Origin of the sequence: Citrobacter sp. Cb023, assembly GCF_030336805.1 — a bacterium.
In the GTDB taxonomy this organism is placed as follows: Bacteria; Pseudomonadota; Gammaproteobacteria; order Enterobacterales; family Enterobacteriaceae; genus Citrobacter; species Citrobacter braakii.
The window spans coordinates 794,569-852,239 of record NZ_JAOWCV010000038.1 but is presented as its reverse complement, the minus strand read 5'-3'; the positions used below and the strand labels follow the sequence as shown (position 1 = coordinate 852,239).

Annotated in this window: 54 protein-coding genes (1 of these 54 running past the window's edge); 26 read left to right on the top strand and 28 right to left on the bottom strand. The window is 53.0% G+C overall.

Annotated features, from left to right (window positions below; all coding sequences use genetic code 11):
• From OGW44_RS17900 to OGW44_RS17880, 5 genes are all read right to left on the bottom strand, one after another.
• Window positions 1-1,362: the 5' portion of a sugar ABC transporter ATP-binding protein gene (locus OGW44_RS17900; protein WP_185654260.1), read on the bottom strand. 165 nt of this gene lie to the left of the window's left edge; only the first 1,362 of its 1,527 coding nucleotides appear in the window; its start codon is at window positions 1,360-1,362; its stop codon lies beyond the left edge, outside the window.
• A complete protein-coding gene (locus OGW44_RS17895; protein WP_016152185.1) occupies window positions 1,362-1,970 on the bottom strand; it encodes a DUF2291 family protein in 609 nt (202 codons plus the stop codon). Before OGW44_RS17895 ends, OGW44_RS17900 begins: the two co-directional genes overlap by 1 nt.
• Before the next feature lie 11 nt (window positions 1,971-1,981).
• Window positions 1,982-2,923 (bottom strand): D-ribose ABC transporter substrate-binding protein, encoded by a 942-nt coding sequence (locus OGW44_RS17890; protein ID WP_016152186.1) that lies wholly within the window; start codon window positions 2,921-2,923, stop codon window positions 1,982-1,984.
• 117 nt (window positions 2,924-3,040) lie between these two features.
• Window positions 3,041-3,703 (bottom strand): enterobactin synthase subunit EntD, encoded by a 663-nt coding sequence (entD, locus tag OGW44_RS17885; protein ID WP_047358067.1) that lies wholly within the window; start codon window positions 3,701-3,703, stop codon window positions 3,041-3,043.
• Between the two features lie 50 nt (window positions 3,704-3,753).
• Window positions 3,754-6,027, bottom strand: a complete 2,274-nt coding sequence (locus OGW44_RS17880) for a TonB-dependent siderophore receptor (RefSeq protein WP_016155941.1) — start codon at window positions 6,025-6,027, stop codon at window positions 3,754-3,756.
• 253 nt (window positions 6,028-6,280) lie between these two features.
• Between OGW44_RS17880 and fes the strand changes: the two genes are divergently transcribed.
• From fes to entF, 3 genes are read left to right on the top strand one after another with little or no spacing between them, the layout of a single operon-like run.
• A complete protein-coding gene (gene fes, locus OGW44_RS17875; RefSeq protein WP_016152189.1) occupies window positions 6,281-7,498 on the top strand; it encodes an enterochelin esterase in 1,218 nt (405 codons plus the stop codon).
• Window positions 7,499-7,528: 30 nt separating this feature from the next.
• Window positions 7,529-7,747 carry an MbtH family protein gene (locus OGW44_RS17870; RefSeq protein ID WP_016152190.1) on the top strand — a complete coding sequence of 73 codons (219 nt, stop codon included), beginning with the start codon at window positions 7,529-7,531 and terminating at the stop codon, window positions 7,745-7,747.
• Window positions 7,744-11,634 carry an enterobactin non-ribosomal peptide synthetase EntF gene (entF, locus tag OGW44_RS17865; protein ID WP_185654261.1) on the top strand — a complete coding sequence of 1,297 codons (3,891 nt, stop codon included), beginning with the start codon at window positions 7,744-7,746 and terminating at the stop codon, window positions 11,632-11,634. The genes OGW44_RS17870 and entF overlap by 4 nt, the downstream gene beginning before the upstream one ends.
• Before the next feature lie 45 nt (window positions 11,635-11,679).
• Here entF and fepC read toward each other — a convergent pair whose 3' ends face one another.
• Genes fepC through fepD form a run of 3 tightly spaced genes read right to left on the bottom strand, consistent with a single transcriptional unit; the run spans window position 11,680 to window position 14,494 of the window.
• The gene (gene fepC / locus OGW44_RS17860) at window positions 11,680-12,501 is read right to left on the bottom strand and encodes an iron-enterobactin ABC transporter ATP-binding protein (protein ID WP_016152192.1); all 822 of its coding nucleotides are present in this window, start codon (window positions 12,499-12,501) and stop codon (window positions 11,680-11,682) included.
• Window positions 12,498-13,490 carry an iron-enterobactin ABC transporter permease gene (fepG, locus tag OGW44_RS17855; RefSeq protein WP_016152193.1) on the bottom strand — a complete coding sequence of 331 codons (993 nt, stop codon included), beginning with the start codon at window positions 13,488-13,490 and terminating at the stop codon, window positions 12,498-12,500. Before fepG ends, fepC begins: the two co-directional genes overlap by 4 nt.
• Window positions 13,487-14,494, bottom strand: a complete 1,008-nt coding sequence (gene fepD / locus OGW44_RS17850; protein WP_109017281.1) for a Fe(3+)-siderophore ABC transporter permease — start codon at window positions 14,492-14,494, stop codon at window positions 13,487-13,489. The genes fepG and fepD overlap by 4 nt, the downstream gene beginning before the upstream one ends.
• Before the next feature lie 109 nt (window positions 14,495-14,603).
• Here fepD and entS point away from each other — a divergent pair, with 109 nt between their 5' ends.
• Window positions 14,604-15,842: an enterobactin transporter EntS gene (entS, locus tag OGW44_RS17845; protein ID WP_185654262.1), complete on the top strand. Its 1,239-nt coding sequence runs from the start codon at window positions 14,604-14,606 to the stop codon at window positions 15,840-15,842.
• A gap of 58 nt (window positions 15,843-15,900) precedes the next feature.
• Here entS and fepB read toward each other — a convergent pair whose 3' ends face one another.
• Entirely contained in the window at window positions 15,901-16,857 is a 957-nt protein-coding gene (gene fepB / locus OGW44_RS17840; RefSeq protein ID WP_016155944.1) for a Fe2+-enterobactin ABC transporter substrate-binding protein, read from the bottom strand.
• Window positions 16,858-17,044: 187 nt separating this feature from the next.
• Here fepB and entC point away from each other — a divergent pair, with 187 nt between their 5' ends.
• The 7 genes from entC to OGW44_RS17805 all read left to right on the top strand — a co-directional run bounded on the left by entC (window position 17,045) and on the right by OGW44_RS17805 (window position 24,458).
• Window positions 17,045-18,220: an isochorismate synthase EntC gene (entC, locus tag OGW44_RS17835; protein ID WP_185654263.1), complete on the top strand. Its 1,176-nt coding sequence runs from the start codon at window positions 17,045-17,047 to the stop codon at window positions 18,218-18,220.
• Window positions 18,221-18,253: 33 nt separating this feature from the next.
• Window positions 18,254-19,864: a (2,3-dihydroxybenzoyl)adenylate synthase EntE gene (gene entE, locus OGW44_RS17830; RefSeq protein ID WP_095715179.1), complete on the top strand. Its 1,611-nt coding sequence runs from the start codon at window positions 18,254-18,256 to the stop codon at window positions 19,862-19,864.
• A 13-nt stretch (window positions 19,865-19,877) separates the two neighbouring features.
• Window positions 19,878-20,735 carry an isochorismatase gene (locus OGW44_RS17825; RefSeq protein ID WP_019076241.1) on the top strand — a complete coding sequence of 286 codons (858 nt, stop codon included), beginning with the start codon at window positions 19,878-19,880 and terminating at the stop codon, window positions 20,733-20,735.
• Complete coding sequence (gene entA, locus OGW44_RS17820) at window positions 20,735-21,490, top strand: 2,3-dihydro-2,3-dihydroxybenzoate dehydrogenase EntA (protein WP_016155947.1); 756 nt, start codon at window positions 20,735-20,737, stop codon at window positions 21,488-21,490. The genes OGW44_RS17825 and entA overlap by 1 nt, the downstream gene beginning before the upstream one ends.
• A gap of 2 nt (window positions 21,491-21,492) precedes the next feature.
• Entirely contained in the window at window positions 21,493-21,906 is a 414-nt protein-coding gene (gene entH / locus OGW44_RS17815; protein ID WP_029139447.1) for a proofreading thioesterase EntH, read from the top strand.
• Between the two features lie 185 nt (window positions 21,907-22,091).
• A complete protein-coding gene (gene cstA / locus OGW44_RS17810) occupies window positions 22,092-24,197 on the top strand; it encodes a pyruvate/proton symporter CstA (RefSeq protein WP_016152202.1) in 2,106 nt (701 codons plus the stop codon).
• 63 nt (window positions 24,198-24,260) lie between these two features.
• Window positions 24,261-24,458 (top strand): YbdD/YjiX family protein, encoded by a 198-nt coding sequence (locus OGW44_RS17805; RefSeq protein WP_019076244.1) that lies wholly within the window; start codon window positions 24,261-24,263, stop codon window positions 24,456-24,458.
• Between the two features lie 103 nt (window positions 24,459-24,561).
• Here OGW44_RS17805 and OGW44_RS17800 read toward each other — a convergent pair whose 3' ends face one another.
• Entirely contained in the window at window positions 24,562-25,650 is a 1,089-nt protein-coding gene (locus tag OGW44_RS17800) for an oxidoreductase (protein ID WP_016152204.1), read from the bottom strand.
• A 132-nt stretch (window positions 25,651-25,782) separates the two neighbouring features.
• On the opposite strand from OGW44_RS17800, the gene OGW44_RS17795 reads away from it, so the two are divergent.
• Window positions 25,783-26,943 carry a pyridoxal phosphate-dependent aminotransferase gene (locus OGW44_RS17795; RefSeq protein WP_046275110.1) on the top strand — a complete coding sequence of 387 codons (1,161 nt, stop codon included), beginning with the start codon at window positions 25,783-25,785 and terminating at the stop codon, window positions 26,941-26,943.
• On the opposite strand, the gene OGW44_RS17790 is transcribed toward OGW44_RS17795, so the two are convergent.
• From OGW44_RS17790 to dsbG, 4 genes are all read right to left on the bottom strand, one after another.
• Entirely contained in the window at window positions 26,944-27,561 is a 618-nt protein-coding gene (locus OGW44_RS17790) for an IbrB-like domain-containing protein (RefSeq protein WP_016155950.1), read from the bottom strand.
• Window positions 27,546-28,769, bottom strand: coding sequence for a phosphoadenosine phosphosulfate reductase (locus tag OGW44_RS17785; RefSeq protein WP_185654264.1), 1,224 nt, complete (start codon window positions 28,767-28,769; stop codon window positions 27,546-27,548). The genes OGW44_RS17790 and OGW44_RS17785 overlap by 16 nt, the downstream gene beginning before the upstream one ends.
• A 149-nt stretch (window positions 28,770-28,918) precedes the next feature.
• Entirely contained in the window at window positions 28,919-29,839 is a 921-nt protein-coding gene (gene citR, locus OGW44_RS17780; RefSeq protein WP_016155952.1) for a DNA-binding transcriptional repressor CitR, read from the bottom strand.
• 204 nt (window positions 29,840-30,043) lie between these two features.
• Window positions 30,044-30,790, bottom strand: a complete 747-nt coding sequence (gene dsbG / locus OGW44_RS17775; protein WP_016155953.1) for a thiol:disulfide interchange protein DsbG — start codon at window positions 30,788-30,790, stop codon at window positions 30,044-30,046.
• A 374-nt stretch (window positions 30,791-31,164) separates the two neighbouring features.
• Between dsbG and ahpC the strand changes: the two genes are divergently transcribed.
• The 6 genes from ahpC (at window position 31,165) to OGW44_RS17745 (ending at window position 37,820) form a co-directional block, all read left to right on the top strand.
• On the top strand, window positions 31,165-31,728 hold the full coding sequence (ahpC, locus tag OGW44_RS17770; protein WP_004859485.1) for an alkyl hydroperoxide reductase subunit C: 564 nt from the start codon (window positions 31,165-31,167) through the stop codon (window positions 31,726-31,728).
• Between the two features lie 154 nt (window positions 31,729-31,882).
• Entirely contained in the window at window positions 31,883-33,448 is a 1,566-nt protein-coding gene (gene ahpF / locus OGW44_RS17765; protein WP_016152210.1) for an alkyl hydroperoxide reductase subunit F, read from the top strand.
• 223 nt (window positions 33,449-33,671) lie between these two features.
• Window positions 33,672-34,226, top strand: coding sequence for a TorD/DmsD family molecular chaperone (locus OGW44_RS17760; protein WP_185654265.1), 555 nt, complete (start codon window positions 33,672-33,674; stop codon window positions 34,224-34,226).
• Window positions 34,223-36,499 (top strand): molybdopterin-dependent oxidoreductase, encoded by a 2,277-nt coding sequence (locus OGW44_RS17755; protein WP_016155955.1) that lies wholly within the window; start codon window positions 34,223-34,225, stop codon window positions 36,497-36,499. Before OGW44_RS17760 ends, OGW44_RS17755 begins: the two co-directional genes overlap by 4 nt.
• The gene (locus tag OGW44_RS17750) at window positions 36,496-37,053 is read left to right on the top strand and encodes a 4Fe-4S dicluster domain-containing protein (RefSeq protein ID WP_047415127.1); all 558 of its coding nucleotides are present in this window, start codon (window positions 36,496-36,498) and stop codon (window positions 37,051-37,053) included. Before OGW44_RS17755 ends, OGW44_RS17750 begins: the two co-directional genes overlap by 4 nt.
• The gene (locus OGW44_RS17745) at window positions 37,053-37,820 is read left to right on the top strand and encodes a dimethyl sulfoxide reductase anchor subunit family protein (RefSeq protein ID WP_185654266.1); all 768 of its coding nucleotides are present in this window, start codon (window positions 37,053-37,055) and stop codon (window positions 37,818-37,820) included. The genes OGW44_RS17750 and OGW44_RS17745 overlap by 1 nt, the downstream gene beginning before the upstream one ends.
• A gap of 69 nt (window positions 37,821-37,889) precedes the next feature.
• Here the strand turns inward: OGW44_RS17745 and uspG are convergent, their stop codons facing one another.
• Both uspG and rnk read right to left on the bottom strand, forming a co-directional pair.
• Window positions 37,890-38,318 (bottom strand): universal stress protein UspG, encoded by a 429-nt coding sequence (gene uspG, locus OGW44_RS17740; protein ID WP_016152215.1) that lies wholly within the window; start codon window positions 38,316-38,318, stop codon window positions 37,890-37,892.
• Between the two features lie 187 nt (window positions 38,319-38,505).
• Window positions 38,506-38,916, bottom strand: a complete 411-nt coding sequence (rnk, locus tag OGW44_RS17735) for a nucleoside diphosphate kinase regulator (RefSeq protein WP_005120853.1) — start codon at window positions 38,914-38,916, stop codon at window positions 38,506-38,508.
• 275 nt (window positions 38,917-39,191) lie between these two features.
• Here rnk and OGW44_RS17730 point away from each other — a divergent pair, with 275 nt between their 5' ends.
• Window positions 39,192-40,022 carry an alpha/beta fold hydrolase gene (locus OGW44_RS17730; protein ID WP_016152216.1) on the top strand — a complete coding sequence of 277 codons (831 nt, stop codon included), beginning with the start codon at window positions 39,192-39,194 and terminating at the stop codon, window positions 40,020-40,022.
• A 96-nt stretch (window positions 40,023-40,118) separates the two neighbouring features.
• Window positions 40,119-40,742 (top strand): flavin reductase family protein, encoded by a 624-nt coding sequence (locus OGW44_RS17725; protein ID WP_131380900.1) that lies wholly within the window; start codon window positions 40,119-40,121, stop codon window positions 40,740-40,742.
• A 41-nt stretch (window positions 40,743-40,783) separates the two neighbouring features.
• Here OGW44_RS17725 and rna read toward each other — a convergent pair whose 3' ends face one another.
• The 8 genes from rna to citC form a co-directional block, all read right to left on the bottom strand.
• Window positions 40,784-41,590, bottom strand: coding sequence for a ribonuclease I (rna, locus tag OGW44_RS17720; RefSeq protein WP_185654267.1), 807 nt, complete (start codon window positions 41,588-41,590; stop codon window positions 40,784-40,786).
• A gap of 110 nt (window positions 41,591-41,700) precedes the next feature.
• The gene (gene citT, locus OGW44_RS17715) at window positions 41,701-43,164 is read right to left on the bottom strand and encodes a citrate/succinate antiporter CitT (RefSeq protein WP_016152219.1); all 1,464 of its coding nucleotides are present in this window, start codon (window positions 43,162-43,164) and stop codon (window positions 41,701-41,703) included.
• Window positions 43,165-43,189: 25 nt separating this feature from the next.
• A complete protein-coding gene (gene citG / locus OGW44_RS17710; RefSeq protein ID WP_047359502.1) occupies window positions 43,190-44,095 on the bottom strand; it encodes a triphosphoribosyl-dephospho-CoA synthase CitG in 906 nt (301 codons plus the stop codon).
• Window positions 44,064-44,618 (bottom strand): citrate lyase holo-[acyl-carrier protein] synthase, encoded by a 555-nt coding sequence (gene citX, locus OGW44_RS17705; protein WP_185654268.1) that lies wholly within the window; start codon window positions 44,616-44,618, stop codon window positions 44,064-44,066. Before citX ends, citG begins: the two co-directional genes overlap by 32 nt.
• A gap of 3 nt (window positions 44,619-44,621) precedes the next feature.
• On the bottom strand, window positions 44,622-46,154 hold the full coding sequence (gene citF / locus OGW44_RS17700) for a citrate lyase subunit alpha (protein ID WP_155574051.1): 1,533 nt from the start codon (window positions 46,152-46,154) through the stop codon (window positions 44,622-44,624).
• 9 nt (window positions 46,155-46,163) lie between these two features.
• Complete coding sequence (locus OGW44_RS17695; protein WP_019076252.1) at window positions 46,164-47,072, bottom strand: aldolase/citrate lyase family protein; 909 nt, start codon at window positions 47,070-47,072, stop codon at window positions 46,164-46,166.
• Entirely contained in the window at window positions 47,069-47,365 is a 297-nt protein-coding gene (citD, locus tag OGW44_RS17690) for a citrate lyase acyl carrier protein (protein WP_003831276.1), read from the bottom strand. Before citD ends, OGW44_RS17695 begins: the two co-directional genes overlap by 4 nt.
• Window positions 47,362-48,438 (bottom strand): [citrate (pro-3S)-lyase] ligase, encoded by a 1,077-nt coding sequence (citC, locus tag OGW44_RS17685; protein WP_016152224.1) that lies wholly within the window; start codon window positions 48,436-48,438, stop codon window positions 47,362-47,364. The genes citD and citC overlap by 4 nt, the downstream gene beginning before the upstream one ends.
• Window positions 48,439-48,827: 389 nt before the next feature.
• Here citC and dpiB point away from each other — a divergent pair, with 389 nt between their 5' ends.
• A complete protein-coding gene (gene dpiB / locus OGW44_RS17680; RefSeq protein WP_046274583.1) occupies window positions 48,828-50,489 on the top strand; it encodes a sensor histidine kinase DpiB in 1,662 nt (553 codons plus the stop codon).
• Entirely contained in the window at window positions 50,458-51,138 is a 681-nt protein-coding gene (dpiA, locus tag OGW44_RS17675; RefSeq protein ID WP_016152226.1) for a two-component response regulator DpiA, read from the top strand. Before dpiB ends, dpiA begins: the two co-directional genes overlap by 32 nt.
• A 149-nt stretch (window positions 51,139-51,287) precedes the next feature.
• Here the strand turns inward: dpiA and dcuC are convergent, their stop codons facing one another.
• The gene (dcuC, locus tag OGW44_RS17670) at window positions 51,288-52,670 is read right to left on the bottom strand and encodes an anaerobic C4-dicarboxylate transporter DcuC (RefSeq protein ID WP_016152227.1); all 1,383 of its coding nucleotides are present in this window, start codon (window positions 52,668-52,670) and stop codon (window positions 51,288-51,290) included.
• A 451-nt stretch (window positions 52,671-53,121) separates the two neighbouring features.
• Here dcuC and pagP point away from each other — a divergent pair, with 451 nt between their 5' ends.
• Together pagP and cspE are read left to right on the top strand one after the other, a co-directional pair.
• Window positions 53,122-53,685 (top strand): lipid IV(A) palmitoyltransferase PagP, encoded by a 564-nt coding sequence (pagP, locus tag OGW44_RS17665; protein ID WP_016155963.1) that lies wholly within the window; start codon window positions 53,122-53,124, stop codon window positions 53,683-53,685.
• 189 nt (window positions 53,686-53,874) lie between these two features.
• Window positions 53,875-54,084, top strand: coding sequence for a transcription antiterminator/RNA stability regulator CspE (cspE, locus tag OGW44_RS17660; protein WP_000034825.1), 210 nt, complete (start codon window positions 53,875-53,877; stop codon window positions 54,082-54,084).
• Window positions 54,085-54,135: 51 nt separating this feature from the next.
• On the opposite strand, the gene crcB is transcribed toward cspE, so the two are convergent.
• Window positions 54,136-54,519: a fluoride efflux transporter CrcB gene (gene crcB, locus OGW44_RS17655; RefSeq protein ID WP_003831281.1), complete on the bottom strand. Its 384-nt coding sequence runs from the start codon at window positions 54,517-54,519 to the stop codon at window positions 54,136-54,138.
• 90 nt (window positions 54,520-54,609) lie between these two features.
• Here crcB and OGW44_RS17650 point away from each other — a divergent pair, with 90 nt between their 5' ends.
• Window positions 54,610-55,398 carry a deaminated glutathione amidase gene (locus OGW44_RS17650; RefSeq protein ID WP_016155964.1) on the top strand — a complete coding sequence of 263 codons (789 nt, stop codon included), beginning with the start codon at window positions 54,610-54,612 and terminating at the stop codon, window positions 55,396-55,398.
• 128 nt (window positions 55,399-55,526) lie between these two features.
• A complete protein-coding gene (gene tatE, locus OGW44_RS17645) occupies window positions 55,527-55,730 on the top strand; it encodes a twin-arginine translocase subunit TatE (protein WP_016152230.1) in 204 nt (67 codons plus the stop codon).
• A 77-nt stretch (window positions 55,731-55,807) separates the two neighbouring features.
• On the opposite strand, the gene lipA is transcribed toward tatE, so the two are convergent.
• Together lipA and lipB are read right to left on the bottom strand one after the other, a co-directional pair.
• Window positions 55,808-56,773 carry a lipoyl synthase gene (lipA, locus tag OGW44_RS17640; RefSeq protein WP_003022702.1) on the bottom strand — a complete coding sequence of 322 codons (966 nt, stop codon included), beginning with the start codon at window positions 56,771-56,773 and terminating at the stop codon, window positions 55,808-55,810.
• A 206-nt stretch (window positions 56,774-56,979) separates the two neighbouring features.
• On the bottom strand, window positions 56,980-57,621 hold the full coding sequence (lipB, locus tag OGW44_RS17635; RefSeq protein ID WP_049269751.1) for a lipoyl(octanoyl) transferase LipB: 642 nt from the start codon (window positions 57,619-57,621) through the stop codon (window positions 56,980-56,982).
• Between the last annotated feature and the right edge of the window lie 50 nt (window positions 57,622-57,671).

The following is a 57,671-nucleotide window of genomic DNA, read 5'->3' as shown; positions in this document are numbered from 1 at the left end:
AAGCTGGACCATCATGCGGAACACATCGGCTTTCGCCCCGACATCGATGCCGCGTGTGGGTTCGTCAAGAAATAGAATTTTGGGATTGGTGAGCAGAGAGCGACCAATCACCACTTTTTGCTGGTTCCCCCCGCTCAGCGCCTGAATTTCAACCTCTGGCGAGGAGACTTTTATCGACAGATTGCCAATTGTGCTGGCGACCACGGCCTCTTCATCTTTGCGGGCAATGGCAAAGCCACGTTGCAGACGCCGCCAAAGGCTGGCAATGGTCAGATTGGTGGCGACGGATGAAATGGGGAAAATCCCTGTGCGCTTGCGATCCTCCGGCACCAGACTCATTCCCATACGGATGCGATCGGCGGTGGTTAAGCGCTGCGGGACCGGTTTGCTGTCGAGCCACAGTTTTCCGAGGTAGTTGCGCTCAGTACTTAACAAGCACTCGAACAATTCGGTTCGCCCAGCCCCCATAAGTCCATAGATACCGACAATTTCACCGGCATGAACGTTAAAGGTGACGTCATTGACGACTGCGCTGCCAGCGGTATTCACGCAGGTGATATGTTCTGCTTCCAGAACCGGAGCTCCAAACGTGCGGCCGGGTTCGAGAAAGTTGCTTACCGGATCACTGCCCAACATCTCGCGCACAATCCACGGGACATCGATGTCGCTAACCTTGGCTTCGGCTTGAAATTTACCATCGCGTAAAATAGTGATCACATCGCCAATTGCCATCAATTCTTCGAGGCGATGGGAGATATAGATTATCGACACGCCCTGGCGAGTAAGTTCACGGATCACGCGAAACAGAATCTCGACTTCAGTTTTACTGAGCGCTGAGGTGGGTTCATCAAGAATCAGGATATCTGCATCTTCAGCCAGTGCTTTGGCGATTTCGACCAGCTGTTGCTGCCCTACTTTGAGATTGCCAACCAGGTCGCGCGGTGATATCGGCTGATCGAGCCGGGTTAATAATTCCGCGGTGCGTTTCTCTTGCTCGGCCTCATTAATGGGGGCCATGCCTTTTTGAATCTCCCGACCGAGGAAAATGTTTTCCGCGACGGTGAGGTTCTCAAACAGGTTTAACTCCTGATGCACCATACCAATTCCATGTGCCGCAGCATCCCGGGTGCTGGCAAAGCGCACGGGATTTCCATTGAGCGACATCTCACCGCTACTGGGTTGCTGAACGCCAGCGAGGATCTTCATCAACGTCGATTTCCCCGCACCATTCTCACCAATAATCACATTCACCTTGCCACGCCAGACCTGATAATCGACGCTGTCCAGCGCAATTGTGCCGGGAAACAGCATTGAAATGGCATGCGTGCGCAGGATGATGTCATCAGCTGAGGTATTGCGCATTAGTGAGCCTCCTGTTCCAGCGTCAGTGCTGCTGCGTTTTCCGCTTTTCCAGCATTCAACGTCACGGCAAACAGCACCGTGGCAGTTTTCCCTTGCCAGCTAGTGTCTACGGCGGGTAACTGTTTCGCCGCTTCACGGTTATAAGCCCGTGACAGTTGGGCAAACTGAACCTGGTTAGTAAAATCTTCAAACTTGAAACCACTGGCATCGCGAATAGCATTGCCACGCATTACCGGGCCAATCTGAATCGTGACGGGCATATCATTGACCCTCACCACGATGGTGTGCTCTCGCCCATTGGTGGTGTCGACGCTATCAATCTGGCTGGTCAGGCGTACAAACACGCTTTCGGGAGCGGGTGAGGGGGCCTTCAGGCGAGTGGTCAGCGCTGAAGCATCCAGAACATGTTGCTGTGCCGCTTCCAGGACGCGGGATTGCCAGGTTTGTTGCGCGATCTGATCGGGAGTCTGGTTGTCGAAACTGGCTTTGGCCTGAGGATCGGCCGGGATAATTGGTTTGCCGTTTTCGTCGAGGTCAACTACCGTACAGGCCGTCAGCAACAGGGTGGCGCATCCAACCAGCGCGGCACCCCATTGTGTTAACGACATAGTGCCTCCGCTTAGTGGCTCAGGTTGAACTTGTTCAGCTTGCTGGCATTGGTTTCGTCAATCAGCACGCAATCCATGAGCTGTTTTTCTTCTTTCTGGGCTTTGCCGTTTTTCAGATAGTAATCCGCCTGCTCAACAGCCATTTGTGCCTGTTGCCAGCCGGGCTGCAGTACTGTCGCTTTAATATTGCTTTTATTAATGATTGAATCGCGGGTGTAGTCGCTGCCATCAAAACCGACCACGATGACATTATTTTTCCCCGCTGCTTTTAATGCGGCTTCTGCACCCAGCGCCATAGTGTCGTTACCTGAGATCACGCCTACGATATCTGGGTTGGTTTGCAAAATGGCTTCCATTCGGGTAAAGGCTTCGGTTTGGCTCCAGTTTGCCGTCTGCTGGGCTACCATTTTCATGTCCGGATAGTCATCGAGTACATCGTGATACCCCTGCGAGCGTACATGGGCGTTGGTGTCGGATTGACGTCCCAGCAGTTCAACGTACTTCCCTTTTCCGTCCAGTAACCTGGCGAACTTCTCTGCGCCGAGCTGTGCGCCTTGATAGTTATTCGACACGATTTGCGCCACCGCGATACCGGTTTTATTGATTTCGCGATCGATCAGAAAAGCAGCTACACCCGCTGCTTTGGCTTTTTCCAGCGGCCCTACGGTGGCATCTGCACCCGCATTATCGAGAATGATCGCTTTCGCTTTACGAGCAATAGCAGTCTCAATCAGTTGGTTTTGTTTATTGACGTCATCATCATGAGAGGCAACCAGCGTGGCGTATCCCAGCTCTTTTGCTTTGGCGACTGCACCGTCGGCTTCGGCTTTAAAAAACGGGTTATCGTGAGAAGGGGTAATAATCGCAATCAGTCCGTTGTCGGCAGCATACAGCGAACCCGATGTGGTAAGGATCGAGGCCAGTAATACGGATTTAATCAAGGTCTTGTTCATCTCTTTCTCCACTTTGAATATTTATTCAAATATGATTTATTATTCAAGTTAACGATAAGTCGAGATAATCGAACTGTCTACGATTTGCGCAGCTAATTTCTTAAAAAGAGAAAAGGATCACGATCCTGATGGTGAGAATGGAAATAGCGTCACGATATTTTTATCACGCTGAAACCAATGAACGTTAACTTCTTGATTGCCGAGGTTTGCCGAAAATGACGGCATGATTTGTAATGTTAATTGCTGAGTCGTGAGTGCGGTGATTTTTGCGCTGGTGAAACCTGGTAGCCCCGATGCCTGATTGGAAAACGCCTTATACAGGCTCTCCTTTGCGCTGAATACCAGGGTTAAGGCGAGCGGAAAGGGCAGGCAGGTATGCTGCAAAATCTGATGTTCGTGGTTATCAATAATGCCATCAGCCAGCTCAACTGCGGTTTGTGGTGTAAAAATAGCTTCTATATCCAGCCCAATGGGATGCGTTGATACGACCGCCAGCGCCGTTGTTGCGCTATGGCTGATGCTGCCAAACAGATCCTGCGGCCACAATGGTTGGCGTTGCACACCGATGCCGGGCACGGTTTTGTGGCCAAATTCACGCAGTGCGTGGACTGCGGCAATACGCCCCGCTAAATGCTCAGCTTTACGCTTACGCCCACTGGAGTGGAGCTGAGTGTGGTGGGGAAGCCAGAGCAGGTCGTGCTCATGGAAAGTGTCGGGATCAAATTCGACAATGTGCAGCGTATGATCTGCGAAAGGGAGCGGGATGTGCGTTGTGTGCATGATTTCTTACGGTTTCCCTCTCCCCGCAGCGAGGAGAGGGAAAAACGTTATCAGAAGTGTGTGTTAACGCTCATGAACCACGTCCGGCCCGGTTCGTTATAGGTGTGCGCGCCTGCGCCCGCCATATAGTTCCCGGTCACGATATCGCCCGTGGTCTGGGCATTCCCTTCACGCCACAGACGTTTGTCAAAGACGTTATCCACGCCGCCGGTCAGGCTGACGTTTTTCGTCACATCCCAGGTCGCACTCAGGCCTACGATGCTGTATGGGCTGACTTCACTGGCCGAGCTACCGGTAACGGGTTTACCCTGGTAATCGTATTTTTTCGGCTGCTGTTTGCCGTACCAGGTGAAGGTGGATTGCAATGACAGATCTTCACGTGCCTGCCAGCTCAGGGTCGAGTTCAGCGTGTATTCAGGAATAATCGACAGACGCTCGCCGGTCTCTTTATTCTTACTTTGCAGCATGTAGGTGATGTTGTTAGTCCAGTTAACGGTTTCGCTAACCGGCACGTTCAACGTCCCTTCCAGACCTTCAACTACCGCTTTAGGAATGTTTTCCCACTGATAGATATCGGTATAAGTCGTTTTCCCTTTGTTGGTGATAGACGTTCTGTCGAACGGGACCGTACCTGCTTCAATCTTGTTACGGTAATCGTTGCGGAACCAGGTTACCCCAGCCAGCCAGCCGTCGCGTTTGAACTCCAGACCAATCTCTTTGTTGATACTGGTTTCGGCCTTCAGATCATCGTTGCCCATCATATAGCAACCAATACCGGTCGCGGAGCCGGTGGCGTAGCAACCCTGACCTTTACTGTACAGAATGTAGTTCGGGTTGAGCTGATACAGGCTTGGCGCTTTATAGGCGCGCGCAATCCCCATCTTCAGGGTGAAGTCATCGCCCAGACCTTGGGAAAGGTTCAGGGACGGACTCCAGTTATCGCCCACAATGCTGTGATGATCGAAACGCAAACCTGGCGTCAGCATGGTGCTGTCGGTCAGTTCCATGTTGTTTTCAGCAAACAGAGAGAAAATCTCTGCGTCTGAGTACGGGCTGCGGTTGGTGCTGCTGGACCCTGGAATATCACCGCCCATAAAGGTCTGCGAATTGGACAACATGTCCTTCATGCGCTGCTGGTTCCATTCGGTACCGAGCGTCAGATTTTGGTTAACCAGCAGATCTAACGGAATGCTGATTTCACTGTGCAGCATGACGTCACTCAGGTCGGCGTCGAGGTATTTTTGTGACGCATTCGGGTCGAAAATCCCTTCGGTACCCCCCGCCAGGCCCTCCGGCGTACGGGAGTTACGCGTATGTTCATACTGCACCCAGTTACTGGTAGTGACGCCGTTATCCCAGCCGCCGTTCCAGGTCAGAGAGTAGTTCTGGCGGTAAAGACGGTTGGTCTCTTTCCCGTAGTTATCTTTCACCAGTTGGTTGGTGTTGGTGTTTTGAGTGTCGCCCGCATACAGGTTGCCCTGACGGCTATAGCCAGCTTCCAGTTCCAGTGACTGGAGCGGGGCGAAATCCCAGCGAACCACGCCGTTAATGTCTTTGTTGATCACCCCTTCACGACCGGCCGGTAAAGTATTTGAATACGTGCCGGTACGTTCTGACTGATGACCCTGGTTGATATCCCACGCGTCGGCCTGGGTTTTATCGAGATTACCGTACAAACGGAAGCTGAAATCCCCGCCCAGCGGACCGTTCAGGCTAAAGTTGGTGCGTTTGGTCGAACCTTCGTCTTTATGTTCCGGGGCGTTGAAATAGGTATCCCAGGAGCCGTGCCATTCGTTGCTGCCTTTTTTGGTGATGATATTCACCACGCCGCCAGCCGCACCGTTGCCATAGCGTGCCGCGGCAGGACCGCGCAGCACTTCAATACGTTCGATCATTTCTGGTGGCACCCAGGCGGTATCACCGCGGGTATCACGCTCGCCGCGCCAGCCCTGACGCACAGAGTTACGGCTGGTTACCGGTTTGCCGTCGATCAGAATCAGGGTGTTTTCCGGCCCCATGCCGCGAATATCGATTTGGCGGTTGTTGCCGCGTTGACCGCTGGTTGAGTTACCGGTCAGGTTGACGCCTGGCATGGTACGGATGATTTCCGACACATCGCGAGCGGGAGGATTCTTACGAATTTCATCAGCGGTAATGGTTGAAACGCCCGGTGCCTGCAGGTTCTGCTGGGCGGCGGTAACCACGATGGTGTCTTCATGAGAGACAGCGGCGCTATCGGTTTGATCTTCTGCCATCGCTGGCAGGGCTACCCCGTAAATCCCTAAATTGACCAATAAGGCCAGTGAATGAATCTTGTTGTTCATTGTATGTCCTGCTGTTCTTTTAGCCACGAGTACCAATGTGCCGTGGTGCGGCATTTGGTCTGATGTCGCCCGCATCCGCGTAAACCCTCCCTTCCAGAAAAAGTACGCAGCGCCAGGCCGGTTTATAAGTGGTGAAAAACTGTGCGCGCTTCCCACAGCGCGACAATACGCTATTGCAAATGCAAATAGTTATCAATAATATTATCAATATATTTCACGCTAGATCATAAAATTTGACAATAAACATGGGGTTATGGCGGTGACGACGTTAAAGATGGGAAGCGAGGCGTGGTGGCAGTCAAAAAAAGGCCCGGAGTGGGAGCGTGAAGACAACGGAAATTATCGGGTAACCTTCTGGTGGCGCGACCCGCAGGGAACGGAAAAAGAGTCAGCCATTCACCGCGTATGGGTCTATATCACCGGCGTCACCGACCACCATCAAAATGCCACCCCGCAGTCGATGCAACGCATTGACGGAACAAATGTTTGGTGCTGGAGTGTTTCCCTCAGCGCCAACTGGCGCGGCAGTTACTGTTTTATCCCAACAGAACGAAATGATATTTTTGCCGCGCAGACGCCGGGCGAAGCGCCTGACCGAACCGTGCTGCGTGAAGGCTGGCGGCAATTGTTGCCGCAGGCTATTGCCGATCCCCTCAATCCGCAGAGCTGGCAGGGCGGTCGTGGCCATGCGGTGTCTGCACTGGAAATGCCTGATGCACCCGTACAACCGGGATGGGATCGACCTGAAAACCCCGACTCGCCCGCAGTTTGCCTGCAATGGCGTAGCGCAAGACTCGGCAATACACGCCGCGTGTGGGTGTTTACCACTGGTGAAGCTCAGCCGGAAGCGCGTCCGCTGGCTATCCTGCTGGACGGACAGTTTTGGGCACAAAGTATGCCGGTCTGGCCTGCGCTGACTTCACTCACCCATCGCGGACACCTCCCGCCCGCCGTTTATCTCCTGATTGATACCATCGACACGGCTCACCGCAGCCGCGAATTGCCGTGTAATGCGGATTTTTGGTTGGCGGTACAGCAGGAGTTATTGCCGCTGGTGAAGACCACGACCGCGTTCAGTGACGACCCGCAGCGTACCGTCGTCGCCGGGCAAAGTTTTGGCGGGCTGTCATCGCTGTATGCCGGGCTGAACTGGCCCGCGCGCTTTGGCTGCGTGCTCAGCCAGTCGGGCTCTTATTGGTGGCCGCATCGTGGTGGTCATCAGGATGGTGCGATCGTTGAGCAACTGAAGAGCGGAAAGATAAGCGCCCAGGGGCTGCGTATTGTCCTGGAAGCCGGGATCCGCGAGCCCATTATTTATCGCGCAAATCAGGCGCTTTATGCCCAGTTACCCTCTGCACCACAGTCTATTTTCTGGCGTCAGGTTGATGGTGGACACGATGCGCTTTGCTGGCGCGGCGGACTGATGCAAGGGCTGATCACGCTCTGGCAACCGCTTACCGACACGATTTAACCGGACGATGTTCCACGACAGGAGTTGAGTATGGAATTCAGTAACCCCTTCGATAATCCGCAGGGCCAGTTTTACATTCTGCAAAATCCCCAACGTCAGTTTAGCCTTTGGCCGCAGCAATGCTCACTTCCTGCAGGCTGGACGGTCGCGTGCGAACCCCAATCACAGGAAGCCTGCCAGCAATGGCTGGATGCAAACTGGACCACGCTGACGCCAGCGAACTACGTCGATGTGCAGGAGGCTCCATGACTCAACGTTTACCGTTAGTTGCGGCTCAGCCGGGGATCTGGATGGCAGAAAAACTCTCCACATTGCCCTCAGCGTGGAGCGTGGCGCACTACGTAGAATTAACCGGCGAACTGGACGCACCGTTGCTGGCGAAAGCGGTAGTGGCGGGTCTACAGCAGGCCGATACCCTACGGATGCGGTTTAGCGAAGATAACGGCGAGGTCTGGCAATGGGTAGACTCTGCGCTTGCCTTTGCGCCACCAGAAATTATCGATCTGCGCGAAAAATCCGATCCGCATGCGGCAGCGCGCGCCTTGATGCAGGCAGACCTGCAGCAGGACATCCGTGCTGATGGCACTAAGCCGCTGGTTTTTCACCTGCTCATTCAGGTGGGAGAAAAGCGTTGGTATTGGTATCAGCGTTACCATCATCTGCTGGTTGATGGCTTCAGTTTCCCTGCCATTACCCGCCAGATAGCCGCAATTTACCGCGCATGGCTGCATGGCGAGCCCACGCCGGAATCACCTTTTACGCCATTTTCTGAGGTGGTGGAAGAGTATCAACAGTATCGGCAAAGCGATGCCTGGCAACGCGACGGCGCCTTCTGGACCGAGCAGCGAAAGCAACTCCCACCTCCGGCTTCGCTGTCTAACAAACCCCTGCCAGGGCGGTCGGCCAGCGCGGATATTATTCGTCTGAAGTTAACCGCGCCTGAAGGGGAGTTTCGCCGGCTTGCGGCACGTATGCCAGACGTTCAGCGTGCGGATCTGGCCCTTGCGCTGGTGGCGCTGTGGCTCGGACGTTTATGCAGCCGAATGGAATATGCCGCCGGGTTTATCTTTATGCGGCGTATGGGGTCGGCGGCGCTCACGTCCACCGGACCGGTTTTAAACGTCCTGCCATTTGGCGTGCAGTTGAATGCGGCAGAAAGCTTGCCTGCACTTGCCCAACGACTGGCCGCACAGTTGAAGAAAATGCGCCGACATCAGCGATATGATGCTGAGCAAATTGTTCGCGACAGCGGGCGCGCAGCCGGTGCCGAACCGCTGTTTGGCCCGGTACTGAACGTGAAAATATTCGACTATCAACTGAATATTCCTGGCATTCAGGCGCAAACCCATACGTTGGCGACAGGTCCGGTGAACGATCTGGAGCTGGCGCTGTTCCCGGATGAAAACGGCGGGCTGAGTATTGAAATCCTGGCCAATAAACAGCGCTACGATGCCGCGACGTTGGCGCAACATGCATCACGTTTAACCGCGCTTATCGCGCAGTTTGCCGACAATCCGTCGCTATGCTGCGGCGATGCCGGGATGCTGTTGCCGACAGAACATGAGCGGCTGGTGAAGATTAACGACACGACCGTGGCGATCCCGTCCACCACGCTGAGCGCGCTGGTGGCACAGCAGGCCGATAAAACGCCGGATGCCCCGGCGCTGGCTGATGCCCGCTATCAGTTTAGCTATCGTGAAATGCGCCAACAGGTTGTGGCGCTGGCGCGCCGCCTGCGCGAACGTGGCGTACAGCCTGGTGACAGCGTTGCCGTGGCATTACCGCGTTCCGTGTTCCTCACGCTGGCGCTGCACGGTATTGTTGAGGCGGGAGCCGCCTGGCTGCCATTGGATACCGGATACCCGGACGATCGCCTGCGGATGATGCTCGAAGACGCGAAGCCAAAATTGTTGATCGCGACCGAAGAGCAACTGGCGCGCTTTAGCGATATTCCGGAGCTGGAAAGTCTGTGCTACAACGCGCCGCTGCCAGAAGAGGATGCTGCACCGCTGGCGCTATCTCAACCTAATCATACGGCCTATATTATTTTTACTTCCGGTTCTACCGGCAGACCAAAAGGGGTGATGGTTGGGCAAACAGCCATCGTTAACCGTTTGCTGTGGATGCAAAATCACTATCCTCTGACCGCGGATGATGTGGTGGCGCAAAAAACGCCGTGCAGTTTTGACGTCTCGGTATGGGAGTTTTTCTGGCCGTTTATTGCCGGGGCAAAACTGGTCATGGCAGAACCTGAAGCGCACCGCGATCCGCTGGCGATGCAGCAGTTCTTTGCGCAGTCAGGGGTGACGACCACGCACTTTGTTCCCTCTATGCTGGCCGCTTTTGTTGCTTCACTGACGCCGGAAACCGCGCGGGAGAGCTGTGCCTCGCTGAAACGGGTATTCTGCAGCGGCGAAGCCTTACCTGCAGATTTATGCCGCGAATGGGAACAGTTGACTCATGCGCCACTGCACAATTTATACGGGCCAACGGAAGCGGCAGTCGATGTGAGCTGGTATCCGGCCTGGGGGGACGATCTCGCTGCCGTAACGGGCAATAGCGTGCCGATTGGCTATCCGGTATGGAATACCGGTTTACGGATCCTGGACGCCATGATGCGCCCGGTGCCCTTTGGCGTGGCAGGTGATCTCTATCTGACGGGGATCCAACTGGCGCAAGGATACCTCGGGCGAGCGGATCTAACTGCGAGCCGCTTTATCGCCGATCCGTTTAACCCTGGTGAACGCATGTACCGTACCGGGGATGTGGCGCGCTGGCTGGAGAATGGCGCAGTGGAATACCTCGGGCGCAGCGATGACCAGCTTAAAATTCGCGGACAGCGCATTGAGCTCGGTGAGATTGATCGGGTGATGCAGCAACTGCCAGATGTCGAACATGCCGTTGCCCACGCCTGCGTATTCAACCAGGCGGCGGCGACAGGCGGCGATGCGCGACAGTTGGTGGGGTATCTGGTGTCGCAATCGGGGTTACCGTTGGATACGTCTGCATTGCGGGAAACTCTGCGTGAAAAACTGCCTGCCCATATGGTGCCGACGGTATTGTTGCAACTGGCGGAGCTGCCGCTGAGTGCAAACGGTAAACTGGATCGTAAAGCGCTGCCGATGCCGCAGTTGACGTCGCGTACGTCAGGACGTGCGCCGCGAGCAGGGACTGAAACCGCCATCGCGCAGTCTTTTGCGGCTTTGCTGGATTGCGAGGTTAATGACGTAGAGGCTGACTTCTTTGCGCTTGGCGGACATTCGCTGCTGGCGATGAAGCTGGCAGCGCAGTTGAGCCGGATTTTTGAGCGTCAGGTAACGCCTGGGCAAATAATGGTGGCTTCTACTGTTGAACAACTGAGTGCACTGCTGGAGAGCAATGATGATGAACAGTCGCAGCGTCTGGGATTCGAAACGCTGCTGCCGCTGCGTGAAAGTCATGGCCCAACGCTGTTTTGCTTCCATCCGGCGTCGGGTTTCGCCTGGCAGTTTAGCGTGCTGTCGCGTTACCTCAGTCCGCAGTGGTCGATTATTGGCATTCAGTCGCCGCGACCGGATGGCCCTATGCAGACGGCGGAAAACCTTGATGCGGTATGCGAACATCACCTGGCAACGCTGCTCAGCCAGCAGCCTCATGGTCCCTATTATTTATTAGGCTACTCGCTGGGGGGGACGTTGGCGCAGGGAATCGCCGCACGCTTACATGCCAGAGGAGAGACAGTTGCATTCCTGGGGCTGCTGGATACCTGGCCGCCGGAAACGCAAAACTGGCAGGAAAAGGAGGCCAATGGGTTGGATCCCGCGGTACTGGCCGAGATCGAGCGTGAACGTGAAGCGTTTCTGGCAGCGCAGCAGGGGAATGCGTCAGAGGCCTTATTTAATGCTATCGAAGGTAACTACGCCGATGCGGTTCGCCTGCTCACCACGGCACACAGCGTGCCGTTTGCTGGTCACGCCACGCTGTTCGTCGCTGAGCGCACCTTAGTGCCGGGGGTCAGTCCTGAACGCAGTTGGTCACCGTGGATATCCAGTCTGGATGTATATCGTCAGGACTGCGCGCATGTCGATATCATAACTCCTGAAGCGTTTGAGAAGATTGGGCCTGTCATGCGTGACCTGCTCCAAAATATCCAATAAACGTCATCGGGTCAGCGTGTTAAACGCTGACCCGTGTAGTCATCCCTATAGAGATGACTGGGTATGAATTTTCGGTGTACGCCCAAGCGGCACCACTAACGGCGTTCCGGCAACCGGATCGTCGATAATCATACAGCGCAGACCATAGATTTTTTCAATAAGCTGCGCGGTGACGATCTCTTTCGGCGCACCCTCGGCAACAATTTTTCCGTCACGCAGCGCAATCAGATGCGTCGCATAGCGACACGCCTGATTAAGATCGTGCAGAACGGCGGCCAGCGTATACCCTTTCTCCCGGTTTAGCTCACTCAGCAGCTCTAGCAGATCGATCTGATGGCTGATATCCAGCCAGGTGGTAGGTTCGTCGAGCAGCATAATCGACGTTTCCTGCGCCAGCACCATCGCAATCCATGCGCGCTGGCGTTGTCCACCGGAAAGGGTATCCACACTTTGTGACGCAAGATGAGTGATTCCCGTCGCCTGCATTGCGTTTGAGACCGCGATTTCATCCTCATTTCGCCAGCGGGTAAACAATGGCTGATGCGGGTAGCGCCCACGGGCAACCAGCTCCTGTACCGTAATATCACCCGGCGTGGTGGCGTTCTGCGCCAACAAACCTATTCTGCGAGCAACCTCTTTGCTGGCATAGTGCTGGATATGCTCGCCGTCGAGCCAGACCTTACCGTGCGCGGGCGTCATCAGACGACTAAGCGTGCGCAGTAGCGTTGATTTTCCGCAGCCGTTTGGCCCGATAATTGCGGTGAAGTGACCGTCTGGAATCGACACATTGAGGTTTTCCGCTACGGTAAATTTGCCATAACCCAGCGTTAACTGGTCGCCACGCAAACGGGCTACTGATTCGATCATTTTTTGCGGGACTCCTGAATTAACAAGACGATAAGATAAATACCGCCGAGGCTTACGGTGACAACGCCCACCGGAAGCTGATAAGGCATAAACAGCTGTTGGGCGCATAAATCCGCCATCAACAGCAGCAACGCGCCACACAGCGCCGACAGGGTTAATCCCCAGCGCGATGTGCCGCTAATCCGCCGCGCGATATGTGGGGCGACAAGGGCAATAAACGAGATAGGGCCAGCCAGCGCGGTGGCGGCAGCGGTCAGTACAACCGCAACCAGCATCATCATCAGACGTGAGCGCTCTACGCTGACGCCAAGCGCACAGGCGCTGTCATCACCCATTTCCAGTAAACGCATCCGGCGCACCAGCAGCGTGGCGCACACCAGCATAAGGATAATCAGTGGGGCAGAAGGCCAGGTTTTGGCCCAGGTCAGGCCATTGAGCGATCCGGCGTTCCACAGTCCGGCGGTCAGCGCGGTTTCTAATGATGCCTTCAGCAGTAGCCAGGTGTTGAACGCAACCAGCATGGCGCGTATACCGATCCCAATAATAATCAGCCGAAAGGTGTCGATACCATTGCGCCAGGCGAGCGCCCAGACCACCAGAGACGTCAGGACCCCGCCAACCATGGCCGCAAGCGCGATAGCGGTGAGATGCTGTCCGAACAGCACCATTGCCACCAGCACACCGCTCCAGGCACCGGTATTGAAACCCATCACATCCGGGCTGCCCAGCGGGTTGCGCATCAGCGACTGGAATATTGCACCGCTCACGCCGAGCGCTGCGCCAATCAATAGCGCCATCAGCACGCGTGGCAAACGCCATTCGGTCACCACCAGCGTAATACTGCGCGGCGCATCGCCAAGCAGGGCGGCAATAATTTGCTGGGTTTCCAGCGTCACGACGCCGCTACGCAGGCTCCACAAGCCAACGGCGAGACAACCTACAACCAGCAGCAGGCTGCTGACTATCAGGCGGCGGGAGAGGTGCATCATGCGCCACCCCCGCGCGGTTTCCGGCGTACCAGAAAGATAAGCACCGGCGCGCCGATAAATGCGCTGACCACTGAAACGCGCAGTTCGCCGGGGACAATCAGGCGACCGATGATATCGGCAATTAGCAACAGAGAGGGGGTTGCCAGCAGGGTAACGGGCAGCGACCAACGGTGATCTGCCCCCACCAGCCAGCGCGCCATATGCGGCATCATCAGGCCGATAAAGGCGATAGGGCCGACAATCGCGGTCGCACTGCCGCACAGTACGGTAATCACCAACAGGCCAATAAACTGCGTGCGAGCGACTTTGCTGCCAAGCGCGGTGGCGGTGTCGCTCCCGAGGCTCAGGCTATTCAGAGCACGGCTAAGGAACAACGCGACAGCCGCGGCAATCAGTACCGGCACCAGGACGACCTTCAGCGTTTGCAGGCTGCGGATATCCAATGAACCGGCCTGCCAGAAACGCAACTGATCGTAGACATCCGGGTTGAGCAGGGCGATTCCGGTGGATAATCCTTCCAGCACCGCGCCCAGCGCAACGCCCGCCAGCGTCAGGCGTACCGGGCTTAACTGCCCGCCGCCCTGGCTGCCGGTAAAGGCCACTATAAGCGACGCGACCAGCGCCCCGGAAAAGGCCATCAGCAGTTGCTCTTGCGCAGAGGAAAAACCGAACAGCGCGGCTCCCAGCACAATAGCGAAGCTGGCTCCGGAGTTAACGCCCAGAATGCCGGGATCGGCGAGAGGGTTACGCGTGAGCGTTTGCATTAATGCGCCAGCCAGACCCAGCGCCCCACCGGCGAGCAGCCCCGCCAGCGTGCGCGGCAGTCGCGCGTCCAGCACGATGGTGCAATCAGCGCTTTGACAACTGCCGGTAAGTGCATCCAGCACCACGGAGGCAGGTAGCGACTTGGCGCCAATAACCAGACTTAATATCGTGGTGAGAACAAGTAATAACAATAGTCCGGGAACGGCGAAGGCACGTGTCGCGGAAACAGAGCATGACATATCAACTTCCCTGATAATGATAGTAATTATCGTTATCGATCTTATTTGGATATGTTAGCATGTGCAGCCATCGAATGGATATTGAAAAAGTACCTGGTAAGGCTCTGTAATGAATCGACAATCCTGGCTGCTCAATCTCAGCCTGTTAAAGACCCACCCTGCATTTCGCGCCGTCTTCCTCGCCCGTTTTATTTCCATTGTCTCTCTGGGGCTACTCGGCGTGGCGGTTCCGGTACAGATCCAGATGATGACCCAGTCGACCTGGCAGGTCGGTTTGTCAGTAACGTTGACCGGCAGCGCAATGTTTATTGGTCTGATGGTGGGCGGGGTGCTGGCCGACCGCTATGAGCGTAAAAAAGTGATCCTGTTGGCTCGTGGAACCTGCGGAATCGGCTTTATTGGTCTGTGTCTGAATGCGCTGCTGCCCGAACCGTCGTTACTGGCGATTTATTTGCTTGGCTTATGGGACGGTTTCTTTGCCTCGCTGGGCGTGACCGCGTTGCTGGCGGCAACACCGGCGCTGGTTGGGCGGGAGAATTTGATGCAGGCCGGGGCGATTACCATGCTGACGGTACGTCTGGGTTCGGTTATTTCGCCGATGCTTGGCGGGGTATTGCTCGCGACCGGTGGCGTGGCGTGGAACTACGGTCTGGCGGCGGCGGGCACTTTCATTACCTTGCTGCCGTTGCTGAGCCTTCCTGCGCTACCGCCTCCGCCGCAGCCGCGCGAGCATCCGCTAAAATCGCTGCTGGCAGCATTTCGCTTTCTGCTTGCCAGCCCGCTGATTGGCGGCATTGCGCTGCTTGGCGGTCTGTTGACTATGGCGAGCGCCGTGCGCGTGTTGTATCCCGCGTTGGCGATTAACTGGCAAATGTCGAGTGCGCAAATAGGTCTGCTGTATGCGGCCATTCCTCTTGGCGCGGCGGTGGGCGCGTTGACCAGCGGACAACTGGCGCACAGCATTCGTCCGGGACTGATCATGCTGGTATCGACCGTGGCTTCGTTCCTGGCTATCGGTCTGTTTGGGTTGATGCCGGTCTGGGAGCTTGGCGTTGTCTGCCTGGCGCTGTTCGGCTGGCTGAGTGCGGTCAGCTCTTTGTTGCAGTACACCCTGTTACAGACGCAGACACCAGAAGCGATGCTCGGGCGAATTAACGGTTTGTGGACTGCGCAGAACGTTACAGGAGATGCGATCGGCGCGGCGCTGTTAGGGGGATTGGGGGCGATGATGACACCGGTTGCTTCGGCAAGCGTAAGTGGGTTTGGGCTGGTGATTGTCGGTCTGCTACTGCTGCTGTTGCTGGGAGAAGTGCGCCGATTCCGACAAATGCCTGTGAATGCCGGATAGCGTTGTCCTCTACGGTTTATAGGCCGGATAAGGCGTTAGCCGTATCCGGCGCTGGCGATTAAAAGAGTGCCGACAGACGTTGCAGCAGCAGGGTCGCGCTGTAGTAGTCGAGACGGAAGGTTTCCGTACCCAGGGCGTAAACACGTTTATTCTGCACGGCAGGCAGATGTGCCAGCAGCGGATTAGCATAAATGGCGTCGGCATCTTTGTTGTCGCCAGCGAACAGGAACAGCGCTTCGCCGTTCAGGCCCGCCGCCAGGTTCTCACCGCCAAGCTGGATGATATCGTGGCGTTTGCCCTGACTCTGGCTGGTGTGCAATCCGGCAGGCAGCGGTGCCAGGGTGAAACCTAACTGCTCCATCAGCTTGCCCTGCGCCGACTCAGGCGTCCACAGGTTGGCGCTGTGCGCTGCAGCGGTGTACACCAGCGCGCTGACCGGTTGCGGCGGCAGGGTAATACGCTGCTTGACCGCCTGCAGTTGCTTATCAAACTCGGCAATACGCGCAGCCGCCTGTTGCTCCTGACCGGTAATTTCACCTAACTGCGTCAGCAGCGCCTGCCAGCTTTTGTCGTCGTAATTAATGATGAGCGTTGGCGCAATGGTGGACAGCTGATCGTATAGCGCGAGGGCTGAATCTCCCCCGGTGGCGCTGATCAGAATCAGATCCGGCATTTGCGCTGCCACGGCCTCAGCGCTCGGTTCGCCGATATACAGGCGGCTCAGTTTGCGCGCTTTTGCCACTTCGCTCCACTGGCGTAAAAAGCCCTGTGCATCGCCGATGCGATTGTTCGGCGTAGTAGCGCCGCTGGCGATGACCGGGGCATCAATTGCCAGCAGCGAGCCGGTGAGGGTGACGCTGGTGGAGACAATTCGCTGCGGCTTATGTTCCAGCGTATGCGTACCACGACTGTCGGTAACCTGACGCGGCCAGTCGGCGGCATAACCTGAAGAAATTCCTGAAATAGACAAACCTGCCAGTAAGAGCACGGTGCGGCAAAAAGAGGGGAGACTCACGAATCAGCATCCTGTTATCAGTATAAGTAATGCTTCTCATTTTCATTGTTAGTGGGCAAGGATGCAAGCCAAAGTCGCACATTGTGCTGCCACAAGAGTTGACATACCGCCGCTTTGCTTTTAGGTTAGCGACCGAAAATATAAATGATAATCATTATTAGAGCTTTTATCATTTTTGGAGGATGATATGGAAACGTCACTGGCCGAGGAAAAAACGCAGACTATGCCGACGCTCGCTCCCGACAGTTTTTTCTTTATGTCGCCGTACCGTAGTTTTACGACGTCAGGATGCTTCGCCCGCTATGCGGAACCGGCAATTGATGGCGATTCGCCAGACAGCCCTTTCCAACAGAAAATGCATGCACTGTTTGCTGATGCCAAAGCGCAGGGTATCGCTAACCCCATCATGGTCGGGGCGATTCCTTTTGACACCCGCCAGCCGTCATCGCTGTTTATTCCCCAGTCGTGGCAGACGTTCTCCCGAACGGCGAAGCAGCAATCATCTCGTTACTTTAACGCGCATCAGTCGCTGAACGTTGTTGAACGTAAATCGATCCCGGAACAGAACTTCTTTGAAGATATGGTCGCTCGCGCGGCTGCGCTGACGGCAACCCCGGAAGTCGACAAAGTGGTGTTGTCACGCCTGATCGATATCACCGCTGATGCCAATATTGACAGCGGGGCGCTGCTGGAGCGCCTGGTGGCGCAAAATCCGGCGAGCTACAACTTTCACGTTCCCCTTGAAGACGGTGGCGTATTGATTGGCGCCAGTCCGGAACTGCTGTTACGCAAAGAAGGCGATCGTTTCAGCTCATTACCGCTGGCAGGCTCGGCACGACGTCAACCGGACGATGTGCTGGACCGTGAGGCGGGCATCCGCCTGCTGGCGTCCGAAAAGGATCGCCATGAGCACGAACTGGTGACGCAGGCCATGAAAAATGTCCTGCGCGATCGAAGCCGTGAACTGCAACTCCCTTCTTCTCCGCAACTGGTCACCACGCCTACGCTCTGGCACCTCGGCACGCCGTTTGAGGGTAAAGCCAACGCGCAAGAAAACGCCCTGACGCTCGCGTGCCTGCTGCATCCGACGCCTGCGCTGAGCGGCTTCCCGCATCAGGTTGCGCGCAAACTGATCGCCGAGCTGGAGCCGTTCGATCGCGAACTGTTCGGTGGTATTGTCGGCTGGTGTGATGCCCAAGGCAACGGCGAATGGGTGGTGACGATCCGTTGTGCGAAGCTGCTGAGTAATCAGGTACGTTTCTTTGCCGGTGCCGGGATTGTTCCGGCTTCGTCCCCGGTTGCGGAATGGCGTGAAACGGGAGCCAAACTCTCCACGATGTTGAATGTTTTTGGACTGCATTAAGAGCCTTATTGACCAGGCCTCTAAGGAGCGATAATGAGTATTCCTTTCACCCGTTGGCCGGAGGAGTTTGCCCGCCGCTATCGTGAAAAAGGTTACTGGCAGGATTTGCCGCTGACCGACATTCTGACCCGTCACGCCGACAGCGACCATACGGCTGTGATCGATGGCGAACGCCACCTGAGCTATCGCCAACTGAATCAGGCCACTGACAATCTCGCCTGCAGCCTGCGCCGTCAGGGGATCAAACCCGGCGAAACCGCGCTGGTGCAACTGGGCAACGTGGCTGAGTTGTATATCACTTTCTTTGCGCTGCTCAAGCTGGGTGTAGCCCCGGTGCTGGCATTATTCAGCCATCAGCGAAACGAACTTAACGCCTATGCCAAACAGATCGAACCTGCGCTGCTGATTGCCGATCGTCAGCATGCGTTGTTTAGCGGAGACGATTTTCTTAACGCTTTTGTGGCTGAACACAATTCAGTGCGCGTGGTGCAACTGCGCAATGACGAAGGCGAACACAATCTGCAAACGGCGATAAGCCAGCCTGCGACTGATTTTTCCGCCACGCCATCGCCTGCTGATGAGGTGGCCTATTTCCAGCTTTCAGGCGGGACTACCGGGACGCCAAAGCTGATTCCTCGTACCCATAACGATTACTACTACAGCGTGCGTCGCAGCAATGAGATTTGCCGATTCACCGGGGAAACGCGTTATTTATGCGCGATCCCGGCGGCGCATAACTACGCGATGAGTTCGCCTGGCGCGTTGGGGGTATTCCTGGCTGGCGGCACCGTCGTGCTGGCGGCTGACCCGAGCGCCACCCTGTGCTTCCCTCTGATTGAACAGCATCAGGTTAACGTCACGGCGCTAGTGCCGCCAGCGGTGAGCCTGTGGCTGCAGGCAATTGCGGAGTGGGGGAGCAATGCGCAATTGGCTTCGCTGACGCTGCTACAGGTCGGTGGGGCACGGCTTTCCGCCTCGCTTGCGGCGCGTATTCCGGCGGAGATTGGCTGCCAGCTGCAGCAGGTCTTCGGCATGGCGGAAGGGCTGGTGAACTACACCCGTCTGGACGACAGTCCTGAACGCATCATCAATACCCAGGGCCGCCCGATGTGTCCCGATGATGAAGTCTGGGTAGCAGACGCTGACGGCAACCCTTTAGCCCTGGGAGAAACCGGGCGCCTGATGACGCGTGGCCCATACACCTTCCGCGGTTACTTCAACAGTCCTGAGCACAATGCCAGCGCCTTTGACGCCAACGGTTTTTACTGCTCCGGCGATCTGATCGCCATCGATCGAGATGGCTACATCACCGTCCAGGGACGCGAGAAGGATCAGATCAACCGCGGTGGAGAGAAGATCGCTGCAGAAGAGATTGAAAACCTGCTGCTGCGCCACCCGATGGTGATCCATGCCGCGCTGGTCAGTATGGATGACGAACTGATGGGCGAGAAAAGCTGTGCCTGGTTGGTGGTAAAAGAGCCGCTGCGAGCGGTGCAGGTGCGTCGTTTTCTACGCGAACAGGGCGTAGCGGAATTTAAATTACCTGACCGCGTAGAGTGTGTTGAGTCGTTACCGCTGACTCCGGTTGGGAAAGTAGATAAAAAACAATTACGTCAGTGGCTGGCATCACGTTCACTGGCCTGAAGGAGAATAAGAGATGGCAATTCCTAAACTGCAGGCTTATGCGCTACCCACGGCGCTTGATGTTCCGGTGAACAAAGTGGACTGGGCGTTTGACCCCGAACGCGCCGCACTGCTGATCCACGACATGCAGGACTATTTTATCGGCTTTTGGGGCGATAACTGCCCGATGATGGAGCAGGTCGTCGCTAACATCGCCGCACTGCGTCAGTACTGCAAAGAGCATAACATTCCGGTGTATTACACCGCTCAGCCGAAAGAACAGAGTGATGAAGACCGCGCTCTGCTCAATGATATGTGGGGACCGGGACTGACGCGTTCGCCGGAACAGCAGAAAATCGTTGAGGCGCTGGCGCCGGATGAAGCGGATACCATTCTGGTGAAATGGCGTTACAGCGCATTTCATCGCTCCCCGCTGGAACAGATGCTTAAGGAAACCGGACGTAATCAACTGATCATTACCGGCGTGTATGCGCATATTGGCTGTATGACCACCGCAACGGACGCCTTTATGCGCGACATCAAGCCGTTTATGGTTGCCGATGCGTTGGCAGACTTTAGCCGTGACGAACATCTGATGTCGCTGAAATACGTGGCGGGACGCTCCGGGCGTGTGGTGATGACTCAGGAATTATTACCGACGCCGGTACCGGCCAGCAAAGATGCGTTACGCAGCGTTATTCTGCCGCTGCTCGATGAGTCCGAAGAACCGATGGATGACGAAAACCTGATCGACTACGGACTGGATTCCGTGCGCATGATGGCGCTGGCGGCGCGCTGGCGTAAGGTTCATGGCGATATTGACTTCGTGATGCTGGCGAAAAACCCGACCATTGACGCCTGGTGGACGCTGCTCTCTCGCGAGGTGAAGTAATGTCTGGATTTGACTTCGCAGGGAAAACCGTCTGGGTAACCGGCGCGGGAAAAGGGATTGGCTACACCACGGCGCTGGCGTTTGTGAAAGCGGGTGCTGAGGTGACAGGATTCGATCGTGAATTTTCTCAGAATAACTACCCGTTTGCCACCGAAGTGCTGGATGTGGCGAATGCTGAACAGGTGGCTGAGGTGTGTCAGCGCGTCCTGCAAACGCGCGAGCGGTTGGATGTGTTGGTCAATGCGGCGGGTATTTTGCGTATGGGGGCCACCGATGCGCTGAGCATTGAGGAGTGGCAGCAGACGTTTGCGGTTAACGTTGGTGGGGCGTTCAATCTGTTTCAGCAGACGATGGCGCAGTTTCGTCGCCAGCAGGGCGGGGCAATCGTGACCGTCGCGTCGGATGCGGCGCACACGCCGCGTATCGGTATGAGCGCATACGGTGCGTCAAAAGCCGCGCTGAAAAACCTGGCACTGACCGTCGGACTTGAACTGGCAGGCAGCGGTGTGCGTTGCAATGTGGTTTCGCCAGGCTCGACCGACACCGACATGCAGCGTACGTTGTGGGTCAGCGATGACGCGGAGCAACAGCGCATTCGTGGGTTTGGCGAGCAGTTTAAGCTCGGCATTCCGCTGGGGAAAATCGCTCGTCCACAGGAAATCGCTAACACGATTTTATTCCTCGCTTCCGATCTGGCGAGCCACATTACGCTTCAGGATATCGTGGTGGACGGCGGCTCCACGCTGGGGGCATGACGATGATCTGGAAACGTCATTTAACGCTGGATGAACTGAATGCCACCAGTCAGAACACGATGGTGGCGCATTTAGGCATGGTCTATACCCGACTGGGGGATGATGTGCTGGAAGCCGAAATGCCGGTGGATAGCCGGACGCATCAGCCGTTTGGTCTGCTGCACGGCGGCGCGTCGGCGGCCCTGGCGGAAACATTGGGTTCGATGGCGGGTTATCTGATGACTCGCGACGGGCAGTGTGTGGTGGGTACGGAACTGAACGCCACGCACCATCGGGCGGTTGCGCAGGGGAAAGTGCGCGGCGTTTGCCAGCCGCTGCACCTCGGTCGTCAGAGCCAAAGCTGGGAAATTGTCATCTTTGATGAGCAGGGACGACGCTGTTGCACCTGTCGTTTAGGCACTGCGGTGATGGGGTGAAGTCGCCCGACAAAGTAAAATGAAATTGCAGGGTTAACGGCTAAATGAAGTGATCCAGTTAACAATGCAATGTAAATACTCAGTGATACTTCGGGTTTACATGGTTGTCAGGTTGTTAAATTCAGAAAAGATGTTATAGAAACAAAATGTAACATCTCTCTGACCAGGACAACGGAAAACCAAGTATGAATAAATCAGGGAAGTACCTCGTCTGGACAGTGCTCTCCGTTATGGGAGCATTTGCCCTCGGCTATATCGCATTAAATCGTGGCGAACAGATCAACGCGTTGTGGATAGTCGTGGCGTCGGTCTGTGTCTACCTTATCGCTTACCGTTTCTACGGCCTGTACATCGCGAAAAATGTACTGGCGCTGGACCCGACGCGTATGACGCCTGCCGTGCGTCATAACGATGGTCTGGACTATGTTCCTACCGATAAAAAAGTGTTGTTTGGCCACCATTTCGCGGCGATTGCTGGAGCGGGTCCATTAGTTGGACCGGTGCTGGCGGCGCAAATGGGCTATCTGCCGGGTATGATCTGGCTGCTTGCCGGGGTGGTACTGGCGGGGGCGGTGCAGGACTTTATGGTGCTGTTTGTTTCTACCCGTCGCGATGGTCGTTCCCTTGGCGAACTGGTGAAAGAAGAGATGGGCCCAACGGCGGGCGTCATTGCGCTGGTGGCCTGTTTTATGATCATGGTGATTATCCTCGCGGTACTGGCGATGATCGTCGTGAAAGCGCTGACCCACAGCCCGTGGGGAACCTACACCGTCGCCTTTACTATCCCGCTGGCGATCTTCATGGGGATTTACCTGCGTTATCTGCGCCCGGGCCGCATTGGTGAAGTGTCGGTCATCGGTCTGGTATTCCTGGTGTTTGCTATTATTTCCGGCGGCTGGGTGGCTGAAAGCCCGACCTGGGCACCGTACTTTGACTTTACCGGCGTACAGTTGACCTGGATGCTGGTGGGATACGGCTTTGTCGCCGCCGTACTGCCGGTGTGGCTGCTGCTGGCGCCGCGTGATTATCTCTCTACCTTCCTGAAAATCGGTACCATTGTTGGTCTGGCGGTAGGGATTCTGATCATGCGTCCGACGCTGACCATGCCTGCGCTGACCAAGTTTGTTGACGGTACAGGCCCGGTCTGGAGCGGTAACCTGTTCCCGTTCCTGTTTATTACCATCGCCTGCGGTGCGGTCTCTGGTTTCCACGCGCTGATTGCCTCCGGCACCACGCCGAAGATGCTGGCGAATGAAGGTCAGGCCTGTTTTATTGGCTACGGCGGGATGCTGATGGAATCCTTTGTCGCCATTATGGCGCTGGTGGCGGCCTGCGTTATCGACCCGGGCGTCTACTTTGCGATGAACAGCCCGATGGCTGTACTGGCACCTGCCGGAACCACCGATGTGGTTGCGTCAGCGGCACAGGTTGTGAGCAGTTGGGGCTTTGTTATCACGCCTGATACGCTGCATCAGATTGCGAACGATGTCGGCGAACAATCCATTATCTCCCGCGCAGGCGGTGCGCCGACGCTGGCGGTGGGCATGGCGTATATTCTGCATGGTGCGCTGGGCGGCATGATGGATGTGGCGTTCTGGTATCACTTCGCCATTCTGTTTGAAGCCCTGTTTATTCTGACGGCGGTAGACGCCGGTACGCGTGCCGCACGCTTTATGCTGCAGGATCTGCTGGGCGTGGTGTCACCGGGTCTGAAACGTACCGATTCGCTGCCTGCGAACCTGCTGGCAACGGCGCTGTGTGTGCTGGCCTGGGGTTACTTCTTGCACCAGGGCGTGGTGGATCCATTGGGTGGTATTAATACCCTGTGGCCACTGTTTGGTATCGCCAACCAGATGCTGGCCGGTATGGCGTTGATGCTTTGCGCGGTGGTGCTGTTCAAGATGAAACGTCAGCGCTACGCGTGGGTGGCGCTGGTGCCAACGGCCTGGCTGCTGATTTGTACCCTGACCGCCGGCTGGCAGAAAGCGTTTAGCCCGGATGCGAAAATTGGCTTCCTCGCCATCGCTAACAAGTTCCAGGCGATGATCGACAGCGGAAATATTCCGGCGCAGTACACTCAGTCGCAGCTGACGCAGTTGGTGTTTAACAACCGCCTGGATGCGGGTCTCACTATCTTCTTTATGGTAGTCGTTGTGGTGCTGGGTCTGTTCTCCATCAAAACTGCACTGGCAGCACTGAAAGAGGACAAACCTACGTCGAAAGAAACGCCATACGAACCGATGCCTGAGAATGTCGAAGAGATCGTGGCGCAGGCGAAAGGCGCGCACTAATATTCTCTTAACCAACGAGCCCTCTCCTGAATGGGGAGGGCGTTTGTTCGACAGGGAACCACTATGTTTGAAACGCTCTCTAAAGCCGGGAAGTATTTAGGTCAAACCGCCCGATTAATGATAGGTGTGCCGGATTACGACAACTATGTTGAGCATATGCGCGTCACGCATCCGGACCTGACGCCAATGACCTACGAAGAATTTTTCCGCGAACGCCAGGATGCGCGCTACGGGGGAAAAGGCGGCGCGCGCTGCTGTTAATGCTCTTCATCATTCAAGCTGCAGGCGTGTTCACCCTGGTCACTTACCTTTGTAAGTTCCAGGGTTTCGCTGCGTTGCTGCCATCAGGCATCCCACACCATAATCACACCGTAAACGATTCTACTTTTTCGAACGCTGCGCGCAGCGTCTGTGGCGTTAACGTTACCGGCAGCGCATGAATGGACTCCACCGGGCGCAGGGTGTGCGCAATCACGTTGTCGATTTCGGCACGGTTGTTGATGTCCACTTCCAGTTGAGCCAACCGGGTTGGCAGGTTGAAGCGCTGATAGGCAGTAATTAACTGCGCCAGCACATCATCTTGTCCCAGCAGCGCGCTCTGCACCAGTATGCCGTACGCCACTTTGGTGCCATGCAAAAACTTCTCCGTTTGCGGGAGCACGGTCAGGCCATTATGTACCGAATGCGCCGCCGCCACGCGGGTGTAGCGCTCACCCAGACCGCCGACCATGCCGCCTCCGGCAATAATTGCATCCACTACATCGCAAAACGTGCGGCTTAACGTACCTTGTTGCTTATCGACCAGCGCCTGCTCGCTGCTTTCCAACAGGACGTCGCGGATCGTCTGCGCAGCATGGATACCCAGACGTACGGTCAGAGGCAGGTTTTCCGGCTCAGGTGCGAGCACGACTGCCTCGTACCATTTCGCCAGCGTGTCGCCGATCCCCGCCAGTAAGTATTCTTCAGGCGCATTGAGAACGATCTCTGGCTCGACCAGCACGAGGAAATTGGCGTCAGCGAAAATTTCGAAATGCAGCGCCTGGCCTGCATCGTTGTACCAGACGGAGAGCGGTGTCCATGCGGCGCAGGTCGCTGCGATAGTAGGAATACCGACAAAAGGCAGACCCAGACGACGAGCCAGCGCTTTGGCCGTGTCGAGCAATGTCCCGCCGCCCACACCAATCACCACGCTGCGATTCTCTCCTGACTCTTTTGCCAGTTGAGTAACATCGGTTTCACTGCAATGTCCCGTAAACAGCAGGTGTCTGGCATCGGCAAGATGAAATGCCTCAGGCAGATAAGGGCGGGCCGCGTCGATGGCGCGTTCACCGTAAACCCAGACGGCGCGTGAGAGTTGCTCTGCGGTGAAAAAATCGTTGAGTCTTGACAGGCTGCCGGGATGGGAAAAATAGTTGGCCGGGCCGGTGACGACGCGAATCTCGGTATTACTCATGTTGTGTTGTCCTTTTGGCTGTCCTGTCAATGCAGGTTATTTTTATATAGACGTCCGAACGTCTTGATTGCCAAATACTAGCATCGTGCTATAGTGGCTTCAACCACAACATCACACGCTGGGATAACAATAATGAGTAATAACCCGCTGATTCCGCAAAGCAAACTGCCTAATCTTGGCACCACTATCTTCACGCAAATGAGCGCGCTGGCGCAGCAGCATCAGGCCATTAACCTCTCGCAGGGATTTCCTGATTTTGACGGCCCACTTTTTTTGCAGGAACGCCTGGCGTATCACGTCGCGCATGGCGCAAACCAGTATGCGCCGATGACGGGCGTACAGCCGTTGCGCGAAGCCATTGCGGATAAAACCGCGCAGTTGTACGGCTATAAACCTGATGCGAATAGTGAAGTGACCGTGACGGCGGGGGCCACAGAAGCGCTGTTCGCCGCAATTACGGCGCTGGTGCGTCCTGGCGATGAGGTGATTTGTTTTGACCCGAGCTACGACAGCTATGCGCCCGCGGTCGAATTATCCGGCGGCGTAGTTAAACGTATCGCGCTGCAACCGCCGTCTTTTCGCGTCAACTGGCAGGAATTTAGCGCTGTACTCAGCGAACGTACCCGACTGGTGATCCTTAACACGCCGCACAACCCTTCCGCCACCGTATGGCATCACGCCGATTTTGATGCCCTGTGGCAGGCAATTAAAGAACGTGAGATCTTTGTCATTAGCGACGAAGTTTATGAGCACATTTGCTTCGCCGGACAGGGACATGCCAGCGTGCTGGCGCATTCACACCTGCGCGAACGCGCCGTTGCCGTTTCATCGTTTGGGAAGACCTACCATATGACCGGCTGGAAAGTCGGCTACTGTGTTGCGCCAGCCGCCATTAGCGCTGAATTACGCAAGGTACACCAGTATCTGACGTTCTCAGTGAATACGCCGGCTCAGTTGGCGCTGGCGGATATGCTGCGGGAGGATCCAACACACTATCGTGAGTTGCCAGCCTTTTATCAGAAAAAACGCGATGTGTTGGTGAACGCGCTGCGTGACAGCCGACTGGAAATTTTGCCGTGTGAAGGCACCTATTTTCTGCTGGTCGATTACAGTGCCGTCTCCACGCTTAACGACGTTGAGTTTTGCCAGTGGCTGACCAAAGAAGTGGGCGTTGCCGCGATCCCGTTGTCGGTTTTCTGCGCCGATCCTTTCCCGCATAAGCTGATTCGTCTATGTTTTGCCAAGCAAGAATCGACGCTGCTGGCGGCAGCCGAACGTCTGGTTGCGCTGTAGTTATTTTACTGTCCAGGCTTTGGAGAAGCGACGGTCGGCAAATAACTCTTGCAGACCGTTAATTTGTTTCAGACGTAAAACCTCATCGTCGTCCATACCTAACTCTTTACTGATTTTCTCTTCGCTCCATCCCAGGAGCGATAATTCACGAACGATTTCCGACATGGCATGAATTTTATGCCGCCCGCGGGCACGGTTATGACGAATTGTCGCTGCCATGCGTTCATGGCGTTCACGCTGTAAACAGGTGACCGGCAGGTAGCCATGCAGGCGTGATTTCAGCGACGGTTTGCTTTTACCTAGCTCATGACGGTGGAAACCATCGACAATTTCGTATTCTTCCGCCGTGGAGTGAACTACCACGATGGGCTGCGTGAATCCGTCTGCTTCGAGGGATTTCTGCAGCAGCTTTTTCTCCGGAGGCGCAACGTTATTAGGGTTATAGTCATTGGGTGAGATATGCTCGTTTTTAATCCATAGTACACAGTCTACTGGCTCTTCACGAAAAGGGCTGACGCTGTGGATAGCCATTCTGAATTGGTTGATTGCTTCAATTCGCTCTTCTTCTGACAGCCCAGAAAGAAAACCAGTGAGTTCTTGAGTTAGTCGGTGTTGCATAAGATTCCCCATTGCTGGCGTTTTATTTTCATGCGTTCATTATAACGTTGGTAGTTTTTGGGTTTTGTGGGGCTGAATGACAGCGCCCGGCACCAGTAGTCGTTATTCAGCAGGACTTTACAGATACGCCGCCACGACGGAATATCCGCTGAGCCAATATCTTTTTCCTGAGTTTGCGGGATATTGTCCATGCCCTTTTTCTTATACCACTGCAAATAGATGGCGATTTTATTGCGATAATGCTCAGCGGTCTTTTCCGGCATGCTATTGAGTAGCAGCATGGCGTATTCCTGCCAGTTTAAATGTTCGGGTTTTAATATTTTGCGGTGCCCGTAAAAATGGTTGTCCTGACCGGCATAAATTCCGCCACTTTTTACACCGCTGACACGGGCACACATGGCTGCCCAGCGCTCGGGTTCAATGACGTGATATAGCCATAATCCCTGACGCTGTTCCGGGCCAAAGGGCTCACAAATACGCATGTAACGTGTTGGGACACCGGCCTGATACATGAGATTGTATAAGGGATTGCACGACATTCTGGTTTTTGCGAACCAGGTCCAGATATCGGCAGTTTTCCAGTCATAAATCGGGTAAATATACCAGGTATGCCCGCCGGGGGCGCTGGTGGTCCAGGGTTTATCATCGGCAAAGCGCTGCTTTTGCGAATTGGCAATGGCGACAAAACGATTATATGACTCATCGGCGCGGATCCCGACCATCATGCCGGCTGGACGTTTCTCTGAATACCAGTCAGCGAACTCGCGAACAAATTGTTCAAAGGTCATGCCGGGTTGATAGAAGGAGAAATACTCTGGATCGGATATGGCATCCGTGGGAGGCTGGCGAACCCACGGAGTACCTGGTTCCCAACACTGCCATTCTGGCTGAAATTGAGAGAGGGAATTCTGGGTGGTGAGCGGTAAAGCCACCCAATAAAAGCGCTCGATGACATCAGAATAACGTGCACGAAGCGCCTCAACATAATCAATAGTGCAGGAAAACTGGGCTTCCCAGTCGATAAATAGTACATCAATTTTTTTATGCAGTTGGCGTGCAAGCATAGCTGTCAGATGTAACATCAGTCCTGAATCTTTCCCGCCGGAGAAAGAGACACAAACCCGAGGCAGAGTTTCCAGCGCCCAGGTTATGCGCTCCAGAGCGGCGTCCAGCACGTTTTGAGCAAGCGGGATTTTATAAATAGACATATTAAGCTCATATCAGAATTATTATTCAAAACAATAACAAATGCTGACAATAAGATATGCTAATTTTTTTCAGGTGCAACGTTTTAATACATTCATGGTTGTTTTGAATTGCCTTTATTCATAAAAATATAAAATGAATAGCTAAAGCTCTATTTGTTAGTCCTCTGGTCATTTTTATCATTTATTTTATTAATTAAATTAACGAAGCCAGTATTGTTGAGTGATGCTCTGTTATACATCAAAAATAAATTTATTTTTGGTAAGGGGATATCGATACAGATCTCTTTTAAATTAAATGAGCCGGTATATTGTTCGTAAACATCCCTTGGTAGCAGACCTATGATATCTGTGTTTGAAATAATATTAATGATCGTTATTAATGAGTCGCTGCGGAAACCAATATCTCGATTAGCCAGCAAGGCGCTGGTTTTTTGCCAGTATTCTTTAACGCCAGGGTCTTCAGAGATAAGTTGCGTGAACTGTTCTTTTAATATTGTTTCAAGCGTGCTTTCTCCATTAATTCTTGGATGGTTTTTGTTGCAAACTAATATTGTTTCAGCAGTTTTAAATGGTGAGCATATTATCGAGCGATTACTCACTGGGGCGGTAGCAATGACTAAATCTGCTTTTCTGTAAGCCAACAGATTTTCCGTACTTTCAGCAGTGATGAGTATGTTATGGTGCTCAATTTCGACATGTGAGTCTTCTCTGAGAAAATGAATAACTTCCTCGATGTTGATAATGGTTGGCAGTTGTGGACAGTAAATAATGAATTTTTTCTTCAGACTGGAGTTATTCATGATGTTTATTGTCTGCTCCAGACTGTTGAGGTTTTTCTCAAGATGATGATGGAGGTTAATCCCCATAATCGTTGGCGTTAGGCCTTTTCCGGAGCGGATAAACAGTGGGTCATTAAATTGTGTGCGTAGCCGTTGCAGTGACTGGCTAACGGCAGAGGGGGTAATATACAAAGTTTCAGCAGCTTTAGTGATACTCAAATGTTGATAAATACACTCAAAGATAACCAACAGATTGAGATCGAACTTTTTGAGGTCATAGAGGTTAGCCATGCATACCTTCCTGTGATGGTCATGTTTTGAAAGATTTAATTTTGAAATATTTTAAGTTGTGATTATTCTTGTGATTTATGTTTGTGTGCTTAATGAATTATTAATTTAAACTAAAATAGCACATATTGCATAATTTTGACCAAAAAAGTTAATTTAAATGAGTGATTGACATGAAAATGATAACAACCACTCATTTTGTTACTTTTATTTATTACCCATGATAATGTTTAATTTCTCCTTATCCGGCAAGCCGACTTCCTGTTGTAACGTATCGTCTTTACTCATGTAATAGATAGCCGGCGTGACGTTGGCGCCTAAATCATCCATCAACTTTTGATTGATATTCAATACCTTCATCTGCTCCGGTGAAATGGAGGTCGGGATTTCTAGCTTCATATTCCCACCAGATGCCTCATAGTCATGCCAGGTCTTGGCCGGATCTTTTGCGGCCAGAATCGCAGCGGCGGTAGCCGGGCTTTCGGGTTTAATTACGCCAACCAGTATTGTGCGCAACTGAACTTTACCTGAGTCTACCCACGGGCGAGCCTTTTGCCAGAACTGTTTGCAATAGGGACAGAAGGGATCGGCAAACACATAGACAATGACTGGAGCCTCTTTTTTCCCGTCCAGAATCCAGGATGTTTTTTCCATTCGCTGCCACATTTCGCGTCCGGCAGGGGCGTAGATCTCTTTTTCTATCAGCGTATTACTGAGGTTTTCACCTTTTTCGTTATACATATAACCGGAAATGGCGTGTTTGCCGTCAGGCGTAACATAGATAGTAACGCCCATATCCTGGTATTTTCCCAGGTAGCCCTTCATTCCACCCGGCGCGTCGAAGGGTTTGAGAATAGTAATGCCCTGTTTCTCAATAGCTTTAACGGGGGCAGGAAGTTCTTCGGCGTGCACCACGGCAGGAAGCAGGGTTAAGAGTAAGGTACGTTTAAACATTAATTTTCCTTATAAAATCAGAAGGAAAGGGGGCTAAGTTGCAAAACCTATCGCAGCCATAGGTAAGATCGACCGTCTGTCGATTGCCCTTTCTTGAGTGGGGTGATGTAATCCCAATCGCTGTTACGACCTTTGTTAAGGTAATGTAGAGCGCAACACATAGCCAGCCCTGCTGGCACTGACGTTACCTGCGGGTAGCTCGGGTAATGAGGCTCCCTGCAAAGGGGGCCTTTTTTACTTTTATCTTTAGGTTCACAACATGAGTTTGAGTGGGTTGTTAGTTAACGCTTATTGATTTGATAAAGGAAACACATTAGCCCTGCGAAGAGATTTTCGTTAACTTATCTCTCAACGAAAACACGGAGGAAGTACAGATGTCTTTGATTAATACCAAAATTAAACCTTTCAAAAACCAGGCGTTCAAAAACGGTGAGTTCATCGAAGTAACCGAGAAAGATACCGAAGGTCGCTGGAGCGTCTTCTTCTTCTACCCGGCTGACTTTACTTTCGTTTGCCCGACCGAGCTGGGTGATGTGGCTGACCACTACGAAGAACTGCAGAAACTGGGCGTAGATGTCTATTCCGTATCTACTGACACCCACTTCACCCACAAAGCATGGCACAGCAGCTCTGACACCATCGCGAAAATCAAATACGCGATGATCGGCGACCCGACTGGCGCCCTGACCCGTAACTTCGACAACATGCGTGAAGATGAAGGTCTGGCTGACCGCGCAACCTTCGTTGTAGACCCGCAGGGTATCATCCAGGCAATCGAAGTTACCGCTGAAGGTATCGGCCGTGATGCGTCTGACCTGCTGCGTAAAATTAAAGCCGCACAGTACGTTGCCTCTCACCCAGGTGAAGTTTGCCCGGCGAAATGGAAAGAAGGCGAAGCGACCCTGGCTCCATCCTTAGATCTGGTCGGTAAGATTTAAGTCGCATAATTTGTAGGCCGGATAAACGCAGTGCATCCGGCCATTCCACAGGCGCAGTTTGCGCCTGTTTCATTCCAGCACCATGACGCAAGTTGCATTAATGCAGTCCCGCAAAGTCGGCTTGCATGATGATGTTTTCAGAGAGGGAAGAAGAATGCTCGACACAAATATGAAAACCCAGCTCAAGGCTTATCTTGAGAAACTGACCAAACCTGTTGAGCTGATTGCTACGCTGGATGACAGCGCTAAATCGGCAGAAATCAAGGAACTGCTGACTGAAATTGCTGAACTGTCAGAAAAAGTCACCTTTAAAGAAGACAATACTCTGGCGGTACGCAAGCCATCGTTCCTGATCACCAATCCAGGTTCTCACCAGGGGCCGCGCTTTGCCGGTTCTCCGCTGGGCCATGAGTTTACCTCCCTGGTGCTGGCGCTGCTGTGGACCGGTGGTCATCCGTCAAAAGAGGCGCAGGCGTTGCTGGAGCAGATCCGCGATCTCGACGGTGATTTTGAGTTTGAAACCTATTATTCGCTTTCCTGTCATAACTGTCCGGACGTGGTACAGGCGCTGAACCTGATGTCGGTACTGAATCCACGCATCAAGCATACGGCGATTGACGGCGGTACATTCCAGAACGAAATTACCGATCGCAACGTGATGGGCGTTCCGGCGGTGTATATGAACGGCAAAGAGTTCGGTCAGGGGCGTATGACGCTGACTGAGATCGTGGCGAAAGTAGATAGCGGCGCAGAAAAACGTGCGGCACAAGAGCTGAACAAACGTGATGCTTATGACGTGCTGATTGTCGGTTCCGGTCCTGCGGGGGCGGCAGCGGCAGTGTACTCTGCACGTAAAGGTATTCGCACCGGTCTGATGGGCGAACGTTTTGGCGGTCAGGTTCTTGATACCGTTGATATTGAAAACTACATCTCGGTACCGAAAACCGAAGGCCAGAAACTGGCGGGCGCGCTGAAAGCACACGTTGATGACTATGATGTTGATGTGATCGACAGCCAGAGCGCAAGTAAACTGGTTCCGGCGGCGCAGGAAGGCGGTTTACATCAGATTGAAACGGCATCCGGCGCGGTGCTGAAAGCACGCAGCATTATCATTGCCACCGGTGCGAAATGGCGCAACATGAACGTTCCGGGTGAAGATCAGTATCGCACCAAAGGCGTAACCTACTGCCCGCACTGCGATGGCCCGCTGTTCAAAGGCAAGCGCGTTGCGGTGATTGGTGGCGGCAACTCCGGTGTTGAAGCTGCTATTGACCTGGCAGGCATTGTTGAACATGTGACGCTGCTGGAGTTCGCACCTGAAATGAAAGCTGATCAGGTGCTGCAGAATAAGCTTCGCAGTCTGAAAAACGTCGATATTATTCTGAATGCGCAAACGACAGAAGTGAAAGGCGATGGCAGCAAAGTCACCGGCCTGGAGTATCGTGACCGCGTGAGTGGCGACGTTCACAGTGTGGAACTGGCGGGTATCTTTGTACAGATAGGTCTGCTGCCAAACACCAACTGGCTGGAAGGTGCCGTCGAGCGTAATCGCATGGGTGAAATCATCATCGATGCCAAGTGCGAAACCAGCGTGAAGGGGGTTTTCGCCGCTGGTGACTGCACCACCGTACCATATAAGCAGATCATCATCGCGACCGGTGAAGGCGCGAAGGCCTCATTGAGTTCGTTTGATTATCTGATTCGCACGACAGTAGCATAAAAAAAGTAAGACACACCTGCAATGCCAAAACCGTCAGCCATCCGCTGGCGGTTTTTTATTTCCACGCTTTCAGATTGTCAATTCTTGAAACAATAAACCGCATAACACATTCATTTAATGAGTCTGAACATTAGTTTCATCAAAGAAAGATGAGGCGTTTTCTTTATTATATCAACCTGCATTACGTTTTCATTTGTTTTATGAATAAATGGTTGGTTAATTCATGGGTGAAATATATGAAACCCTGACGATCTTTGAATCGACAGGGTTATTGTTGCGTGATTTTTTTATTTCTCACGATAGTCACACGCTGAAAGCGGCTTATTCAGCTCTGGAAACACATGCCTCGACGCTTACAGAACAGGAGTGGTTGGACGCGGAGTACGACTTCAATGCGCTATTTGTCGGGCCACAGACGTTAAAGGCTGCGCCGTTCGCTTCGGTTTATCTCGAAGAAGATGCCCTCGTAATGGGTAAATCAACTTTGAGCATTCGGGAATTCATGGCAAATATAGGTTTATCTATAAACCACAAAAATAATATACCGGATGATCATATTTCATATGTATTGGAATTGGCGGTTTTATTATCGGCTAATGCCAGAACATCAGCTAAATACCAGGTCGCCTTCACTCGATATATAAGTGAGTATATAGCGCTGTGGGTGCCCGAGTATATCGAAAAAATAAATATAAATGCACAAACCGCCACGCTGAAAACCGTAGCGGGAAGGTTGTCTTCTTGGCTTAATGAATTAAACACGAGAGTATCAATATGAGTAATGAACCGGGAGTTCTGAACAGACGTTCATTTTTGAAAGGGTTAGTTGCCCTTGGAACCGTGGCTGCCCTGCCTGGGGGGTTGCTGACTTCACGCTGCGCATTGGCGCAACCGCCAATTCCGTTTAACCCTAAAACTTACAAAATTTCTCGCAACGCCTGTCCGCGTAACTGCTATGACACCTGTAGCCTGAAAACCTGGGTGAAGGATGACGTCATTACCTTTGTGGAAGGCGCGCCTGAGTCAACGTTTACGCATGGAACACCCTGTGTAAAAGGTCTGACTTATCCTCGCCGGGTGTATAGCCCGGATCGCATTAAATATCCGATGGTTCAGGATGTTCGCGGCAGCGGTAACTGGCGTCGTATCTCCTGGGACGAAGCAATGCAGCGCATTGCGACCAAGATGCTGGAGATTAAAAAGAAAGACGGCTCAATGCTGGGGCTGGCGCTGTCAAAATACTCAGGCAACCTTGGGGTGATGGGTTATGCCGTTGAAGGGATGATGTCTTCGCTGGGTTACACCACCCGTTTTGCCGGGACACCTTGCTGGCCAGCCGGTATCGACGCCCAGAACTATGATATGGGGGATATGTGGTGTAACGACCCGGAAGATTTTGTAAAAGCAAAATATATCATCATCTGGGGCGCGAATCCGGCCTGGTGCTCTATGCACACTATGAAATACATCTATCAGGCGCGGGAGAAAGGCGCAAAAGTTGTCGTTATCGATCCGCTGTTAACGCAGACCGCCGCGAAAGCCGATCTTTATTTACGTGTTCGCCCAGGCTCAGATGGCGCTCTGGCGCTGGGCATGGCGCGTCACCTGGTGGATAAAGGTTTAGTTGATCAGGATTTCGTCAATAACTATTCCCACGGATACCCGGAATTCGAAGCTTATCTGCGCAGCAGTGTGACCGTCGAGTGGGCCGCTGAAATTTGCGGTCTGTCGGCGGATGCCATTCGCCAGTTAGCGGAAGAGTTTACGGCGGTTAATCCTGCCACCGTGTGGATTGGCTACGGCATGCAGCGCCATGTTAACGGCGGCGCTAACGTACGGGCGATCGATGCCTTTGTGGCAATGACCGGCAATATTGGTATTGAGGGCGGCGGTGCCCGCTACGGTCATCTGCAGACATGGGGTTATAACTACCATGGAATGATGCAGAAGCCTCCTGCAGGTTCTGTCGGAATAAAAGGCGCAGGTGGTCCGGTGGGTGAGTTTGTCAGCGATAGCGGTGAGAAGAGCGAATACTCCGATCGTGCGCTGAATATCAACCAGACGGCGCAAGGGATTCTGGACGCCAGTGAACCACCGGTACGGATGCTGTGGGTGGCCTCTAAAAACCCGTTTGCTCAGGATTTCGACCGCAACAAGATGATCAAAGCGTTTGATAAACTGGAAATGGTGGTTTGTGTCGACCAGTTCTTCAACGAAACCGTCCAGCATGCGGATATCGTGCTGCCTGTCACTACCACCTTTGAACAATGGGATGTCTCTTCGTCTTATTGGCACTACTGGTTATCCGTCAACGAGCCGGCTATCAAACCGCTGTATGAGTGCAAGAGCGATCCGGAAATCGCGGCGCTGCTGTCCAAAACCATCAATAAACTGGAACCCGGTTCATGTACCTTCCCGCAGGCGTTTGATGCTAAACGCTGGTTGGATCAGGAATTTAATGAGGGGATGGGGAAACAGTTTGGCATTGCGGGCTGGGATGACCTGCTGGAAGGACCACGCAAAGCAAAAATGGTCAGCACCGCGGCCTGGTACGATCGCAAGTTCAAAACGCCGTCAGGCAAGTACGAGTTCAAATCAGAACGTTGTGCGGAAAATGGTCACACGGCTTTGCCGGAATATAAAGCGGGTGCACAGGGTGCGCTGCCGTTCCACCTGTTTACACCTCATCTTCAGTACGGTCTGCACTCGCAGTTTGTCAATCTGGACTGGATGCAGGTTTTCTGGCCAGAACCCTTTGTTTATATCCACCCGCTTGCTGCACAGAAAAAGGGCATCACTGAGGGCGCTCACGTCAAAGTCTTCAACGAGGTGGGCCATGTTGAGTTGCGAGCCAAAATTACCACTAATGTGCCGGAAGATTTTCTTGTGATGTACGAATCCTGGTTCAACAAGCTTAGTTACAACGTACAGAATGTGGTCAAAGATACGCCCGCCGATATGGGAAAAATGGCGACAGGCGCGCCCGGTGCGGCCATACACAGTCAATTTGTAGATATTACTCTGTCAGGAAATGAAGGAGCTGCGGCATGAGACGCGCGTTTTTAGTCAATAGCGATAAGTGCATCGGCTGCCGTGGCTGTGCGATGGCGTGTAAGAGTTTTAATCAGCTGGAGCCTGAACGTTTCTGGCGCTATGTCTACCCGCTGGATAAAGAAATTTACCCGCATGAGGAGCGAGCGTTCTACTCGCTGGCCTGTAACCATTGCGAAAATCCGGCCTGCCTGGCGGCTTGTCCGGTAGAGGCGTACACCAAACGCGAGGATGGTGTTGTGGTGCATAATCCGGAACGTTGTATCGGATGCAAAAACTGTATCCGCAATTGCCCATACGGTGCGCCGCGCTTTAATGAAGAGACGAAAAAAGCGGAAAAATGCAGCATGTGCTACGAGCGTCTCGATGTCGGTATGCAGCCGGCGTGCGTGAGTGCCTGCCCGGTAGGCGCCCTGACGCTTATCGATCTGGATGCCGATCCGATCCCCAACAATGCCGTACAGTATCCGCCGGGATTCCCACGTATGCCGCAGCTTAACCCTGGCACGCGTTTTATCCTCGCGCGTCAACCGAAGCAACCGGAGGGCAAGTAATGGAAAAGTATGAATTCCCTCTGGTTATTTTTACCGTATTGAGCCAGATGTCGGTTGGTATAACGCTCATTCTGACGCTGCGCACGCTGCAAGGGAAACTGGAAAGCAAGCGCCTGTACTGGCTGGTAAGCGGGCTGGTTCTGGCGGCTGCTTCCGTGGCGGCGGTATTGCACCTGGCGCATCCGGATCGCGCCTACAATGCCCTGATTAACCTCCAGCATGCCTGGCTGAGCCGTGAGATTCTCGGCGCAACTTTATACGGCGCGGCGGTGGGCGTGACGTTTTTGGCAAAAGGGCACAAAGCGCCGGCCATTCTGGCCTCTGTTCTCGGGATCGCGCTGGTGGCGGTACAGGGGATGACCTATGCCGCCCCGGCGATGGTGGCGATCGCCAACGGTCTGACGATGCTGCTGTTCTTCATCACGGTGTGGGTTATGGGTTGTGCGGCGATTCCGCTGCTTAACCTCACGCCTGCCGTTGCCGCATTGCGTCAGGGGATTTTCGTTTGTATGGCGGTCATGATTGCCGCGCCCATTATCTGGCTAAGCGGTGGCACCATCATGCAGATGACGGCACATGCCTGGCTGACGTCGCCGCTTTATCTGGCAAGTCTGGTGTGTCTGGCGGTGGCCTTTGTCCTCAGCAGCCAGGGCGAGCGTCGTGCAAAAGCGCTCTTTGTCCTGCTGTTTGTTGGCGTATTCCTGGGTCGTCTGACGTTCTTTGGCGATACGGTTAGTACTATCGTGAATATCGGTCATTTGTACTGATCGTCAGGCAATAAAAACCCCTGTCAGGCATTAACCTGGCAGGGGTTTTCTTTAGCAAATTAGAGACTATTAACGTACAACCAGCACTGGCAGAGTAGCGTGGCGAACAACGCTGGAAGCGTTTGAGCCGAGCAGATGAGTGCTGATTGATGGGTTGCGCGATCCAATGACGACCACATCCGCATTCAACTCTTCACCCAACTCGTTGACGACGTCACGTACGCTGCCAAAGCGGACGTGTTGTTTAATACGGGAAGGATCGATGCTGAAGTGACCGACCATCGTTTGCAGACGAGTTTCCGCTTCGTGTTGTAGATGCTCTTCAAAACGACGGACATCGGCTGCAAAGCGGTGCAGGCTTAAGCTTGCTGAGCCTGGCAGCACATGCAGCAGATGGATAACCCCGTTTTCCTGTGCCAGAAATTCTGCATGGCGAATAGCCTTGTCGCTCAGTTCCATTTCGAATACATCAACAGGCATTATGATTGTGTTGTACATAAACATTCTCCTTGTCATTACATGAACACATATCAGCATAGTATTAAAAATGATTCTGTCAGTCACGACACAGATTTATGTTTTGCGAACAGGAGATAAGGTGAGAGTCAGGAGCAGAGGACTAACCGGAAAGAGGATGCGGATGCATCCCCTGTAAGATAAAGCGAGTGGCTTTGATAAGACAGAGTTAGCGCAGGTAGTCGCCCGCAGCTTCAGGTTGGTACTCAAGCTCGATGACTTCGAGGTGTGTTGAGGTCCCGCCTGGTAGTTCCCAGTGAATGGTGTCGCCAACGCGCAGGCCCAGAAGTGCAGCGCCAACAGGTGCCATTACCGAAAGCTGTGTGCTGCTGTCAGTCATATTGGCCGGATACACCAGGGTACGCACACGGACTTCGCCATCACTCAGATTGCGGAATTTCACGCGGCTGTTCATGGTCACGACATCGTGCGGCATGGTTTCTGGTGAACACATTTGGGCACGATCCAGCTCGGCGTTCAGGGCGTCGGCAATCGGTAAACCAGCAAACGCAGGTTGCTCCAACAGGCGGTCAATGCGTTCCGCATCGAGGTCGTTAATGATGATAGTTGGTCTGGACATTTGTTACTCCATGTCGTCGATACTGCGGGTGCGCAGGTAAATAATCCCAAAAGAAAACCCTCACCGTCAGGCGGCAAGGGTTTAGCTTTTATGATGATACTGAGACTTACCCCTGGTTTGAAGTGATTTAGTTCACATTCAGGCAAATCATCAATATTGTTGCGTATGGTGTGATTTTAGCCGAAAAACGCGATCGTTCTCCAATTTGCATTATGCTTTTTAAGCGCTCGCTGCGGGCGCGTCAAACAACTCAGTGTTCCGCGACAGGAGATCTCATGAGCCAGTACGACAAACTTACCTTGAAAGACGGCAGCTATTTGCATTTTAAAGATTGGGGAAGTGGGCAGCCTATTGTCTTTAGCCATGGCTGGCCGCTGACGGCAGATGCGTTTGAAGATCAGATGCTGTTTCTCGGGTCGAAAGGATTTCGGGTGATCGCCCATGACAGGCGTGGGCATGGGCGTTCAGCCCAACCCTGGGATGGTCACAATATGGATCAGTATGCTGACGATCTGGCTGAACTTACCGCGCATCTCAATCTTAAAGATGCCGTACATGTCGGACACTCTACCGGGGGCGGGGAAGTGGCGAGGTACATTGGTCGCCATGGAACGCAGCGGGTAGCCAAAGCGGTGTTAATCGGCGCGGTGACGCCCATAATGATCAAGACCGACTTTAACCCAAATGGTGTGCCGAAAGAGGTGTTTGATGGCATCCGTGAGGGAGTGATAAACGATCGCGCTGCCTTCTTCTATGAACTGACCGCTGCATTCTATGGCTACAACCGCCCGGGCGTAAATGCGTCGAAAGCCGTTCGTGAAAGCTTTGTTGAACAGGGCTTACAAGGTTCCATCAAAGCGTTGTACGACTGTATTCACGCGTTTTCAGAAACTGACCTGCGTGAGGATCTCAAAAAGATGACTATCCCGACGCTGGTGATCCATGGTGATGACGATCAGATTGTCCCGTTTGAAACCTGCGGAAAGGTTGCGGCGGAAATACTGCCGGACGCGCAGTTGAAGGTGTATGTTGGCGGTTCGCATGGCATTTGCACTACCCATAAACAACAGATCAACGGCGATCTGCTCAACTTTATTCAATCGTAATCTTTAGCGGATTGTTCTACGCTGATCTTCTTTTTCCAGGGAGATGAGCGAAGCATAATTTGTGCTGCGCTGATGTTAACTTCAACAGAGAACGCTATGTATTTCTATCAACCATCACAAGGACACGGCTTACCGCATGACCCGCTGAATGCCATCATTGGACCGCGCCCTATTGGCTGGATTGCCTCCCGCGACAGCGACGGTCGGCATAACCTTGCACCGTACAGTTTCTTTAACTGCTTTAATTATCATCCGCCGATTATCGGTTTCGCCAGTAGCGGCTGGAAAGATAGCGTGCAGAATATTATCGACACCGGTGAGTTTGTCTGGAATCTGACGACTCTTGAGCTGGCCAGCGCGATGAACGAAACGTCAGCCAGCTTGCCTCACGGCGAGGATGAGTTTTTTGCCGCCGGGCTTAGCAAAGTAGATAGTCGGATAGTCAGCGTGCCGCGCGTGGCGCAAAGCCCGGTCAATTTTGAGTGTCGCTTATCGCAAAGTCTGCAACTGACCACCGCTGATGGTTCGCCTGTTGAAACCTGGCTGGTGCTGGGAGAAGTGGTGGGTATCCATATTGATGAAACGCTACTGGAAGGCGGCATCTACCAGACGGCGAAAGCAAAACCGGTACTGCGTGCGGGCGGGCCAACGGCGTATTATTCGATCAGTGAAACACACCGCTTTGATTTAATTCGCCCGGATGCCCGTTCAAAACGCTAACCATATGGACCGACGCCAGCTTGCCGCGCCGGTCGTTATTTTCAGTATCCCACTTTGTCGATAATAAACTTTTTACCGCAGTTACCCGGATGCGGTTGCGGTAAGAATGACTGTGCGGATAACGTCTGGTTAATGGTGTCGGCTTTCAGGGACAACTGGATTTCTGTGAGATAGGCCGGATTGCCGTGGCAGCTTAGCTTCACGGCTTTAACGTTCTCTCTGCCCCAGCTTTTAGCGACGGCCGCGTCAAATGCGCTGCGGCTGACGGTTTTGCCGTAGTTTTCCGCGAGGAATTTGCCAGCTTCGCTGTTCTTAACCTCATTATTCATCCGTACCATCGTGCCGAAGTATGCGTCGGGATCAAAACCGAAACAGGCGCCATGTTTGGCATATTCGTAACGTTCCAGACACGATCTCCCGCCGGCACCGGGCATTACGGCACTGAGTTTTGCCGCGCTTTCCAGCGACAGGCCCGTTTCGGGAGCCGCGCATTTACGGCTGGCGCGCGCTTCAGGCAGGTTGGGAATAGGGCGAGTCGCGCAGCCAAAGCGCATCCAGCGGCGGTTGTCTACTCCGCGGGCGGCGATGGATTTTGGCAGGCTGGGCCATAAACCGTGAACGGTCAGGAAATCTGCTTTGTCCGCGCTCTCTTTTTGCAGACGACATTCGGCGGGCTCTTGACGATTTCTCTCGTGTTGGCTCTGACAAAATCCGGTTTGCCAGGAGAGGGCCAGCACGTAGCTGTCAAAATCAGCGTACTGTTTTGCCTGAAGTTCGTCGGCCTGAGCTACAGAAACTGGGAGCAGAAGTGCTGCCAGCAGCGAAGAATAACGCCATGTTGATGTCATGATGATTTCGGATACTTATATCAATTCTGAATATCATCTATTTAATCATAAAAAATGCCAGTCAGGTTTAGCTGACTGGCATCATTTTCATCAGGCGGGAACCCGAATGATTAGCTCCACATTGCCAGAATCGGCCAGCCGACCAGCAAAAGCATAGAGATGTAGATAACGCCGAAGATAGCACCCAGACGCCAGTAGTCTTTGGACTTCACATAACCGCAGCCGTAGATAATAACGCCAGGGCCAGTTGCATACGGAGTCAGACAGCCCATGATACCGATGGACAGTACCAGCAGGATACACAGGTGTTCCATCGGAACGCCCGGGATGCCTTTACCGACGGCCAGAATAACCGGCAGCATGGTGGCGGTGTGTGCGGAAAGGCTGGCAAACAGGTAGTGAGCAAAATAGAACACCAGCACCAGAACGATCACGGTCGCGTTAGGCGAGAAGCCTTCCAGGTGCGAGCTCATCGTGTTGGCGAACCAGTCGATGAAGCCTGAACGGGTTAAACCATTCGCCATAACGACCAGCGTGGCGAGGTTAACCAGGGTGTTCCATGCGCTGTTATAACGGGTGATGTCTTTCCACGGGACAACGTGCAGCGCCAGCATCAGCGAGACTGCCAGCAGACCCACAGCGGTCGCATCAATCAGTTTACCGCCAAAGACCCACAGACCCAGGCTGAGCAGAACCAGACCGATCAGGGTCAGCTCTTTACGCGTCAGTTTACCCATGGTTTTCAGTTCATCACCAGCCCACGCGGCAACTTCAGCACTGTGAGTAACTTCTGGCTTGTAAAGAACATAGGACAGCCACGGAGCAACGATCAGCAAAATAATACCAACCGGCAGGAAGCTGAGGAACCATTGCAACCAGCTGATTTGAATACCGGCAATTTTATTGACGAATTCCAGACCCAGCACGTTAGGTGCAGCACCGGTAACGAACATAGAGGAGCTCAGGCTGGTACTGATTACCATCATCCACATCAGATATCCGCCGATACGGCGCGCGGACGGATCGTTCGGGAATGATTTAAACAGCGGCGGCAGGTTTTTGATAACCGGGAATACGGTACCACCGGTACGCGCGGTGTTGGACGGTGTAAACGGCGCCAGCAGAATGTCGATGATGACAATCGCGTAGCCCAGCGTCAGGGTGCGCTTACCCATGAATTTTACCAGGAACAGCGCGATACGACGACCCAGACCGGTGACTTCATAGCCCAGCGCGAAGATAAACGCGCCAAACACCAACCACACGGTAGTGCTGGAGAAGCCTGCCAGACCCCACTTCAGCGCTTGCTTACCCGCTTTAAACGCCGGGTCGGCCAGCTCTGAAGCATCAAACAGCAGATAGTTGCTGCCGATGACACAGATCGTTACGGCGATAAAGCTTATCGCTGTTGCCGGGATTGGCTCCAGGATCATCCCAACAATCATTGCCACGAAAACGGCAAAATAGTGCCAGGCTTGCGGGGGCATTCCATCAGGGACAGGGATAAGAAACATGACGCCCATTACGACCAATGGGGCCAGTAATTTCCATATTTTATCTTTTGCTAAAGACATGTGTGTGATTCTCCGGAAAGGATCTTTAATTGTGATAATGATGAACTTGTGAAATCTGAGCTAAGAACCAGGTGACGATCAGCAGATCGGCGCAGCCTCCTGGGCTGAGGTTGCGTTCAATGCACTGTTGGTCGAACTGGCGCAGGTATTCGAGATCGGCAGGGGTGCGAATCCCCCCTTGCTGCAATAGAGCGGTGGCCTGCTGCTGTAGCCAGCGCAGACCTTCTGCGCCGCCACGTGAAGCCACGTTGGTGTCGCCATTGATAGACATCAGCAGCAATAACGTGTCGAGTAGCGCCAGTTCAGGATCGCGGCCCTGAGTCAGCAGTGCGCGGTAGTGCGGCAGGGCATGCTGGATGACTAGCGGGTATCCCGCTTCGGCTTCGCCCCGTGCGCCGGTTAATCCCAGTTGTTGATAAAGACGTTGGCCAGCCGTGAGTTGTTGATTGTTCTGGCGCAGTTCGCGCTCGGTCAGGCCACGGCAAAATGTTGCTGCCGTAGAGCAAAGGGTTTCAGCGGTAACAGTCAGTTGGAGCTGGTGCAGGCGGCCAATGGCGGCACACAGCAGCCCCAGTGAAAAGATGCTCCCTTTATGGGTGTTTACCCCTTCGGTGGCGCGAAACATATCGGCTTCGCAGGCCATGCCCAGTGGGCGCAGTCCTTTCAATACATCTTCAGGCGACAGCTGTGCGCTAAACGCCCCATATTCAATAAAACGCGGCAGCCAGGCCTGAATTGCCTCAGCGCTGCGATGAAAATCTTCCAGCGCCATATCTTTATGTGCGCCGTTGTTAATACGATCCACCAGACCCGGTTTGGGCGACAGGTTGACTTCAGTCAACATGGCCCGCCACGCAAGCGTTGCGTAAGCGTCAGGCAGATCCAGAGGAAGGACTGCGTTATTGGTTGATGTTGCGGGAATCGGCATCATGCAGCAGAGCCTCCATCTGAGAGAGTAAGTCGGAAAGCGCGTGGGTTTTACCCCGCGCACATTCGGCAGCGCTTTGCTCGCACAGCAGACAGCGGCGGGCAGGGAGTGCGAAATGACGCCGGGACAGAATTTCCCCTTCAGGGGTCAGGACATCGATGTCCCATAACCGTCCCAGCGGATGTGAATACTCAAGTTCAATCGTGGCGAGCTTGAGATCGTGGGCCGGGGCCTCAATAGACAAAAGACCTTCCGGACCGCTGGCAGAAACCAGCGCCGTTTGCTCCCTGATAATCCAGGTGGATTTTTCCGCCAGCGCGAGCAGGGCGGTGACGCCGTGATTAAAGATGCGACGGGTTAATGCGCTGTCTTTAATCGGACCCGGTGCGACCACGGTAAACGAGACCAGTGGCGCGTGATGACGCGTCAGCCAGGCATGTTGCCTTGCTTGTCTCTCATCCCGGCTGGCGAGCAGCTCGGGAATCGAAACTGCGTGTTGGGTGGCGTGTTCAGGGAGCAGGCGCATGGCTTATTCCTTCACCTGATGCACAACGTCAATCACCGAGCCATCGCGGTAACGCACAACGGCAATCACGCGGTCGGTGAATTCGATAGCGCGTGGCTGACCGGTGAGCTGCTGTGCACGTTCGCGCAGCCATTCAATGGACACCACTTTCATACCGGCTTCTTTCAGACGTTCAGCCAGTTCCGGACGCGCAGGGTTAACGGCGATACCGTGGTCAGTGACCAGGATGTCTACGCTGGAGCCTGGGGTTACGCAGGTCAGGACGTTATCAACCAGCGTCGGGATGCGTCCGCGAACCAGCGGAGCGACAATGATGGAAAGCGCAGCGGCAACCGCAGTATCGCAGTGACCGCCGGATGCGCCGCGCAGTACGCCGTCAGAACCGGTCAGTACGTTAACGTTGAAGCTGGTATCAACTTCCAGCGCACTCAGCACCACGACGTCCAGACGATCGACGGAGGCGCCTTTTGAGCCCCAGTTGGCATATTGGTTGGCACTGATCTCAATGTGGTTTGGATTGCGGGCCAGCGACTCAGCCGCGTTACGGTCAAAGCTCTGTACGTCCAGCAGTTTGCGAATCAGGCCTTTTTCGTGCAGGTCAACGATGGTAGCGGTGATGCCGCCAAGGGCGAAGTCAGCACGGATATCGCGGCTGCGCATCTTGTCTTCCAGGAAACGAGTAACGGCCAGAGAAGCGCCGCCGGTTCCTGTCTGCAGTGAGAAGCCTTCATTGAAGTAACCGGAGTTAGCAATGACGTCTGCCGCGCTACGGGCGATTAACAGTTCTCGCGGGTTGGTGGTCATGCGTGTCGCATCAGCACCGATTTTGTCCGCATCGCCGACCTGATCGATCTGTACAATCAGATCCACTTGATCCTGCGTAATGCTGGCCGGGTTATGCGGATAGGTCAGCAGCTGTTCAGTCAGCAGGACAACCTGTTTTGCATTTTCGGCATCGACGCGGGCATAGCCCAGTGAACCACAGCACGCTTTACCGGTATAGCCGTTAGCGTTACCAAACTGGTCACAGGACGGTACGCCGAGGAACGCCACATCAATGCTGAGTTCGCCACTTTGCACCAGGTGTACACGGCCGCCATGGGAGTGGACCTGCACAGGCTCGGCCAGCAGGCCACGCGAGATCTCTTCCGCCAGCGGGCCACGCAGCCCGGAGGTGTAAATACGGCTGACCACGCCCTGACGGATGTGCTCAACCAGCGGAGCATGGCAGTCGCTCAGGGAGCTGGAGGCCAGCGTCAGATTTTTAAAGCCCATTCTGGCGATGGCGTCCATCACCAGGTTAATCGTCAGATCGCCACCGCGAAAAGCGTGGTGGAAAGAGATAGTCATGCCATCCTGTAAACCTGAACGACGAATGGCGTTTTCCAGGTTAGCGCACAGCTTCTTGTCGCGCGGTTTTTGCGCCTGTAATTCTACTTTTGCGGTGCTCTGATAAGCGGAAAGCTCACTTTCTGCATGACGGCTCCAGGTCGCCACGCGATCCTGGCGTTGAGACTGTTCGATTTTCTGCGTCATTTTTTTGCCTTATTCTTCGCGAATGCCGGAAAGTTCTGCACGGGAGATAACCAGAAGGGCGCGCTCGATAACCGGGCTGTCGACCATTTTGCCGTTCAGGGAAACTACGCCACGGCCTTCGCGAGCGGCGGCTTCAGCGGCTTCCACGACCAGGCGCGCGTGAGCCAGCTCTTTGCGTGTCGGCGCGTACAGGTTGTGCAGGAGCTCGATCTGGCGCGGGTTGATGAGCGACTTACCGTCAAAACCCAGTTGCTTGATGTGTGCGGCTTCATGCAGGAAACCCGCTTCGTTGTTGGCATCGGAATAAACGGTGTCGAACGCCTGAATGCCGGCAGAGCGTGCCGCCTGCAAAATAGAGCAGCGGGCAAACAGCAGTTCAGTCCCTTCCGCAGAGCGCTCAGTGCGCAGGTTACGCACATAATCTTCCGCACCCAGTGCAATACCGATCAGGCGCTCGGAAGCGTGGGCAATTTCTACCGCACGGGTAATGCCTAACGGCGATTCGATGGCGGCTAACAGACCGGTACTGCCTGGCTCACGGCCACAGGCTTTCTCGATACGCAGGATTTCGCTTTCGATGTCGATGACATCCTGCGCGGTATCGGTCTTCGGTAAACGCACGATGTCAGCGCCGCCGCGTACCACGGCTTCGAGATCGTTAATGCCCCATTCGGAGTCGAGGGCGTTTACGCGCACGATAGTTTCAACGTCGTGATACAGAGGATGCTGCAGCGCGTGGTACACCATACGGCGAGCAGTATCTTTCTCGCGCAGCGCGACGGAGTCTTCCAGGTCGAACATCAGCGCATCTGCCGGATAGATGAACGAGTTGCTGACCATGGCGGCATTGGCGCCCGGTACGAACAGCATGCTGCGGCGGGTACGGGTTTTACGTTGCTGCAAAGATTCACTAATCACTGGCAATCCTCCCATGGCAGTGCAGGAATACCGCCAGCGCGGGCCAGTAGTGCTTCCAGTCGCGCACGTAAAATGCAGTCCAGTGCGCCTTTATCATCAACATTTAATTGCACGCCGCGTACGTTGTAGCGGGACAGAACGTCCAGAATGGTGGCCCGGATGGCATCACCGAACTGCTTTTCGACGCTACTGTTAACCTGCAGGTCAATATCCTGCGAATCGAGTGGGGCGATGCGAATCATCACATCACCGGACTCGAGTGTGCCTGCGACGGCTGCCTGGTTTATTTTCATTTTTCACCTGTTGCTAATGCGGGGGTATTTTGGCGGACTGCCGCACCCGATGAGGCCCGCTCAACCATGCTTTGCAGATAGTGCAGCGTGGCGTCAGGGACCAGGGATGCGATAGCCGTGAGATCTTTTTTAACCAGCAGCTTGCGCACCCAGGAGGCAGAAATCGGCATCTCCTGGAAGCACAGCCGCTCAATTTCCACCAGTTCAATCGGTGGGGCGGGAAGCGTTGGGGTCTCCAGCCAGTAGCGCATATCGTTGTTGTACTGGGAGGTGACGGTGCAATACGGCTCGGTACCGACGAAGCGGTGCGTGACGCCGAGAGCCGGGGCCAGATACTGGCGGAAGATTTTCAGGTCTATTTCGGTATAGCAGTGGTTAATAACGCTCTGCTCTTTGATGAAGTAGCACGGGAATGTGGCGCGGGAAATGATGTATTCCGAACCGCGATGAACGGTTAAACGTGGAATGTCTTTTGTCCCTTTAAGCACCAGATCCAGTCGGTCTTCATACGGAAAACGCGAGGTATCTTCTTTCACCAAAAACAGATGCAGCCAGTCACATTGCGCGGCTGCTTGTTGGATCAGAAAACGATGTCCGTTGGTGAAGGGGTTGGCGTTCATGACGATACAACCAATTTTTTTCCCTTCATGGCGCTGTTTCGCCAGTGATTCAGCGTAGCGTTTCAGACGTGTGGTGCTGTTTTCCATCAGCACCATAATGCCGGGAACGCTGGTCAGCGTAGAAAAACCGCACTGCTTAAACAGCGACTCGTACTCGGTTTTGGTATAGATGAAGAGGTGCGTACAGTGGCGCTCATAGGCGAGGTTGATTAACTCGGTCGCCAGCGTCAGCGCTAAGCCTTCACCCCTTACGGATTCGCAGATGGCGACGCACTTTATGATATTGCCGGCAATGCCACCGCAGGCAATCAGGCGGTCATCACGGGTGACGGTGATAAATACTTCGACAGTTGTATCAACGCTCAAATCATTCTCTTTCAGAAATTGCGCGATAGCCGCCATCTTTTTATTTTCTGAGCGTTTAACTTGCGTGAATATATTATTACCGAACATAGTGAATAGAGCCCCGATGCTATATTTGTTACTGGGTTTCTGTTTTTGTTGCTCTGTTTAGCAACCTGATAACTTCTTGTTTGCAATTGAAGGGAATGTTTTTTTATTACGGAGTATTTCTTTTTTTCCCTGCTGCATACATCGTAAGGAGTATTTTGGAGGTAATTTTTGATTTATTTCACAATAAGTTAGAAGGTTTTAATGTGTTTTATGGTTTTAAGTTTTTTAATTAATTTAACTCCGAAATAGCGTGTGGTTTTAATTTGTTTAATTGATTTAAGGTGGGGAATCTGCAACGATCCTGTTTTATACCGCGACTTGCAAATAAAACATTTTTATTACAACTACAATGAGAAATAAGTTTCGGGTAACGTCGCTGAGGAAGAAATATGGCAGAGCAGAAAAATAAAACACGGTTTCCTTTTTTTCGCAGTCTGGCGTTTCCATTGCGTATCTTTCTGCTTATTTTGGTCGTTTCTGTTTTTATTATCGCCGCGTTAGCACAATACTTTACCGCCAGTTTTGAAGATTATCTGGCAACGCATGTCCGCGATATGGCGATGAACCAGGCCAAAATCATCGCCTCTAACGACAGTATCATCGCGGCGGTGAAGCATCGTGATTACAAGCGTCTGGCGACCATTGCCGACAAACTGCAGAGCGGGACTGACTTCGACTATGTGGTTATCGGGGATACCAACTCTGTCCGCCTTTACCACCCAAATCCGGAAAAAATTGGCTACCCGATGCAGTTCACCAAACCCGGCGCGCTGGAAAGAGGGGAGAGTTACTTTATTACCGGCAAAGGGTCGATTGGGATGGCGATGCGCGCCAAAACGCCCATCTTTGATGACGATGGCAAAATCATTGGCGTGGTCTCAATTGGCTATCTGATCAGTAAAATCGATAGCTGGCGATCGGACTTTTTACTCCCAATGGCAGGGGTGTTTATCCTGCTGTTGCTGGTACTTATGCTGCTCTCCTGGTTATTTGCCGCCCATATTCGCCGGCAGATGTTGGGGATGGAGCCTAAGCAAATCGCGCGGGTAGTGCGTCAGCAGGAAGCGCTATTCAGCTCGGTATATGAAGGTTTGATCGCCGTGGACCCTGATGGGTATATCACCGCAATAAACCGCAGCGCGAGGAAAATGCTGGGGCTGTCTTCGCCTGGACGAAAGTGGCTTGGAAAACCGGTTAGTGAGGTGGTTCAGCCGACTGACTTTTTCACCCAGCAGATTGCGGAAAAACGACAGGACGCGATGGTGAACTTTAATGGCCTGAGCGTTATCGCTAACCGTGAGGCGATTCGCTCCGGCGATGAACTGCTTGGGGCAATCATCAGTTTTCGTAGTAAAGATGAAATTGCTACTCTTAATGCGCAATTAACGCAGATCAAACAGTATGTAGAGAGCCTGAGAACGCTGCGTCATGAACACCTTAACTGGATGTCGACCATTAATGGCCTGCTGCAAATGAAAGAGTATGACCGGGTGCTGGCAATGGTGCAGGGGGAGTCGCAGGCGCAACAGCAACTGATTGACAGTCTGCGCGGCGCGTTTGCCGATCGTCAGGTAGCCGGTCTGTTGTTTGGCAAGGTGCAGCGTGCGCGTGAACTGGGCCTCACTATGACTATCGTTCCTGGCAGTCAACTGCATCAACTCCCTGAGGGGCTGGATAGCACAGAGTTTGCAGCAATTGTTGGCAATCTGCTTGATAATGCATTTGAAGCGAGCTTGCGCACCCAGCAAGGCAACAAGATCGTCGAACTCTATTTGAGTGATGAAGGGGATGACGTGATCATCGAAGTTGCCGATCAGGGATGCGGTGTACCGGAAGCATTGCGTGAAAAAATATTTGAACAGGGTGTGAGCACCCGTACCGATGAACCAGGTGAACATGGCATCGGTTTGTATCTGATTGCAAGTTATGTGAGGCGCTGTAACGGGGTGATTACACTCGAAGATAACTCCCCCTGCGGCACCTTATTTTCTTTATTTCTTCCGAAAGTGAAAAAAAATAATGACGGAACCATTAACGCTATTGATCGTTGAGGATGAAACGCTACTGGCGGAAATGCATGCTGAATATATCCGCCATATACCCGGCTTCAGCCAGATTTGGCTGGCGGGTAATCTTGCGCAAGCGAGGATGATGATTGAGCGTTTTAAGCCCGGTTTGATTCTACTCGATAACTACTTGCCGGACGGCAAGGGAATTACGTTGTTGCATGAGCTAACCCAGACGCGTTATCCGGGCGGCGTGGTGTTTACCACGGCGGCCAGCGACATGGAAACGGTCTCCGAGGCCGTGCGCAGCGGCGCGTTTGATTATCTGGTTAAACCCATTGCCTACGAGCGCCTGGGACAGACGCTGACGCGTTATCAACAGCGCAGACGCATGTTGGCCGGTAATGACAGCGCCAGTCAAAAGCAGATTGATGAAATGTTTAATGCTTATGCGCGCGGCGAACCGAAAGGCGATTTGCCGACCGGAATTGATGCGTTAACGCTGAATGCGGTGTTGAAATTATTTGCCGATCCGACGGTACATCATACTGCGGAAACGATCGCTCAGGCGCTCACTATCAGCCGTACCACCTCCAGGCGCTACCTGGAGTACTGTGCCAGCCGTCATTTGATTATTGCGGAGATTATTCACGGTAAGGTGGGGAGGCCGCAGCGTATTTATCACGGCGGCTAATTCACGTCATCCTTGAAGCTGCCTCTTTGTGGGCTGCGTGAAGAAACCCCAGTCACATAATTATCTATGGTACTGGGGATGTCTTCACTTGCCGCTTTGAGGCAGCTTAAATGATTTTGCGTATCAAGGTCAGATGCTGACAGTTATCGTTAACCGCCAATCAGGGCGGACGTCGCCGGCACCATCACTTCAGTTGCGATAATCACAACCAGCAGTCCAACCAGAACCGGAACCGAGGTACGTTTCACTACTTCGAACGGAGAGATCTTTGCCATCCCTGCGACAGCAACAACCACACCGGAGACCGGAGAGATTGTGCGTCCAAGGTTTGATGCCTGCAGCATCGGGATAGCAAGGTAAGCCGGGTTAATGCCAGAAGAGTGCGCCAGTTTCGGGATCATCTCAACGAAAGCATAGAAAGGTGCGTTACCGGACCCCGTGGTCATTGCCGCCAGCATAGTCAGGATCACCAGTACCAGCATCAGAATAATGCTCGCGGAGCCAAACGAGGTGGCGATAGAAATCAGACTCTGAATAAAGCCGATTGTGCTCAGACCCTGGGCAAAAACGCCCGCCGCGACTAACAGCATCACCACGTTAGCAAAGGCATCCGCCATACCACGGTAGGCGACTTCCAGACCCGAGAAAACCTTCTGGGTGTTGAATCCTCGTACGAACTCCAGTACAGCAGCGATGAGCATGCACAGCACCAGAATCGTAATGATATGCAGCTGTGGGCCCCATTTTCCATCGAAAATCAGGACGCCAACGATCGGGGTAAATGGCAAGATGGCGTAAAACGACGGGGCGGTAGTGGTAATTTCAGCCACATCTAACATTTCATGAGAAATGTTCTCTTTTTTATCCAGATAACGCTGCCAGAAAAAGTGGGCAATCGCCATAGCAATGATGGCGGCAATGGAAATTGGTAGCGTGGTTTTAAACGCGAAATCGATCAGCGGCATTTCCGCGGCTTTTGCAGCCAGCACTACATCACCGGATGTTGGCGAAAGAATAATAGCGGCTGGGGAGGCGCAAATGGCCGCTGCGGCGCCACGGCTAATCCCAACGTTGACCATGACCGGGAACAATGTCGCCATCAGCAATACGCCCAGACCGGTTGCTGAAGAGACCGCCAGGGACATCAGGCAGGCGACAAAATAGGCGGCAATCATAAGCAGATAAGGTGAATTGATATACTGCAGCGGCTTAGAGGCCAGCTTAACCACCATATCATTCGCGCCAATATGCGTCATGTAGGCGGCAAAACCACACAGCATCATAATCATCATGCCGAGATCGCCGCCACGGCTCATCAGCAAAATTTTAATATATTCAACAATGTCTGTTGCCGTATAGCCCGTCGTTGCCGCGCTAGACGGCAAAACTTTATGGCCCATCAACGCACTGATTATCAGCAAAACCAGACCGCCGACAAACAGTACGCCTGTCGCGGAATAACCTTTAATGATGTAGCGCGCTACACCCACAATAACCACAACTCCAATAAGGAGTTCAATAAATGTCAACATTGTTTCCCCTGTCGCATTGCTGCCCAGAAAGTTAAAAAACTAAAAAAAGTAAAAAGTGGTGACAGAATGTGCCTAATAAACCGATAACTCTTGCTGATTGAAATCAATAAAAATACGGATTCAAGCGATGGCTAAGCCGTTTTTTCAGCATCGCGATTAAAAAAAGAATATCACAATAAAAAACTGTGAAGCGCAGCGTTGGTGTGTGTGTTTTGTGGTGACATTGATGCTTTATTGTTAATTTATTGTGATGTTATTTAACTCTCGCCGCAGGAAAGCACAATTTATTGGCAATAAAGAGAAAATAGTTCCTATGAAATGGCTCAGTAAATAAAGGGGTAGGTTATAGGCTGAGGAATATTCTGATTTTTTATTTGCGCATTTTTGTTAAGCTGACATTAAGGTTGGGTTTGCTAAAATTAATAATAAATCCCAGGATGGTAATTAAGTTGTGATTTTCGCTAAACGATATTTTCTCATTTTTTCATTTATTTTTATTCAGTTAGCTTTCACTTCCCAGGCTGCTGCTGAAGATAAAGGCTGGTTTGCTACTTTTAAAGATAATGTCAGTGAAACCTGGCAGCAGCCGGAACATTATGATCTGTATGTACCTGCTATTACCTGGCATGCGCGTTTTGCCTACGATAAAGAAAAAACGGATCGCTACAATGAACGGCCGTGGGGTGCAGGATTTGGTCAATCCCGTTGGGATGATAAAGGTAACTGGCACGGACTTTATATCATGGCGTTTAAGGATTCCTACAATAAATGGGAACCCATTGGCGGCTATGGCTGGGAAAAAACCTGGCGACCGCTGGCTGATGAAAACTTCCATACAGGTCTCGGCTTTACCGCCGGTTTCACCGCGCGTGATAACTGGAACTACATTCCGGTACCGGTGCTGTTACCGCTGGCATCAATTGGTTATGGTCCGGCAACGTTTCAGATGACCTACATTCCTGGAACGTATAACAACGGCAACGTCTACTTTGCGTGGATGCGGTTCCAGTTTTGATGGACTACCTGTATTGTCAGGTGGTTTATTGGAAAGCCTTTTAAAAACATAGTGATAGGAAGTTTAACTGAAAAATAACGCGACATTTATCACTTTTTGATAAAGTTCGACTGGACAAAGTGCACCACAATTGTTGTACTGATACCCGACACAGCATTTGTGTCTATTTTTCATGTAAAGGTAATTTTGATGTCTAAGATTAAAGGTAACGTTAAGTGGTTTAATGAGTCCAAAGGATTCGGTTTCATTACTCCGGAAGATGGCAGCAAAGATGTGTTCGTACACTTCTCTGCAATCCAGACCAATGGTTTTAAAACTCTGGCTGAAGGTCAGCGTGTAGAGTTCGAAATCACTAACGGTGCCAAAGGCCCTTCTGCTGCAAACGTAATCGCTCTGTAAGCATACGACAGCAAGCATTCAAAACCCGCTTAATTGCGGGTTTTTTTCGCTTCAATGTGCGGGAGAGGCAGATACCAACCAGAATGCCAGGGCGGTCATCGCGAATGATCCCAACAGATTAACCAGTACATTCACCATAGCCCAACCAAAGCGTCCTTCCTGCAGTAAAAACACTACCTCAGCAGAGAAAGTGGAAAACGTTGTCAGTCCCCCGCAAAAGCCAGTAGTAATCAGCACCTTCCACATTGGGTCAATATTTGTCATGCGATTAAACCATGCCAGACCCATACCAATGATAAATGCGCCAAGTAAGTTTGCAGCCAGCGTACCGAATGGAATGGCCTGATGCAGCGGGTTAAACCGCATACTCAACATCCATCTTGCTACGCTACCTGTGCCACCACCGATAAAAACTGCTAAAAGGAGTTGTAACACTGCGTAATCCTGCTATTTGATTGTATAGAGGGTGAGTGTAACGCTGAATAATTGTTGTTGGCGAGCCTAACAAAGTTTTCTGGAGGGAATATGTTCGTTGCAGCAGGGCAATTTGCCGTGGGACCTTCATGGGAAAAAAATGCAGAAACCTGCGCCTTACTGATGTCTCAGGCTGCTGGAGAGGGGGCGTCGCTACTGGTATTACCGGAGGCATTGTTGGCGCGTGACGATTTAGACCCTGACCTGTCAGTGAAATCAGCTCAGCTTTTGGAAGGCGGGTTTCTGACGCATTTGTTGCGAGAAAGCGCACAAAATGAGATGACGACAATCCTGACGATTCATGTTCCCTCTGTGCCAGGCCGGGCATTTAACATGCTGGTGGCGCTACGGGCTGGTCGGGTAGTGGCCCATTACGCTAAATTACATCTCTATGATGCCTTTTCGATTCAGGAGTCACGTAATGTCGATGCAGGGGACGCCATAGCACCGCTGCTGGACGTAGGCGGATTAAAAGTAGGGCTAATGACCTGCTATGACCTGCGCTTCCCTGAGCTGGCGCTGGCGCACGCGTTGCAGGGGGCTGAGATTCTCGTTTTACCTGCGGCTTGGGTGCGGGGATCGTTAAAAGAGCATCACTGGGCCACGCTTTTGGCGGCAAGAGCGCTGGATGCCACGTGTTATCTGGTTGCGGCCGGAGAGTGCGGTAACAAGAATATCGGCCAAAGCCGGGTCATCGATCCCTTTGGCGTGACTATTGCGGCGGCGGCTGAAACGCCCGCGCTCATTATGGCCGAGGTTTCCGCCGAGCGGGTCAGGCAGGTCAGGGCACAACTTCCGGTGTTAAGTAACCGACGCTTTGCGCCACCGCAATTATTATGACGTTTTTTTAAACAAGGCTTGATTCACCTTGTTACAGATTGCTATTGTGTGCGCGCGTCGAAAGGCCGTTAATATTCTCAGGTTAATATGGCGCTTTATGTAGCCTGGTTTAAGTCAAGAAGGTATCTATGGGTGAGATTAGTATTACCAAACTGCTGGTGGTTGCCGCACTGGTTGTTCTGCTGTTTGGTACCAAGAAGTTACGTACTCTGGGTGGAGACCTGGGGACGGCAATCAAGGGCTTCAAGAAAGCAATGAACGACGATAATGCCGATGCCAAGAAAGAGGCTGATGGTAGCGTTCAGGCTGAGAAGCTTTCTCATAAAGAGTAATACTGCAAACTCTGCATGAAAAAAAACCGGCGATTTGCCGGTTTTTTATTGCTGATATGTAAGTGAGTATTACACGATTACTTCACTTCCAGCCCTTTGGCCTGCATGTCAGCATGGTATGAAGAGCGCACGAATGGACCGCAAGCAGCGTGGGTAAAGCCCATAGCCATGGCTTCTGCTTTCATCTCATCGAACTCATCCGGGCTTACATAGCGTTGAACCGGGAGGTGATGGCGGCTTGGCTGTAAATACTGCCCCAGCGTCAGCATGGTCACGCCATGGCTGCGCAGGTCGCGCATAACCTCAATGATTTCAGCATTAGTTTCACCCAGACCCACCATCAGACCCGATTTGGTCGGAATCTCCGGGTGCGCTTCCTTGAAGCGTTCCAGAAGCTTCAGCGACCAGTTGTAGTCAGCCCCAGGGCGTACATTACGATAAATACGCGGTACGTTTTCGAGGTTGTGGTTAAACACGTCCGGCGGCGTGGCTGTGAGGATATCCAGCGCGCGATCCATACGGCCACGGAAGTCAGGCACCAGCGTTTCGATTTTAATCGACGGGCTTTTCTCACGAATCGCGGTGATGCAGTCAGCAAAGTGCTGAGCGCCGCCGTCACGCAGATCGTCGCGGTCAACGGAGGTAATCACGACATAGCGCAGCGCCATGTCCGCAATCGTCTGAGCCAGTTTTAACGGCTCGTTGGCGTCAGGAGCAACCGGACGGCCATGGGCAACGTCACAGAATGGGCAACGGCGAGTACAAATTGCGCCGAGGATCATAAAGGTTGCTGTTCCGTGATTGAAACATTCAGCCAGGTTAGGGCAGGAAGCTTCTTCGCAGACAGAGTGCAGGCCATTTTTGCGCATTGCCGCTTTGATGCCCTGGATGCGAGTGGAGTCCGCTGGCAGTTTTATTTTCATCCATTCCGGTTTACGCAGCAGGGCTTCACGCTCTGTTGCCACATTTTTTACCGGGATAAGAGCCATCTTATCGGCATCGCGGTATTTAACACCGCGTTCCATCACAATGGGTTTACTCATAGCTTGCGTGTTCCAGTTGCGAATTACGAAGGAAAGCGTTTCAATTCAAGGGAATGTTGCATTTATCAACTATTTTTGAATTAGTGATACGCAGTATATCATTGAAACGGGCCAGAAAGCAGCCTGACAGGCTGGCAAAATGTAAAATAGTTGTTGTTTTGTGCCATTTGCCACAACATATGCCGTGGCAAAGTATGACCGTATTTTCAGTCCGCGATGTACTCGTGCGGTGGGTTACCCAACAGCGCGAAGATGTTGGCCAGCAGGCGGGGGCGAATGCTCTCGGTCGTGGCTGTGCTATCCCACTGCGATACTTTCGCCATCTCCATTCCGGCATAACCGCAAGGATTGATTCGCAGGAAAGGTGACAAGTCCATATCCACGTTGAGCGCTAAGCCGTGAAATGAACATCCTTTACGGATACGTAATCCCAAAGAGCAGATTTTCTTCTCACCCACGTATACGCCAGGCGCATCGGCTCGCGGGTGGGCGTCAATGCCGATTTCGGCAAGGGTATTCACGACGGTTTGCTCCAGCAGCGTAACCAGTTCGCGCACGCCAAGTTTACGACGCTTCAGGTTCAACAGCACATACATGACCTGTTGGCCTGGCCCGTGGTAGGTCACCTGACCGCCACGATCGCTCTGGATCACCGGAATATCTCCCGGCATCAATACGTGCTCAGCTTTACCTGCCTGACCCTGGGTGAAGACAGGATAATGCTCTACCAGCCAGATTTCATCATGACTGTTTTCATTACGGGTATCGGTAAATTCATGCATGGCCAGAGAGACTGGCTCGTAAGGTTGAAGACCGAGCTGGCGGACCAGAATTTTATCCTGATACAAAACGGCATCTCCGTAGAGAATGTTAAAGAGGGGAAAAGTATATCACAGGG

Bases quoted from the DNA above. Each gene is read 5' to 3' on its own strand.
- OGW44_RS17895 (WP_016152185.1), bottom strand. From the start codon at position 1,970: ATGTCGTTAACACAATGGGGTGCCGCGCTGGTTGGATGCGCCACCCTG.
- OGW44_RS17890 (WP_016152186.1), bottom strand. From the start codon at position 2,923: ATGAACAAGACCTTGATTAAATCCGTATTACTGGCCTCGATCCTTACC.
- entD (WP_047358067.1), bottom strand. From the start codon at position 3,703: ATGCACACAACGCACATCCCGCTCCCTTTCGCAGATCATACGCTGCAC.
- OGW44_RS17880 (WP_016155941.1), bottom strand. From the start codon at position 6,027: ATGAACAACAAGATTCATTCACTGGCCTTATTGGTCAATTTAGGGATT.
- fes (WP_016152189.1), top strand. From the start codon at position 6,281: ATGGCGGTGACGACGTTAAAGATGGGAAGCGAGGCGTGGTGGCAGTCA.
- OGW44_RS17870 (WP_016152190.1), top strand. From the start codon at position 7,529: ATGGAATTCAGTAACCCCTTCGATAATCCGCAGGGCCAGTTTTACATT.
- entF (WP_185654261.1), top strand. From the start codon at position 7,744: ATGACTCAACGTTTACCGTTAGTTGCGGCTCAGCCGGGGATCTGGATG.
- fepC (WP_016152192.1), bottom strand. From the start codon at position 12,501: ATGATCGAATCAGTAGCCCGTTTGCGTGGCGACCAGTTAACGCTGGGT.
- fepG (WP_016152193.1), bottom strand. From the start codon at position 13,490: ATGATGCACCTCTCCCGCCGCCTGATAGTCAGCAGCCTGCTGCTGGTT.
- fepD (WP_109017281.1), bottom strand. From the start codon at position 14,494: ATGTCATGCTCTGTTTCCGCGACACGTGCCTTCGCCGTTCCCGGACTA.
- entS (WP_185654262.1), top strand. From the start codon at position 14,604: ATGAATCGACAATCCTGGCTGCTCAATCTCAGCCTGTTAAAGACCCAC.
- entC (WP_185654263.1), top strand. From the start codon at position 17,045: ATGGAAACGTCACTGGCCGAGGAAAAAACGCAGACTATGCCGACGCTC.
- entE (WP_095715179.1), top strand. From the start codon at position 18,254: ATGAGTATTCCTTTCACCCGTTGGCCGGAGGAGTTTGCCCGCCGCTAT.
- OGW44_RS17825 (WP_019076241.1), top strand. From the start codon at position 19,878: ATGGCAATTCCTAAACTGCAGGCTTATGCGCTACCCACGGCGCTTGAT.
- entA (WP_016155947.1), top strand. From the start codon at position 20,735: ATGTCTGGATTTGACTTCGCAGGGAAAACCGTCTGGGTAACCGGCGCG.
- entH (WP_029139447.1), top strand. From the start codon at position 21,493: ATGATCTGGAAACGTCATTTAACGCTGGATGAACTGAATGCCACCAGT.
- cstA (WP_016152202.1), top strand. From the start codon at position 22,092: ATGAATAAATCAGGGAAGTACCTCGTCTGGACAGTGCTCTCCGTTATG.
- OGW44_RS17805 (WP_019076244.1), top strand. From the start codon at position 24,261: ATGTTTGAAACGCTCTCTAAAGCCGGGAAGTATTTAGGTCAAACCGCC.
- OGW44_RS17800 (WP_016152204.1), bottom strand. From the start codon at position 25,650: ATGAGTAATACCGAGATTCGCGTCGTCACCGGCCCGGCCAACTATTTT.
- OGW44_RS17795 (WP_046275110.1), top strand. From the start codon at position 25,783: ATGAGTAATAACCCGCTGATTCCGCAAAGCAAACTGCCTAATCTTGGC.
- OGW44_RS17790 (WP_016155950.1), bottom strand. From the start codon at position 27,561: ATGCAACACCGACTAACTCAAGAACTCACTGGTTTTCTTTCTGGGCTG.
- OGW44_RS17785 (WP_185654264.1), bottom strand. From the start codon at position 28,769: ATGTCTATTTATAAAATCCCGCTTGCTCAAAACGTGCTGGACGCCGCT.
- citR (WP_016155952.1), bottom strand. From the start codon at position 29,839: ATGGCTAACCTCTATGACCTCAAAAAGTTCGATCTCAATCTGTTGGTT.
- dsbG (WP_016155953.1), bottom strand. From the start codon at position 30,790: ATGTTTAAACGTACCTTACTCTTAACCCTGCTTCCTGCCGTGGTGCAC.
- ahpC (WP_004859485.1), top strand. From the start codon at position 31,165: ATGTCTTTGATTAATACCAAAATTAAACCTTTCAAAAACCAGGCGTTC.
- ahpF (WP_016152210.1), top strand. From the start codon at position 31,883: ATGCTCGACACAAATATGAAAACCCAGCTCAAGGCTTATCTTGAGAAA.
- OGW44_RS17760 (WP_185654265.1), top strand. From the start codon at position 33,672: ATGGGTGAAATATATGAAACCCTGACGATCTTTGAATCGACAGGGTTA.
- OGW44_RS17755 (WP_016155955.1), top strand. From the start codon at position 34,223: ATGAGTAATGAACCGGGAGTTCTGAACAGACGTTCATTTTTGAAAGGG.
- OGW44_RS17750 (WP_047415127.1), top strand. From the start codon at position 36,496: ATGAGACGCGCGTTTTTAGTCAATAGCGATAAGTGCATCGGCTGCCGT.
- OGW44_RS17745 (WP_185654266.1), top strand. From the start codon at position 37,053: ATGGAAAAGTATGAATTCCCTCTGGTTATTTTTACCGTATTGAGCCAG.
- uspG (WP_016152215.1), bottom strand. From the start codon at position 38,318: ATGTACAACACAATCATAATGCCTGTTGATGTATTCGAAATGGAACTG.
- rnk (WP_005120853.1), bottom strand. From the start codon at position 38,916: ATGTCCAGACCAACTATCATCATTAACGACCTCGATGCGGAACGCATT.
- OGW44_RS17730 (WP_016152216.1), top strand. From the start codon at position 39,192: ATGAGCCAGTACGACAAACTTACCTTGAAAGACGGCAGCTATTTGCAT.
- OGW44_RS17725 (WP_131380900.1), top strand. From the start codon at position 40,119: ATGTATTTCTATCAACCATCACAAGGACACGGCTTACCGCATGACCCG.
- rna (WP_185654267.1), bottom strand. From the start codon at position 41,590: ATGACATCAACATGGCGTTATTCTTCGCTGCTGGCAGCACTTCTGCTC.
- citT (WP_016152219.1), bottom strand. From the start codon at position 43,164: ATGTCTTTAGCAAAAGATAAAATATGGAAATTACTGGCCCCATTGGTC.
- citG (WP_047359502.1), bottom strand. From the start codon at position 44,095: ATGATGCCGATTCCCGCAACATCAACCAATAACGCAGTCCTTCCTCTG.
- citX (WP_185654268.1), bottom strand. From the start codon at position 44,618: ATGCGCCTGCTCCCTGAACACGCCACCCAACACGCAGTTTCGATTCCC.
- citF (WP_155574051.1), bottom strand. From the start codon at position 46,154: ATGACGCAGAAAATCGAACAGTCTCAACGCCAGGATCGCGTGGCGACC.
- citD (WP_003831276.1), bottom strand. From the start codon at position 47,365: ATGAAAATAAACCAGGCAGCCGTCGCAGGCACACTCGAGTCCGGTGAT.
- citC (WP_016152224.1), bottom strand. From the start codon at position 48,438: ATGTTCGGTAATAATATATTCACGCAAGTTAAACGCTCAGAAAATAAA.
- dpiB (WP_046274583.1), top strand. From the start codon at position 48,828: ATGGCAGAGCAGAAAAATAAAACACGGTTTCCTTTTTTTCGCAGTCTG.
- dpiA (WP_016152226.1), top strand. From the start codon at position 50,458: ATGACGGAACCATTAACGCTATTGATCGTTGAGGATGAAACGCTACTG.
- dcuC (WP_016152227.1), bottom strand. From the start codon at position 52,670: ATGTTGACATTTATTGAACTCCTTATTGGAGTTGTGGTTATTGTGGGT.
- cspE (WP_000034825.1), top strand. From the start codon at position 53,875: ATGTCTAAGATTAAAGGTAACGTTAAGTGGTTTAATGAGTCCAAAGGA.
- OGW44_RS17650 (WP_016155964.1), top strand. From the start codon at position 54,610: ATGTTCGTTGCAGCAGGGCAATTTGCCGTGGGACCTTCATGGGAAAAA.
- tatE (WP_016152230.1), top strand. From the start codon at position 55,527: ATGGGTGAGATTAGTATTACCAAACTGCTGGTGGTTGCCGCACTGGTT.
- lipA (WP_003022702.1), bottom strand. From the start codon at position 56,773: ATGAGTAAACCCATTGTGATGGAACGCGGTGTTAAATACCGCGATGCC.